Below are 57,671 nucleotides of genomic sequence, written 5' to 3' on the forward strand. Positions count from 1 at the left end.
TCCCGCAGCGGGCCGCAGATCAGTGCGAGCGGGATGATCCCGGCGCAGGCGATCATCCCGACCTCGACGACCCAGACGTTGCGGACCGGGTCGCGGTAGGGGCCGTAGAAGGCGACGGCGATCACCAGATGGGCGAAGGCCAGCCAGTCGGTGCCGTAGAGGAGGAACGGGTAGTCGGCGTCGGCGGTGTCGAGTCCGCGCCGGACGTGCCCGATCCAGTCGGTCAGGGCCGGGACGTGCTCCGGGACGGACAGCGCCCGGAGCAGGTCCTCGGTCCAGCGCAGTTCGTGTACCAGGGGGAAGGCGGTGGCGCCGCTGAGCACCAGGCAGACGACGAAGAAGGCCAGCCAGGCGCGAATGCCCTTGAGCAGGGCGGCTCTGTCGCTCATGGGGACAGCGTACGCCTGGAATTGAACGCGTTCAATTCCGTGTTCGGGGCGGCCACAGGTGCCGCGGCGGCCTCAGAAGGCCGTCAGGTGTACGGGAGTTGACTCCCCGGTGTGCCCCGGAAGGCGAACAGCCCAGCCCTGCTCGGACACCCCCCGACCTGCGCGGACGGTGGCTACGTTGACGTCGTGCGGACACAGGGGCAGTCAGGGGACGGCAGGACCGAGGCTTCTCAGGCGGCACCCCGGGTGCCCCGCACCACCGGCCCGCCGCCCGTCGCCGCCCCGCCCCGGGCGCTGCTCGCCATCCAGCAGGCCGCGGGCAACGCGGCCACCTCGCAGGCCGTGCGGCGCGGCCGGTCCGGATCGGCGCGGACCACCGGCCGGCAGCGCGTCCCCGCCCCGCTGCCGGCGGTCGAGGAGCGCACGGAGACCGGGTTCGTGCTGCCGCCGTACCTGATGGAGCTGGAGACGGGCGGGCTGTCCACGGCGTACGGGCTGACCGGGCACGAGTTCGTGCGGCACGCGGTGGCCTCCGTCGTGGGTCACGGCGGGGGCACCGTCGCCGCCCTCGCCGCCGACCTCGCCGGACGGCCGGAGAGCTTCTTCGGAGCGGGCCGCGCCTTCGCCGTCGAGGGCGGGCGGGGCAAGGAGTCGTACGACGTCACCGTGCGGATCTCCCGCGCCCCCGGCGACAAGCCGCCCGTCTTCCAGCCCCCGGGGCAGCTGGCCACCGCCTCTCCGGGCCGGGACGGGGTGCCGCAGGCCGAACTGGAGGACGCGGAGGGCAAGGACACCAAGGTCGACGTCCAGCACAACACCTCCGCCGGGGTCAGCACCACGGCCGGCGGCTCCTCCAGCAAGGGCGCGGGCGGTCTGGCCTTCGGGCTCGCGCCGGTCGCCCCCGGTGTCTGGGTGGGCGCCGCCGCCACCGGCAACGCGCAGCCCTGGCAGTCCTCCCGGGAGTCCCGCGGCCTGCGCACCGTGGCCGAACCGCGGGTCCTGCGCAGCGACAAGGGCTCGGTGGAGGTACCCCGCGCGGTGCGCTACGAGGTGCGGGTCAAGAAGCACGGCACCTCGAACGCGCAGACCTTCCAGGACGTGGGCACCCTCACCCAGCGGGTGCCGGTGGAGCACCTGGTGCCCGTCGGCACCACCGCGCCCCACGCCCCGCGACCCGTCACCGCGGACACCGCGCGGGCCGTCTCGCTCGCCGACTCCCTCGCCCCGCTCGGCGTGAGCGACACCGCCGCACCGCACCGGGGCGGCGGCGGCCTCTTCGACGCGGTCGCCTCCGTGCTGCACCCCTCGCTCACCGCACCGGGCGCGCCCGGCCTGGCCCGGCTGTACCGGGCGACCTCGACGGCCACCGTCCTGGAGGACATGCCCCGGCTGCTGCGCGACGGCGTCACCGGCGAGGACCTGCACGCCAAGGACGGCCGGAGCGCGGGCAGTTATCGGATGCGCGCCGCGATCAGCGGCCTCTCCCCCGCCTGGAGCACCGGCAAGACGCAGTTGCGCACCCACCAGCAGACGCAGAGCACGGTCACCGACTCCGCGGGCAAGGGGCGGGCCCTCACCGCCGGGCTGGGCCCGGCGATCGGCCTCGGAGCGGCCGGCAACGCTGCCGTCGTCCGCGGTACGGCCATGCCCGTCGCGGGCGCACGCAAGGCGCGGTTCACCGTGAACGAGCAGACGGTGTCGAGCCGCCAGGGCGCCGAGGTACGCGGCGAGAAGGTGCTCTACACGGCGACCGTGAGGTTCACCGTGGAGGGCACCGGCCCCCGTTCGGCGCGGATGGTCCTCGATCCCAGCACCCGGGTCGCTGAGCACTCCATGAAGGTGTGGATGAGCCTGCGGGCCGACGAGGCGCGGGAACTCGGGCTGCCGCTGCCACCGGGCACCGCGGCGGGCGAGTTCGTCGAGAAGCCGAAGCGGACCGACGAGAACGGCGAGAAGGTGACCGACGGATACGGCCGGGAGGTGGACGTCGAACGCCATCTGCCCTTCGGCGCCATGGGCTCCAGCGTCGCCCTCAGCCGGCTCGACACCGGCCCCATGGTGCGGGCCGTACAGGAACTGTTCGCCACCGACCCGCGGCTGGCCGGCTATCTCCCGGCCTTCGGCCTCACCCCGCCCGGCGCGCACACCAGCAGGGAGGAGGCGGAGGCCCAGCGGGACAACCACCGCGAGCTGATGACCGCGCTGTCGGAGACCAACCTACGGGTCAACAAGGACCAGTTGCTGTCCACCGGCATCCGGGTGCGGCTGCGCCGCAAGACCACGTTGCACGCCCACGACGTGCAGATCCGCGTCAAGGGCGCCCTGCGCGAGACGGGGTATCTCGGCGACACCAAGGACTGGATGGTCCGCAGCCACTCCGGTGTCACCAGCAACGCGCAGAGCGGACGCAGCAGTTCACGCTCCATCGGCGGGCTGGTCCTCGGCCAGGTCCGGCTGGTCCCCGGCGTGCTGACCGGCGCGGCCCGCTACGAGCGGCACAGCACCGGCACCCGCCGCAACCAGGCCGGCCCCACCACCCGCACCGACCTGCTCACCAACGGTTCCGAGACGGCCGCCACCTTCGGGGCCGCCCTGCGCCTGGACGTGGGCGTGACGATGACCTCCCGGCCGCGCAAGCTCGCCCGCGGCCTCACCCCCGGCGCACCGGGACGGGACGTGCCGGAGCCGAAGACGCTGGCGGGGCTGCATCTGGAGGAGCAGGACGTACGGCTGGTCACACCCGCGGAGTTCACCCTGGACGACGAGGGCAGGCAGCGGCAGCGGGCGGTGGCCGGCGGGCGCCGCGCGCAGGCCCCGCGCCCCGACTGGGACGTCGCCGCCACCGGCATCGGCGACCTGGCCGCGCTGGTGCCCCGCCCCTCCACCGGAGAGGTGCTGCGGGACTGGCAGTTGGTGGAGACCCTCGGCGACGGACAGCCCGTCCGGGACCTGGCGCTGCGCCTGCTGTCGAGGGCCGCCGCCCGCAACAAGGGCGTACGGGAGGACCCCGCGCTGGCGGCGGAGGGGCTCGCCCCGCGGCTGGCGGTCGAGGAGCGGCTCGCCCCGCAGGCGATCACGGCCGCGCTGCGCCAGGCCGCCTCGTCCGGCTGGGTGGTGAAGAACCTCCGCTATCCGCGCCGCCTCGCCGCCCTGAACGGCGCGGTCGGCACCCGGCTCACCCTCACCAACCCGAAGTTCCTGCACCGGGGCGCGGGACCCGGCACGGAGACCTTCGTGCTCGGCGGGCACCAGGCCGCCGGCCAGCAGGGGCAGAGCGTCACCACCACGGTGCAGGCCGGCGCCACCGGCACGGAGAACGGCCCCGAGTGGCGCACCGGCCAGGGCCTGTCGGCGTTCCGGACCACGGGCAGGGGCGGCGCCGAGTCGTCCGGTGTCTCCGGCACGGTCGAGCGCAACGCCCACACGCCGAAGAAGGCGCCGCTGTACCTGGTCCAGTGCGACCTGCTGGTGAACATGGTGGCGGAGGTCCAGGTCACCGGGGGCGGCCCGTACGTGGCGAAGGAGGCGCGCACCCTGCCGGCCGAGGCCGCGGTGTGGCTGACGGAGGCCCAGCTGCCGGCGTCGGTCCGCCGGCAGCTGGAACAGGAGGGGGAGCGGAAGGCGAAGCGGGACGCGGAGCGGAAGGCCGCGACGCCGTCGCCGCGGGACGGCAGCGTGGCGGAGAGCTCCCGTGCGGCCGCCGAACGGGCCGGCCGCGACGGCGAGCGGGCCGCCTCCAGCGGCGAGCGGGCCGCGGGCCCGGTGGACGGCCGGCAGCGGCCGGCGGGCACGGACGGCGTCGGCTCCTCCGGGGGCGTCCCGGCCGGGCCCGTCCTCCCCCGCGGCCTCCCCCTCGGCTTCGGCATGATCGAGGAGCTGCCCGACTTCGTACCGCTGCTGGAGTCGCTGCGCTCGCGTCTCGCGCGCGGCGACCGCCCCGGCCTGGCCGAGGACCTGCTGCCCAGGCAGCAGCTCAAGGACCGCAACGACAACGTGCAGCGCCTGCTGCGGGTCCTGGACCGCGACGGCGCGGCCGGGCTGCTGTCCGGCGCGATGGACGGCGGGGTCACCGTCGAGCTGTTCGACGGGCGCAGAACGCCCTACTGGGCGGTCTTCAAGGTCGACCGCGTGGGGAACGCCACACCGGCCGGTCCTGCGGAGGACGGCCGGGACATGGAGTACATCACCTCGGCCGTCGCGCAACAGGCCACCTCCCGGGACGAGAGCGCGGTGACCGGCGTGGAGGGCGTCCTCGCGGGCTCCGGCAAACCGGAGGCCGGGGCGGGACAGCTGAAGAGCCTGGGCGGCGGGGCCGGCCTCGGCCTCGCGTCGGGCGACTCGCGGCGCGCCGGCGAGGCGAGTCGCGGCCAGCTCGGCATGAAGACGGTCGCGGAGGCGTCCACCGCGAAGTCGGCGAGGACCCGGATGCCGATCCGGGCGAGCCTGGAGCTGTACCGGGGCGGCACCCGGCTGGGCCTCGCACGGATGGACGGCCTGACGCTGACCCACCGGGCACCGGAGAAGGATCTGGCGGCCCTCGCCCGGGTGTCCGCCCCCCGGGCGGACGCGCTGCGGGCCGGCCAGGGCCCGCGCGCGGTGGCCGGCGACCCGGCGGCCGGGCTCGGCGCCTGGCGCGCGGACGGCGTGCGGCTGCCGATGGAGGCCCAGGTGAACGGCTTCCAGGGGGCTCCCCGGGTACGGGAGTTGGTGAACTCCGCGGTACGGCAGGCGGGCGGCGGCGACCGGTTCGGGGACCGGGGCCAGGCGGCGGCCCACACGCTGCAGGAGGCGGTCTCCACCGAGTGGCTGATCGCCGCGCTGCCGCTGCTGACCACCGCCGGGGCGGACCTGCCGCCGGTGCATGCGAGCGGCGCCACGGGCCAGGACCTGCGGGCCTCGGTGCACGCGCGGCTCAGGAACGGTCGGGTGCTGGGCGTCGGCGACAAGATGACCTTCGAGACGGTGGGCCAGAGCCACCTGGACGCACCCCGTCCCACGCAGACGGACGGCGTGAGCTCCACCGACCGGGGCCGGGCCGCGCGGGGCCTGGCGGGCGCGGGTCTGCTCAACGCGGACGAGTTCCGCCTCAACCAGCTGATGGGCAACTCCGACGGCTCGGGCGGCACGTCCGACGGCGCGGTCAACTCGGCCGGCTCGATGCCGCTGCACAAGCCGAAACTCGCCTCGGTCCTGGTGCAGTTCACGCTCGACGTCAGGGTGGTGGCCCGGGTGACCGACCGGGTCCGCACCTCGCGCACCGGCACGGCGGTACGGGAGATCACGCTGCCCACGCCGGTGGTGATCCGTATGCCGGAGCCCGCCGTCCGCCGCATGCTGGCCGCCCAGGGCGGACGGCTCCAGGACCCCGACCACCATCTGGGAACCGGCCGGGCGGTCCCGCCGCCGGCCCCGTGAACCCCGCGTCTACGGCGTCCTGAGCGCCTGGCTCAGCTCGTTCCGCCGCCGTATGCCCAGCTTCTTGTAGGTGCTGGTGAGGTGGGTCTCCACGGTGCGGCGGGCCAGGTGCAGCAGGCCGGCGATCTCCGTGTTGGTGCGTCCGTCGGCGGCCAGTTGGGCGATGCGCCGCTCGCTGCCGGTGAGGGACCCCGAGCCGGTGCGGACGCCGGTGGTGCGGCGGGCGCCGCCCTCGCGCAGCGCGTCCTCCGCGAGGGTCCGCAGCCGCGGCGCGCCGAGACGTTCGGCGCGTTCGGCCGCCTCCCGCAGGCAGTGCCGGGCCCGGCTTCGATCCCCGGCGGCGGTCAGCTGGCGGCCCTGGGCGACCAGCGCGGCCACGTACTCCGGTTGCGCCGCGGCGGGGGCGTCCCGCAGCAGTCGTACGGCCTCCTCGGCCAGCTCCAGGCCGCGGCGGCCGCCGGTGACGGTGCCGAGGACCCGCAGGGCGCGCCCCATGGTGCGGGGGGTGCCCCACACACGGGCCAGCCGCAGTTCCTCCCCGGCCAGGGCGAGCGCCTCCAGGGGACTGCCGAGGGCGAGCCGGCACTCGGCGGCGGCCGATCTCCAGGGGGTGACGACCGGGCTGAACACCTCGCGGGCGCTCTGCCGGCGGCCGCACTCCAGGAAGTCGTGCAGCGCCGCCGCCCACTCACCCGCCGCGGCGCGCTGCACGCCCCGCGCGTACAGGAAGCGGTTGAGTTCCCAGGAGTCCGGGGCCGCCCGCAGGTCGAAGCCGTCCGCCAGCCGGCGCGCCTCGGCGGTGCGGCCGGTCTCCACGAGGGCGATCAGGGTGTGGGCGTGCGCGTTGGAGGGCCCGGCGCCCGGGGTGAGCAGCGGCTCGGCGGGCAGCCGGGTGTGCTCGCCGCGGGCGGCCGCGATGTCGGCCCGTACGTTGAGCAGCGCCTGGTGCATCGGGTGCAGCAGGTCGGGACGCTGGCCGGCGAGGCCGCGGTCGACGAGCCGGTCCGCCTCGTCCAGGTGGTCGGCCCACTGCGCGACGGCCGCGGCCGTGCCCAGCAGGAACGGCTCGGTCAGCGGGTCGGCGGGTGCCGCGAGCAGGGTGCGCATCCGCTGCATCGCGTCGTCGGCCGAGGTGAGTCCGGCGCTCGCCGCGTGCCGCACGAGCAGGGCCCGGGCGGCCGGACCGACCAGCCGCGGGGAGTGTTCGGCGGTGTCGCACAGCCACCGGTACACCTCCGCGCGGACCGTCTGGTCCTGGTCGGACAGCAGCGCGGACGCGCTCTGCAGGGTGCCCACGAGGTCGGAGCGGTCCGCGAGTTCGGGGCGGCCGGCGAGCTGCCCGTCCACCGTGCGCAGCACCTCCACGGCGGCGCGCGTCTTGCCGCGTCCGGCGAGCGCGGTGCCCAGGGCCACCGCCGTACGCACCCGGTCCTGCGGCGCGCCCGCGAGCCGCAGCGCCTCGGACAGCCGGGGTATGCCGGCCGAGGACTCGGTGCCCGCGCACTCCAGGGAGCCCAGTTCGGTCAGCAGCCGTTGCCGGCGCTCGTCGGTCAGCGGCTCCTCCAGCGCGCGGCGCAGGAACGCGACGGCGTCGCCGGCGCGGCCGTCGCGCAGGGCGAGCGCGGCGGCGTCCTGGAGCACGGCCGGCGCCCAGGGGGTGCCGGCCGGTCCGGACAGCAGCAGTTGGCGGGCCACCGTCTCGGTGGGCGCGCCGCGGTGCAGCATCGCCTCGGCGGCGGCCCGGTGCGCGGCCCGCCGCCGCTCGGCGGGCACTCCGGCGAGGACGGCGTCCCGCAGCAGGGGGTGGGCGTAGCGGGGGCGGCCGTCGGCGTCGGGGCGCAGCACGCCGAGTCCGGTCATGGCGGTGAGCCAGCCCGCGACCCGGGCGGGGTCGGCGCCCGCGAGGTCGGCGAGCAGGCCGGCGAGGCCGTCGGCGACGTGTCCGGGGCCGTCGCCCGGCCGGCCGGGCGCTCCGCGGTCCCGTCCCTCGTCGAGGGCCGCGAGCGCCCGCGCGGACTCGGTCGTGCCGGGGCCGGCGCTGTCCAGCCACCAGCGCACGGCCTCCGGGTACGTGCCGGGGTACAGCGCGGCGGACGTCTCCGGCACGGTGGGGTGCCGGCCGGGGCCGGCGAGGTCGTCGAGGAGCGCGCCGAGCAGCAGGGGGCTGCCCGCGCCGGCCCGGACACAGCTGTCGACCCAGGACCCGGTGGCCGACGGGAACCGGGCACGGACCAGCCCGGCGGCCGCCTCGGCGGTGAGCGGGGCCAGGGTGTGGGTGTGCACGAGGGCCGGCGAGAGGGTGTGGGTGAAGCCGGGGGCGGGCGGGTCGATGTCGTACTGGCTGCGTTCGGTGACGGCCAGCAGGACCGGCAGAGGTAATCGGTCGACGTGCCGGGCGGTCTCCACGAGCCAGCGGTGCGAGGGGGCGTCGGCGAGGTGGACGTCGTCCACGGCGAGCAGCACCGGGGACTCGTCGGCGTAGGAGCGCAGGACGCGGCGCAGCAGCGCGGCCCGCTCCCGTTCGCCGCCCGCCGCGTCGAACTGCTCGAATCCGGGTACGGGAGCGAGGAGTTGGAGTACGGCGGCGAAGGGCACGGTGGCGTCGCCGGGCGAGCAGCGGGCGCGCAGCACCCGCATGCCGTGGCCGGCCGCGGCCTCGGCGGCGGCCTCCAGGACGGTGGTCCGGCCGGTGCCGGTGGCCCCGCGCAGCAGCACCAGGCCGCCCGCGCCGGCCCGGGCCCGCGCGGCCTGGTCCGCCAGCAGCGCGACGGCTTCCCGGTGCTCGCGCGGCAGTTCACGCTGCGGTACGGACATCCGTGCCTCCTTGGTCGGACGGAACGCCTTCCCCGGGGGAAGACGCCGTCCGACGGGGTGCGGTGACGTGAGAAGTGCCACGGCGGTCCGGTGCGGCAGCCGTGGAACCGGACGGGCGGTCGTCGTCGTGGTCGCGGCGGCGCCGATCTCGTGGTGCTGCTCGTGGTGCTCCACGATTGCGCCCGTCCCGTCCGCCACACGAGTGTGAAGAGTGCACGCCTGCCACCGGCTCTGTGGAGGTGGCGCACACGTGGACATAGGGGAAACGCTTGCTCAGCCAATCGCGCACCACACACCCGGGCACGGCCGACGCCGCGGACCGGGTACCCGTGGCGGTGCACGCCTCGGACCCGATCTCGCGGGAGGGAGCCCTCAGCCAGCTGCGCCGGTACCCGGAGGTCCTGCTCCGCGAGGAGAGCGAGTCGGGGCCGGGCACGGTGGCCCTGCTCGTCGAGGAGACGCTCGACGAGGCCGCGCTGACGCGGCTGCGCCGGCTGGTGCGCAGTGAGGGTGCGCGGGCGGTGCTCGTGGTCGGCGCCCTGCGGGAGACGGAACTGCTCGACGTGATCGAGTGCGGGGTCGGCGCCATCGTGTGGCGCCACGAGGCCACGGCGACCCGGCTGGTGGCGGCCGTGCTCGCGGCCGCCCGCGGGGACGGCGACCTGCCGGCCGACCTGCTGGGCCGGCTCATCAGCCAGGTGGGCTCGCTGCACCGCGGAGCCGCCGGCCGGTCGGGCGCACCGGCCTCGGGACTGACACCGCGTGAGGTCGACGTCCTGCGGCTGGTCGCCGAGGGACTCGACACCGGAGAGATCGCCAGCAAGCTGTCCTACTCCGAACGAACCGTCAAGAACGTCATGCACGGGCTGACCACCCGGCTGCATCTGCGCAACCGCGCCCACGCCGTGGCGCATGCCCTCCGCGAAGGCTACATCTGACCGAACGGGCATCCGAAACCGGCCCCGAGGGCAGTCCGGTCTGCCCCCCGGCCGTCCCCGGCGTGCCTGCGGGCGCGGGCCGGGCGGAGGGCAGGATCGGGTAGGGCCGCAGGTGGCACACAGGGCGCGTGCGCCCTGGCACGGCAGGGCGGGAGCACGACGGTGATCCACGAAGTGGACGAGGTCCTCAAAGGGCTGCTCAGCGGCGGGGCGCTGGCCGGATCCGGCATCGACGTCGCCCTCGACGCCCCCACCCGCGACTGGGCGGCCCGGCGCAACGCGCCCACCATCAACGCCTACCTGTACGACATCCGCGAGGACGTGAAACGCCGTCAGCGCGGGCACATGTCGGTGCGCGACGACCGGGACGTGATCGTCAAGCGCCGCCAGCCGCCGCGCTGGTTCCGGCTGTCGTACCTGGTGACCGCGTGGACGAAGCAGCCCCAGGACGAACACCGGCTGCTGTCCGCCGTGCTGGCCACGCTGATCCCCCGCGAGCTGATCGCCCCCTCGGAACTGCCCGGCGCGCTCGGCGCGTTGGGTTTGACGATGCCGGTGTCGGTGGCGGGCATCCAGACGGAGTCGCGGTCCCTGGCGGAGATCTGGTCCGCGCTCGGCGGTGAACTCAAGCCGTCCCTCGACCTCGTGGTCACCGCGCCCTTCCCGGCCTATCCCGAGTACGACGCCGGCCCGCCCGTCACCGAGGGTGCCGCGATCCGGGTGCGCGCGGTGGACGGCGAGCCGGCGGAGCCGGAGGAGCGCGCGCACCGGCCACGGCAGGTCACGGCGGCCCGGGAGGCGCGGGAGGCGGTGGCCCGGGAGGCCAGGGAAGCGACGCGGGGCGGCACGACGTGACGTCGGCGCCGACGGCGTACGAGGAGGCGGCCCCGGAGGCCGATCTGTCCGTCGCCCTCCTGGACCGGCTGGCCGGACTGCGTGAGCGCGTCGCCCTGCTGGTCGACCAGCGTGCCGCCGACGACCCCACGGCCGCCGACCCGTTGCGCGGCCTGTACCTGCCGGAGGAGGCCGTACGGCATCTGCTGCGTCCGGCGCAGCCCGCCCGGCTCGACCTCTCCGCCGCAGGGCCGTCACCCGACCGGCTGACCGGCCTCGCCGCCCGTCTGGGCCTGTCCGACCTCGACGCCCTGCTGCTGCTGATCGCCCTCGCCCCCGACCTGGACCGCGCCTTCGAGCAGTTCTACGGCTACCTCAACGACGACGTCAGCCGGCGGCGCGCCACCGTCGCCCTGGCCCTCGACCTGTGCGGCCTGCCCGTCCACCTGCCCGCCGCCCGCGCCCGGCTACAGCCGGCGGCCCCGCTGTGCGCGCTGGGGCTGCTCGTCGTGGAGGAGCCCGAACGGCCCTTCCTCAGCCGCTCGTTGCGGGTACCCGACCGGCTCGTCGCGCATCTGCTCGGCGACGACACCCCCGACGCGTCGCTCGCCGGCCACCTCCACCCGCTGTCGGTGCCCGCGGACGCCGGCGAGGACGAAGAGGCCGGCCAGGACAGCGAGTTCAGCCGCTTCACCCGACGGCTCGCCGCCCGGCTCACCGCCGGCGCCCCGTTCACCGCCTACCTCCGCGAACGCCACGAGGGGGACGGCCTCGCCTCGGCCGCGGTCGCCCTGCACACCGCGGGCCTCGGGGCGCTGCGCTGGTCGGGACCCGAGGACCGCGTGCCCGACCTGCTGCGGGAGGCCCGGCTGACCGGCCGCGCGGTCGTCGTCACCGGACTGCCCGACGCACCGGCCCCCCTGGTGCGGGAGCTGGCCTCGGCCACCGACGTCCTCGTGCTGATCACGGCCTCGCGCCCCTACGACCCGCAGTGGAGCGACCACGACCCCCTGGTCCTGGAGGCGCCCCCGCAGCGCGCGGGCGCGGTCCGCGCCTGGTCGGCGGCGCTCGGCGAGGAGCCCGGCTTCGACCTCGCGGCCACCGTCGCGCCCTACCACCTGGCGGGCGACCACATCACCCGGGCGGCCCGCGCCGCCCAGCGCCTGGCCGGCTTCGACGGCACCCCGCTCACCCCGGCCCACCTGCGGCTGGCCGCCCGCCAGCAGTCCGCCTCGGGACTTGAGCGGCACGCCCGCCGGATCAGGCCCGACGTCGACTGGGGGGACCTGGTGCTGCCCGAGCAGCCGCTGGGCCGGCTGCACGAACTCGCCCTGCGCGCCCGCCACCGCGACCGGGTCCTCGGCGACTGGCGGCTCAGCGCGGGCGGTGGTCGCGGCCGGGGCGTCCTCGGCCTGTTCGCGGGCGAGTCCGGCACCGGCAAGACCCTGTCGGCGGAGGTGGTCGCGGCCGAACTGGGTCTCGACCTCTACGTGGTGCAGCTGTCGTCCGTGGTCGACAAGTACCTCGGCGAGACCGAGAAGAACCTCGAACGCATCTTCACCGAGGCCGACCGCACCGACGCCGTCCTCCTCTTCGACGAGGCCGACGCCGTGTTCGGCAAGCGGTCCGAGGTGAAGGACTCGCACGACCGCTACGCCAACATGGAGAGCGCCTACCTGCTCCAGCGCCTGGAGTCCTTCGACGGCATCGCCCTGCTCACCACCAACCTGCGGGCCAACATCGACGAGGCGTTCACCCGGCGCCTGGACCTGATCGTCGACTTCCCCTTCCCCGACGCCGGCCAGCGCGTCGCCCTGTGGCGGCACAGCCTCACCCACGTGCCCTGCGCGGAGCACATCGAACTGGGCCCGGTGGCGGCCGACTTCGAGCTGGCGGGCGGCTCCATCCGCAGCGCCGTCGTCACCGCCGCGTATCTCGCCGCCGGCCGTGACGGTGTGGTCACCGGGGCCGACCTGCTGGAGGGCGCCCGCCGCGAGTACCGCAAGGCGGGGCGGCTGGTGCCGGGCGAGGGTGCCTGGTAGCGGGGCGACGGTGCCGCCCCGCCTCTCCGTGCCAGAACTCCCGGCACGGAGAGGCCGGTTGCCGGATTCGGCCCGGTCGGCTCACTGGTCCGAGGTGCGGACGACCTGCCACTCCTGGTCGTCGGTGTGGGAGCAGTCGAACAGGGTCAGGTCGGCGTCGTTGCCGCCGGCGCTGTAACCGGCCACGTCCAGGCACTTGTTGTCGCTGGCGAAGTTGCGGATCCAGTACGCGCCGCTCGGCTGCTTCTGGATCCACCACAGCTGGTTGTCGGCGGTGGTGCCGTCGCAGGTGAACTCGGTGATCGGGGTCCGCACGGGCTGCGCCCCGTAGTACGGCAGGTCCATGCAGAGCTGGTCCTTGACGTTGCGGATCTGGAAGAGGGGCTTGCTGCCGGGGCCGCCCTTCGGGTACTTCACCTCGAGGTTCCAGCGCTGGTTGTCGTGCGTGGTCTCGTCGCAGACGTACTGGCGCACGGGCCCGTTGATCTGGCCCTTGTCGTAGTTCGGGATGTCCGCGCACTTCTTGGTGGTGGTGTTGCGCAGCACGACGTTCGTCGCGGGCACCACGGGCTTCGCGGTCTTCTTCTTGGGCGCGGCCGGCGCGCCGCCACCCCCGCCTCCGCCCCCGCCCGAACCGGTGTCCTGCTTCTCCTCACCGGCGCCGGCGCTGGTCTGCGGCGCCACGGGAGCGGCCGGCTCGGGCGGGGCGGCGGGGGTCAGGACGGGTGTGGGCGTCGGCGAGGGTGCGAGGGTGGCTCCGGCTTCGACGGTCTGTTCGTCGGCGCCGCTTCGCACATTGGGCTTGTAGGCGATCCACAACATGGTGAACGTCAGGGCCAGCGCGAGGAAGAGACCGAAGAACGTCGCCAGCCAGCGCGGCAAGAACCCCCGCTGCACATACGTGCCCTCCACCGGCAACGGCTTCGCACCCGACCGCAGCACCGACACCGTGTACGGCCGCTGCTCCTTCGACCCGAACCAGATGATGTCCCGCGGCTTCAGCGTCGCCTTCACGAACACCGCCCGCCCCGGCTCCACCTGCACACTGCCCGGACGAATCTCGTACGACAACTGATCACCCGTGTCACTGCCACTCAGCGACGCCGTCAACTTCGTGTTGCCCAGATTGTCGATCGCCAGCCGCGGCCGCCCCCGAAACCGCCCCTTCACCGTCGGCGGCACCAACTCCGCCCGCACCTCCGAGAACGGCGTCACCGTCAGATTGCCCTCCGGGACCGTCGTCGCCTCCGGATGCTCCCTCGGCGTGATCCGCACCGCATACGGATTCGGACCCGCCAACGCGTCCGGCGACCGCGGCGGCGCGAACGTCAGCTCCACCGTCCCCGTCGTCCCCGGAAACAACCGCAGACTCGCCGGCTCCACCGACGTCCACGGCGCGACCGGACCCACCGCCTCGAACCGGTACTCATCCACCACGTCACCGGTATTGCGCAACCTCAACCGCACACGCGTACTGCCACCCGGGTCCACAGTCGCGGAGGCGGGTTCCAGAGAAGTCCAGATCGTCATGTCACCAGTCACCCGTCATAGCGTCACCCGTCATACCGTGAACTTGACGGCTTCGAGCCAGTGGACGTTCTCCAGGGCGCCGCCGAACTCGAAGTCGCCGCGCGGGCCGGCGCACTCCTGGTTGCTCCAGCCTGTGTCGTGGACGTGGGAGCTCTCGCAGATCTGGCCGCTGCCGATGTTGATGGCGAAGCCCGTCATGTAGGGGGCGTCCTTCTTCGAGCTGCCGATGTAGTTGTCGTCGCGGTCCGGGACGATCGGCGTCCACTTCGGCATCCACTTGCCCCTGCCGTCGGTCGACTCGGAGTTGTACACGAAGGCGTTGGCAGCCGAGCCCGCCGCGCCGGCCACCGCGATGTTGAGGGCCCTGATCGGCTTCTCCTGGCCGGTGGTGCCGGCGATCGTGCCGTCGCACACCGGCTTCTGCCAGCCGTCGCCGGTGACGTAGGCGCGGTAGCAGATGTGGCGCCCGCCGGGGTCGTCCTTGGCGAGGCGGCGTACGGCCGTGGCGGCGGTGTCCGGCTTCGGCTTCGCGGTGACGGTGGCCGTGGCACCACCACCGCCTCCCCCGCCTCCTCCGCCACCGCCCCCTCCGGACGCGGGCTCCTGCGTCTGCTGCGGCACGACGGGCGCCGAGACCTCGGCGCTGGGCAGGGACGGCGGGCTCGGCGACACCGACGGGCTGGGTGCGAGGGTGGCTCCGGCTTCGACGGTCTGTTCGTCGGCGCCGCTTCGCACATTGGGCTTGTAGGCGATCCACAACATGGTGAACGTCAGGGCCAGCGCGAGGAAGAGACCGAAGAACGTCGCCAGCCAGCGCGGCAAGAACCCCCGCTGCACATACGTGCCCTCCACCGGCAACGGCTTCGCACCCGACCGCAGCACCGACACCGTGTACGGCCGCTGCTCCTTCGACCCGAACCAGATGATGTCCCGCGGCTTCAGCGTCGCCTTCACGAACACCGCCCGCCCCGGCTCCACCTGCACACTGCCCGGACGAATCTCGTACGACAACTGATCACCCGTGTCACTGCCACTCAGCGACGCCGTCAACTTCGTGTTGCCCAGATTGTCGATCGCCAGCCGCGGCCGCCCCCGAAACCGCCCCTTCACCGTCGGCGGCACCAACTCCGCCCGCACCTCCGAGAACGGCGTCACCGTCAGATTGCCCTCCGGGACCGTCGTCGCCTCCGGATGCTCCGTCGGCGTGATCCGCACCGCATACGGATTCGGACCCGCCAACGCGTCCGGCGACCGCGGCGGCGCGAACGTCAGCTCCACCGTCCCCGTCGTCCCCGGAAACAACCGCAGACTCGCCGGCTCCACCGACGTCCACGGCGCGACCGGACCCACCGCCTCGAACCGGTACTCGTCCACCACGTCACCGGTATTGCGCAACCTCAACCGCACACGCGTACTGCCACCCGGGTCCACAGTCGCGGAGGCGGGTTCCAGAGAAGTCCACAGGCTCACGCGTCGACGCTAGTGCGGCGGCCGCGACGGGTCAGGAGCCTTGAGTGCAGAGCTCGCTGCCCTCGCGGCCCTCCCGGGTGCGCCGCCGCCCCGGAAGGGAAAGGGACCGCGGCCGTCAGGGGCCGCTCAGGTCGGGGGCGCCGCCCTGCGCCATCCGGCGGCCGTTCTCGGCGGACTTGCGCTCGAACTTGTCGCCGGGCGAGGACACCTTGGCCCCCGATCCGTTGTCGGTGCCCGAGACCTGCCCCATGCTCTGCTGGCGGACGTGGTCGAGTTCGTGGAACATCGTCTCGTCGTCGAGGCGGGACGCCCCCGCGACGATGTCCGAACCCGTGGTGTACGCCTTGGCCTGGAACTCCTGGGCCGAGCGCTGTGCCACCGGCCCGGAGTGCACCCGCACATGGGCGAAGCTCATGCCGTACGCCTGCTCCGCCCGCTGCTGGATGCGCGGCTCCAGCGGCGAGGCGGGCGAGCCGACCGCGTCGAAGACCGACGATCGGCGCTGCACGGAGGGCTGTTCCTCCGCCCGCTGGACGGCCGCAGGCTCATGGCCGCAGTCCGCGCCGTGCTCGTGGCGCGCCTCCCCGATCGCGCGGGTCACCGCCGCGTTCCCGGCGGCGCGCTGCAGCGCGAGCAGCGGCGGCAGTGAGGCGGCCGGCCCGGACGGGACGGCGCCGGGCCTGAGGTGCGCGGATGTCCGGTCGGCGGGCTTGTGGTCGGCGGACGAACGGTTCTCTTCGTGTGCGCGCATGGGCCTTCCCGGTCCGGGCGACGGGTGGTCTTCCTCCCCGGAATAACGCACCGGGCCGCGCGGCGGAAGGTCCTTCGGGGCAGACCTCGGGGCGTGGCCGCCGGCCGGCGGGACGGGAGGGCGTGACGGACTGCCCTTGCGGGCAGCGGAGTTGCCCCCGGTCCGGCACCGGCGGACGTTTCGTCCGGCGCCCGCGCGCGTGAGGCTTGGAGACGTTCCTGTCTCGTACCCCGAGGAGAGCAGAGCATGCCGTCCTACCTGTCGCCCGGCGTATACGTCGAGGAGGTGGCCAGCGGCTCGCGTCCCATCGAGGGAGTGGGCACATCGGTCGCCGCCTTCGTCGGACTCGCGCCCACCGGTCCGTTGAACGAGCCGACGCTGGTGACCAACTGGACTCAGTACGTCGCGGCCTTCGGTGCCTTCACCGACGGCTACTACCTCGCGCACTCGGTCTACGGCTTCTTCAACAACGGCGGTTCGGCGGCCTACGTCGTGCGGGTCGGCGGCTCCGCCGACGGCGCCACCGAGGGTTCCTCCCCGGCCGCCGCGCTGAACGGTTCCGCCGCTCCGGCCGCGCTGCCGCCGGGTGAGCCCAAGCAGCTCGGCACCTTCTCGGTGACCGCGATCGCGGGCGGTTCGCTGAGCGTCGAGGTCGCCGACCCCGAGGGCGAGGGCCCCGCCGAGCGGTTCCGGCTGATCGTCAAGGACGGCGACAAGGCCGTGGAGACCTTCGACGTCAGCGCCAAGAAGGGCGGCCGCAACTACGTCGTCACGCAGGTGAAGGAGCGCTCGAAGCTCATCACCGTGCAGGAGGCCGCGCCGGCCGCGCAGCTCGTCCGCCCCGACAACCAGACCGTGGCGCTCGCGTCCCCGGCCACCGCCCAGGCCCCGGCCGTGCCGGCCGCCGAGGACGACGCCCACCCCGGCCCCGCCGAGTACCTCGGTGACTCCGCCGACCGCACCGGCTTCGGCGGCCTGGAGGCGGTGGACGAGATCTCGATGGTCGCCGTCCCCGACCTGATGGCCGCCTACCAGCGCGGCGCGATCGACCTGGAGGCCGTCAAGGCGGTTCAGCTCGGTCTGATCGCGCACTGCGAGCTGATGGGCGACCGCGTCGCGGTGATCGACCCGCCGCCGGGCCTCAACGCGCGCCAGGTGCGCGTCTGGCGCCAGGAGACGGCCGGCTACGACTCCAAGTACGCGGCCCTGTACTACCCGTGGATCAAGGTCTTCGACCCCGCCTCCGGGCAGTCCCGGGTGATCCCGCCGAGCGGTCACGTCGCCGGCATCTGGGCCCGCAACGACTTCGAGCGCGGTGTGCACAAGGCGCCGGCCAACGAGGTCGTACGCGGGGCGGTGGACCTGGAGATCCAGATCACCCGCGGTGAGCAGGACCTGCTCAACCCCATCGGCGTCAACTGCATCCGCGCCTTCCCGGGCCGCGGCATCCGCGTCTGGGGCGCCCGCACCATGTCCTCGGACCCGGCCTGGCGCTACCTGAACGTGCGCCGGTACTTCAACTACCTGGAGGAGTCGATCCTCCTCGGCACCCAGTGGGTGGTCTTCGAGCCCAACGACCACGCGCTGTGGGCCCGGATCCGCCGCAACGTGTCGGCGTTCCTCGTCAACGAGTGGCGCAGCGGTGCCCTCTTCGGCCAGCGGCCGGAGGAGGCGTACTACGTCAAGTGCGACGAGGAGACCAACCCGCCGGAGTCGGTGGACGTGGGCCGCGTCATCTGCGAGATCGGTGTCTCGCCGGTCAAGCCCGCCGAGTTCGTGATCTTCCGGCTGGCCCAGTTCTCCAGCGGTGGCGGGGAGCTGGAGGAGTAGGCCCGGCCTGCGCCCCGGCCGCACGCGATCGTCAGAAGCCTTAGAAGGTTAGAAGGACAGCGAACAGATGACTCTCACCCAGGGTGACTCCCTTACCTCACATAATTTCGGTCTCCAGATCGACGGGGTGATGGTCGAGTACCTCACGTCGGTCGACGGCCTCAACATGGAACAGGACGTCATCAAGAGTCCGCAGAACTCCTCGCAGGGCCGGCCCGAGATCACCCTCATGCCGGGTGTGCAGAAGGACGGGCAGGTCACCGTGGTGCGCGGGATGACCATGTCCTCGGCGTTCACGACGTGGATCAACGACTCCATCGCCGGCCGGATGGGCACGGCCCGCAAGAACGCGTCGATCATCATGATGGACTACGAGTACAACCCGGTGAAGCGGTACAACATGCGCCGCGCCTGGTGCAGCAAGATCTCCGCCAGCACCCTGAAGGCCGGCGAGGCGTCCGCGCTCACCGAGACCGTGACGATCGTCTTCGAAGAACTGGTCATCGAGTAATGCGCCGTACGGCTGCCAGGGCGGGCGCGGGCCCGATCGTGGACGTCCCGGCGCCGGAGGCGGCGCAGGGGCCGGAGCGGACCGCCGCACCGGCGCCCGCGCCCGCCCCGGCGCCGGTCCCGGCGGCGCAGCCGCTGCGGACCGAGTTCCCCTTCGAACTGCCCCGCGGTTACGTCGACGACGCGGGCACCGTCCACCGGGACGGCGTGATGCGCCTGGCGACGGCCCGGGACGAGCTGATCCCGCTGCGGGACGTGCGCGTCCAGGAGAACCCCGCCTATCTGTCGGTGGTCCTGCTGGGCCGGGTCATCACCCGCCTCGGCACGCTGGCGATGGTGCACGACGGGATCGTGGAGAACATGTTCGCCTCCGACCTCGCGTTCCTCCAGGACTTCTACCGCCAGGTGAACGCCGAGGGCCACACCCGGGCGGCGGTGGAGTGCCCCCACTGCTCGGAGCCCTTCGAGGTGGAACTCGGCGGGAGCCGCCTGGGGGAATCGTGACGTACGCGACCGACCGGCTGCACGAGGAGATCGCGTACGTCGCCTACCACTTCCACTGGAGCCTGGAGGAGATCCTGGACCTCGAACACGAGGACCGCCGCCGCTACACGCAGCAGATCGCGTCCCTGGTGACGCGGGCCGGGTCGGAGGGCTGACCGATGGCGTTCCTGGACCGGCTGCGCAGGCGTACGGACACGACGACGGCCACGACGGCGGCACCGCCGTCGCCGGCCGGCGCCGCCGCGCCCGCGCCCACACCCGTGTCCGCGGGCGGCGGACCCGTGGTGGCCGCCTCCTGGTCGGGGCTGCCGCCGATCCAGCGGGCCATGACCGAGGGGCGGGCCTCCGTCGCGGACGCCCGGTTCAGCGGGCGGCTGCCGACCTGGCAGAACCCGTCGTTCATGGGCACGGCGTCCCACGCGGTGCTGGACGGACGGTCCGGCGCGATGCTCGGCGAGCCGGCCCACGCCCCCTCGGGCCGACCCGTGCAGGGCCTCGAACGCCCGGCGGGCTCCCTGCCGTCGGGCGGCGCCGAACCGCCCGTGCAACGCGCCCCGGCAGTGCCCCTGCGGGCCCTCCCGCACAGCGGACCGGTGTCACCGGGACACCCCTCGCCCTCGGAGACCCCGACGCGGACCACACCCGTGCCGGTCGGGAGAGGCGGCGGGGCGGGTCCCCGCGCGGGTGCGGCCCGTGGCTCGGTGGCCGCCGCTGCCTCCCGGACGAGTGCGCCGTCGGGTACGCCGGCTCCTCCCGCCGGGGTGAGCGGTCCGGGCGGACCCGCGCCCGCCGTCCAGCGGGCGGTCGCGGGCGGTCCCGGCACCTCGGTCTCTCCGATGGCTCCTCCGGCGGTTCAGCGGTCACAGGTCGCTCCGGGCGCCTCGGGGGCCTTGCCGGGGCCGGCTGCTTCGGCGGCTTCCGGGACCCCGGTGGGTCCGGGGGCCTCGACGGCTTCCGGGCCTTCGGCTGGGTCCGTGCCGTCGTCCGGCGGCGGGTCGGCGTCCGCGCCGGCTCCGGTCGCCACGACGGGTTCGGCCACCGCAGCGGTACGCCCGGCCGTGCGCCCCGCCTCCGGTCTCCGGGTCACTCCGGTGCCGGCGCAACAGCCTTCCCGGGCACGGTCCCTGACGACGGTTCAGTCCGCGCCGCACGCGGTACAGCGGCGGACGCTGCCGGTGGCGCGCCGGGTGCCCGCCCCGACAGGCGGTACGGCACCTGGTGCGAGCGGGCCGTCGGCGGAGAGGTCCGCCGGGAGGCCGACGGAGGCGGGTGGAGCGGAGGTTCACCCCGCCGCGCCCGCTTCCGCGGCAGGTCACACCCCCGTCCAACGGGCCGTGACTCCACCCGGTGCGGGTACGGCGGAGCGTCCCCCCACCCCGGTGACCGGCGGCGCCCCCGACACCCCGCGGCGTTCTTCCGGCGGCGGTGGTACGGCAGTTGGTGGCGCACCGGTTCAGCGTGCGGTGACCCGGCCGACCGGCGACGGACGTCCGGCGGCCGGCGGCCCGCTGCCGCCCTCGGGCACGACCGGCGCCCTGCCTTCCGCCTCCGGCGACCGGCCGGGCGGGCCGACGCAGGCTCCCGCGGCTCCCGATGCGACGAACCCCGGTGTGGGCGCGGGGCAGCCCTCCGTGCAGCGACGCACACCGTCCGGATCCACGTCCGGCTCGGGTTCCGCGTCCGACTCCGGTCAACCAGGAACTTCCCCGGCCGCTCCGGGGGCCGTAACCCGGTCGGCGCCCCCGGTGAGCCCGACGGCGGCTCCCGCTCCTCCGTCCGCTGTCGCTCCGCGCCGAGCGGCCGCCGGTTCCGGTGGATCGGCGCCCGCCGTCCAGCGCCGGGCCGTGTCCGACTCCGGTTCGGCAGCCGTTACGCCTTCTGCGGCCCCGCGCACGGCCGACGCCGGGTCCGGCTCCGTCGGGCCGCTGCCCGCCGTCCAGCGCCGGGCCGTGTCCGACTCCGGTTCGGCAACCCCTACGGCTCCTGCCGCCCCGCGCACGACCGGCGACGGCCCCGGCTCGGTCGAGCCCCTGCCCGCCGTCCAGCGACGGTCCGAGTCCGACTCGGGTTCGGCAGCCGCTACGCCCCCTGCGGCCCCGCGCACGACCGGCGACGACTCCGGCTCCGTCGGGCCGCTACCCAGCGTCCAGCGGCGGGCCGTGTCCGACTCCGGTTCTGCGACCCCTACGGCCCCTACTGCCCCTACCGCCCCCCGCACGACCGACACCGGCTCCGGCTCCGGCTCCGGCTCCGGCTCCGGCTCCGGCGCGACCCTGCCTCCTGGCCGGCGCCGGTCGACGGCCGACTCCGGGTCCGTCCCGGTCGCCCCCGCGGCCCCGCGTCCGGCGAACCCCGGTGACGGCTCCCGGTCCACCGTCCAACGCCGGCCGTCCACCGGCGCCCCCGCCGCTCCGGCAGCCTCGACGGCCCCGACGCCCCCCGCGGTCCCCCGTACGACCGCCACCGGGTCCGAAACCGGGCAGCCGCCGGTCCAGCGTCGACCGGCCGCCACCTCCGGCCCGGCTGCCCCCATGACTCCCGCCGCCGCACGCACGACCAACTCGGGCACCGGCACGGGTTCGGGCTCGGGCGCAGCGCAGCCCACCGTCCAGCGCCGAGCCACCTCCGACTCCGGCCTGCCTCAGCTCTCGCCGCCCGGCGGTGGGGCGAGCGGCCCGACGCCTCTCACCGCCCCCGCCGCCCCGCACGGGACGGGCACCGGTTCCGGTGACGGGGCGCCGCCCGTCCAACGCCGCCCGGTGTCCGCGTCGGGAGACGGCAGCCGTATCTCCCCGCCCGCGCAGGCACCGAACCCTGCCGACAGCCCCCCGACGGCCGCCGGTTCCGCGCCCGCGCCCTCCGCCGGTGCCCGTCCCGCACCCGGTGCCGTACAGCGCGCGGCGGTCGCCCCGAGCCCGGCAGGCACCCCGGCCTCGTCCGGCGCGCGGCCCGGACACGCCCCGAGCGTGGGATCACCGCGTCCCGCCTTGACGGCCGTGCAGCGCGCGGCCGTTGGTCCTGAGCACTCGGCAACGACCGCTCACCGGCAAGTGACCGGCGCCGCCCCCGCCGACTCTTCGCATCCGGTGGCGAGTTCCACCCCGTCGGCCGCCGCGCCCCCGGCCGCCCGCTCCCACGGAGTGACCCCTCCCCTGCAGCGCAGCGCCTCCGGCCGCCCCTCGCGGCTGGGCCTCGGCCCGCCGATCGCCTCGCAGCCGGTGACCCCCGCGAACCCGCCGACCCGGCCGACCCGACCGGCTGCGCCGCCGGCCAACTCGGCATCCGGGCAGCCCCGTTCGGTGGACGTCTCTCTCCCCGTCCCGCCGTCCGGCACGTCACCGGTCGTTCAGCGCGCCGCCGCACCCTCCGGGCCCGGCCGCCGTCACTCTCCCCTGGGCGCCCCCCTGAGCAGCCCGCCCGCCGACGCGACTCCTCTCCCGGCGGCCCCGTCCGGCCGTACGGCACCGCCTCCCGCGACACCGGGACAGCCGGCGGCCTCCCGCTCCGCCCCGGCACCCGCGCCGCCCACCCCAGCCATGCCTCAGCTCACCTCAACACCCTTGGCAACACCGGCCGTTCAGCGCCAGGCGGCTCCCACCCGGGTGGTCCCTCTGCGCCACCTAGCGCCCCCCGTCGTCACCACCGCCGGCACCGCTCCCCTCCCCGTCGCTCCGCTCACCCGCTCCTCGCTCCCCGTGTCGGCGCCCCCCGCGGTCCCGGGCTCGGCGGCCGCTCAGGCACCCGTCGTGCAGCGTCTGTGGAACCGGAGCAAGAAGGAGGCGAAGGCCACGCACAGGCCCGCGGTCCGGACCTCGGCCACGGGCGCCCTCGCGGCCGCCGCCGCGGCCACCGTGCACAGCACGCTGCCCCTGGTGCCGCACCCGCCCGCGCGTGAACACCGGGCCGACCCGCCACCGCCGTACACGCCGCACGGCAGCACGTCCCAGCAGGCGCCGCCCCCGTACTCGCCCCCGGCGCGCACGTCGTCGTCCGCGCACGCGCCGACGCCACCGCCGCCGCCGGAGTACACGGCGGTCCCGGCCGGTGGTTTCGACCCGCGTGAGCTCACCGACTTCCAGCTCGACGAACTGGTGCACCGGATCATCGGCCGTATCACCCGGCTGATCCGCACCGAACTGCGCATGGACCGCGAACGGATCGGCAAGCTGCGCGACCCCCGCCACTGACCGGCCCCCGGCGCACCCCGCCCCACCGGCAGGAACGACAGCACGAACGACAGAAAGGCCCACCCGCGATGCCCCGCCAGGACCCGGGCTCCACCATCTGGTTCACCCTCAGCATCGACGGCGAGAGCCTCGGCTACTTCAACGGCTGTGAAGGGCTGTCGTCGCAGGTGGAGATCGAGCACCGCCAGGAGGGCGGCAACAACGGCTTCGTCTGGCAGCTGCCGACCCGTGTCACCTTCTCCACGATCCGGCTGACCCGTCCGCTCACCCCGGACACCACGAAGGTCGCCAAGTGGATCTCGTCCGTGCAGACCGGGATCAAGCGGCCGACCGCGCAGATCTCGGCGCTGCGCGCGGACGGTTCCGAGGTCGCGCGGTGGGGGCTCATCGAGGTGCTGCCGGTCAGCTGGACGGGGCCCAGTCTGGACCCGGCCAACCCGGCCGTCGCGACGGAGGTCCTCGAGATCGCCCATCACGGGTTCACGGACTGAGGGGGCGACCGACATGGCGACAGGCAGCAAGGGCGCGGGCAAGAGTCTGGTCCGCGCCACCCTCGGGATCCATGAGCCGCCCGTCGGGGGCAGCACCACGCCGGGCGGGATCATCAAGACGTTCAGCTTCGACTTCAACCCCTCCCAGCTGTCGCTGACCCGCCGCGCGCAGTGGAAGGCCACCCCCGCACAGATCGAACGCGACGGCTCCCTCCCGGAGTTCATGGGCGCGGAGCCGCGGGAGATGAGCGTGGAGATCTTCCTCGACTCCTCCGACAAGCCGACCAGCAACACGGTGCTGAAGAAGGTGGAGTCGCTGCTCGACTGCTGCGAGGTGACCACCAAGAGCATCGCCGCCAAGCAGCCGTCGCCGCCCTGGGTGGTCTTCCAGTGGGGGTCGTTCTCGACGGCCCGCTTCACGGCGTACGTCAGTTCCGTGGAGGCCGCCTACTCGCTGTTCGGCACCACCGGTGTCCCCATCCGCGCGACCTGCCGGCTGCAACTGCACGAGATACCCAGCAAGACCAAGGGGCAGAACCCGACGTCGGGAGCACTGACCGCGCAGCGCGTGCACCGGGTCGTGGCGGGCGACTCGCTCCAGTCGCTGGCCTGGCGGGAGTACGGCGACGCGAGCGCGTGGCGCTCCATCGCGGACGCCAACGGCATCGACGACCCGGGGCAGTTGCGCAACGGCGTGGAACTGGTGCTGCCCGCCGCCGACGAGGTGCGCGGCTGATGCCCAGGTACGCGTTCTCCAACGTCATCGGGGTCAAGCTCGGCGGCGCCGACCTGCCGTCCGAATACGCCCGCGGCCTGGTCGAGAGCTGGGTCGACCAGGGCGCCGGGGTGCCCGCGGCGTTCCGGCTGACCTTCCGCGACCCCTACCGGCAGATCCTCGGCAAGCTGGGGGTCACCTTCGGCACGAAGGTCGTCCTCACGCCGATGGCCGACGGCCAGGGCGCGGGCGATCCCCTGCTGACCGGCGAGGTCACCGGCCTGGAGGCCGACTACGACGGCACCGGCACCTTCACCGTCATCCGGGGCTACGACTACGGGCACCGGCTGCTGCGCCAGCGCCGGGTGGCCGCGTACCGCAACCAGAGCGCGGCCGACATCGCGCGCAAGCTGGCCGCCCAGGACGGGGTGCCGATCGGCCGTATCCAGTCGACGAAGACGGTGTACGACTTCATCAGCCAGTCCAACGTCACCGACTGGGACTTCCTCGCGCGCCTCGCCGACGAGAACGAGATGGTCATGTCCGTCGACGCCGACGGGAAGTTCCAGTTCGTCGAGCCGAAGCCGTCGTCCGGGGCGCCCTCGCCGAAGACCGAGGGTGACAAGAGCCCCTTCGTGCTCCAGGCCGGCCACGACATCCTGCGGCTGCGGTCCGCGGTCACCGCCGCCGACCAGGTCGCGAAGGTCGAGTCGCGGGGCTGGGACGTCACGACGAAGAAGAAGATCACCGCGACCAGCCCGGGGAACTCCAACCCGGGCATCACCATCGGCACCACGCCGGGCGCGGCGGCCGGCAAGTTCAAGGCGGCCAAGCTGGTCGAGACGGGCACGCCGTACGACAAGCAGAAGGAAGTGACGTTCGCCGCCGACGCCCTCGCCGACGACGTCACCGGCTCGTTCGCCGAACTGGAGGTCGTCGTCCGCGGAAATCCCAAGCTGCGCCCCGGAGTTCCGGTCGCGCTCGCGGACGTGGGAACACCCTTCGAGGGCAAGTACACCGTCACCTCCGTACGGCACGCGTTCGGCGACGGCAAGCACTACGAGGCGTGGGTGACGGTCAGCGGACGCCAGTGGCGTTCGCTGTACGGGCTCGCGTCCGGCGGCGCGGACACCGCACCCCGGCTGCCCAGCGTGGCCAACGCGCTGGTCACCGACGTGAACGACCCGCTCAAACAGGGCCGGGTCCGGTTGCAGTTCCCGTGGCTGGACGACACCTACGTCAGCGACTGGACGCGGACCGTGCAGATGGGCGGCCTCGGCGGCGGCGGGATCTTCCCGCTGGACGTCAACGACGAGGTGCTGGTCGCGTTCGACCGGGGCGCTCTGGACCATCCGTTCGTGATCGGCGGGCTCTACAACGGCCGGGACAAGCCGACCGTCGTCGGTGACGTGCCGCTGCACGACACCGTGCGCAAGAAGGCCAGCCGGCACACCGTCTCCGACCGGGAGGGCAACCGGATGGACCTGCTCAGCCAGAAGACCGGCGGGCGCAAGCAGGGCGTGCGGCTGATCTCCGGGGACAAGCAGCTGACGGTCTTCCTGGACCGCACGAAGACCGAGATCGTCGTGGACAGCAAGGGCTCGGTCACCATCAAGGGCAGCCGTTCGGTGTCGGTCGAGGCCGGCACCGACCTCACGCTCAGCGCCCGGCGCAACGTGACCATCAAGAGCGGCGGACTCCTCAACATCGAGGGCCGCGGCATGGTCAACGTCAAGTCCCTCACCGGTGGGGTGATGGTCGACGCGATGGGCGCCCTGAACCTGAAGGCGGTGGGTGCCGCGACGCTCACCGCGGGCGGCGCCGTGCAGGTCAACTCCATCGCCAACGTGGGCATCCGGGCCGTCACCCTCACGCTCCAGGGTGCCGTGCTGGTCAACGCCAAGCCGTACCCGCTCCCGTGAACGGGTTCCGTACCGGCGTCGGCTGTGTCAGGTGCGTCTGCTGTGTCAGCTGTGTCAGCTGTGTCAGAGAAACGGGAAGGCGGGTGGCCCACTGATGGCCGAGCAGTTCGTCGGGTCCGGCTGGTCGTTCCCGCTGCGCATCGGGCCGACCGGCGGTATCGCCCTGGTCAGCGGGGAGCGGGAGGTCGAGGAGGCGATCCGGCTGGTCCTGTCGACGGCGCCGGGCGAACGCCCGATGCGCCCCGACTTCGGCTGCGCGATCCACGACCTGGTGTTCGCGCCGGTCAACGAGCAGACCGCGGGCCGCATCCAGCACGAGGTGTACGTCAGCCTGGACCGCTGGGAGCCCCGCATCGAGGTCGACGACGTCGAGGTCAGCACCGGTGACGACCAGAGCGTCCTGTTCATCGACGTCCGGTACTCGATCCGCGGCACCAACAACCCGCGCAGCCTCGTCTTCCCGTTCTACGTCATCCCGTCCCACGACGAGCCCGACAGTCCCGGCGCGGGCGACTCCACCGAAAGTGACCGCTGATGGCCCTGCCCTCACCGAACCTCGACGACCGCCGCTTCCAGCAGTTCGTCGACGACGCCAAGCGCTACATCCAGCAGCGCGCCCCGGAGTGGACCGACCACAACGTCTCCGACCCCGGCGTCACCCTCGTCGAGACGGTCGCGCACATGGCCGACCAGATCGTGTACCGGCTCAACCGGGTGCCGGAGAAGAACCATCTGGCGTTCCTCGACCTGGTCGGGATCACCCTGTTCCCGCCGTCCGCCGCCCGCACCGACGTGACGTTCTGGTTGTCGGCCCCGCAGGAGGAGACCGTCCCGGTGCCGGTCGGCACCGAGGTCGCCACCCTGCGCACCGAGGGCGAGGAGGCGGTCGTCTTCGCCACCGAGCGTGAACTGAACATCGTGGCCAGCGAGTTGCGTCATCTGCTGGTGCAGGAGCAGGGCCGGCCGGTGGTCGACCGGACGCACGACCTCGCCGAGGACGACAAGGACCTGCTGTGCTTCGCGGAGTCGCCCTCCCCCGGCGACTGCATGCTGCTGGGTCTGAGCGCCGCCGTCCCGCACTGCGCGCTCGCCCTCGACCTGGACAGCCGGGTGGACGGCGTCGGCGTCGACCCGCGGCAGCCGCCGCTGGTGTGGGAGGCGTGGACCGCGGACGGCTGGCAGTCCTGCGAGGTGGACCGGGACGGTACCGGCGGCCTCAACCGCCCCGGCGAGATCGTGCTGCACGTCCCCGGCGGGCACGTCCTGTCCCGCAACGCCGGCCAGCAGGCCGGCTGGCTGCGCTGCCGGGTCACCGAACCCCTGCCCGGCCAGCCCTTCTACACCACCTCGCCCACCATCCAGGCCGCCGAGGCGTTCACGATCGGCGGCACCACGACGGCCGTGCACGCCGAGACGGTGTACGACGAGGCGCTCGGCGAGTCCACCGGGCTGCCGGGGCAGCGGCTGCGGCTGGAGCACGCGCCCGTGGTCGGCGACACCCCGCCGGTGCTGTTGCAGACCGCCGAGCACGAGGGCTGGACGGACTGGGAGGTCGTCCCGCACTTCTCGGCCTCGGGACCGGAGGACCGGCACATCACACTCGACGCGACGACCGGCGAGATCGCCTTCGGCCCGGCCGTGCGCGAACCCGACGGCTCGCTGCGCCAGTACGGCATGGTCGCCCCCAAGGGCTCCCCGGTCCGCGCCCGCCGCTACCGCACCGGCGGGGGCCGCGCGGGCAACGTGGCGCGCGGCGCCGTGCAGATCCTGCGGACCTCCATCCCGTACGTCTCGGAGGTCGTCAACCGGGAGGCGGCGCGCGGCGGTGTGGAGGGCGAGACCGTGCAGGAGGCGAAGGTCAGGGCCCCGATCACCCTGCGCGCCCAGGAGCGGGCGGTGACGCTGCGCGACTACGAGGAGCTGGCCCGCCGGGCCGCGCCGGAGACCGCGCGGATCACCTGCCTGGAGGGCGAGGAGGGCGAGCACGGGGCCTACGCGGTACGGGTGCTGGTGGTGCCGCAGGCGGTGCCGGACCCCGGTGGCCGGCTGCGCTTCGAGCAACTGGTGCCCGGCGACGCCCTGTTGGACCGCATCACCCGTCACCTCGACGAACGCCGGCTGATCGGCACCCGGCTCGCGGTCGGGCCGCCGTACTACCAGGGCGTCACCGTGGTGGCCTCCGTGCACGCCTTCCGGGGCGTCGACACCGACCGGGTGCGCCGGCAGGCCCACGACGCCCTCTACCGGCACCTCGACCCGCTCACCGGCGGCGCGGACGGCAGGGGCTGGCCGTTCGGGCGGCCCGTGCAGGCCGGCGAGGTGTTCGCGGTGCTGCAACGCGTCCCCGGTGTGGAGCTCGTCGACGAGGTCGTCCTGCACCCCGCCGACCCGCTGACCGGCAAACGCGGCGAGGCGACCGACCGCATCGACCTGTCACCGCCGTCCCTGGTGTTCTCCTTCGACCATCGCGTGCGCGTGATCGGGGAGGGCGCCTGATGACCGGCGGCCCGCGCCCCGGGAGCCTCGGATGAGGGGCTCCGTCGACGGCCTCGGCTCGTCCGCGCCGATCGGCATGATGCTGCCCGCCGTGTTCGCCGACGACGACCTCGCCATGCGTTTCGTCGCCGGGCTCGACGAGGTGGTCGCGCCCATCCACAGCGTCCTCGACTGCCTGGACACCTACTTCCGGCCGTCCCTCGCACCGCTCGACTTCACCCAGTGGCTGGGCAGTTGGGTCGGCGCCGAGACCGACGGCACCGAACCCGAAGCGCTGCTGCGCGCCGCCGTGGCCGCCGCCGCGTATCTGCACCGCATCCGCGGCACGCGGCGCGGCCTGGCCGAGGCGGTCCGGCTCGCGTTCGGCGTGGAACCCGAGATCACCGAGAGCGGCGCGGCCGACTGGAGCGCGCGCCCGCTCGGCCCGGTTCCCGGCGAACCGCGCCCCCGTCTGCACGTACATCTGCGGCTGCCCGAGCCGACCCGCGCGGACCATCACCGCCTGGACAGCCTCGTGGCCGCCGCACGCCCAGCCCATATGCCGTACACGGTCCAGGTGACCGCCGGCGCACCCGCCGAAAGGACCCCGGAGAGATGACGACCACCCAGAACTGCGCCGACTGCGGCACCCGCGCGGAACCTGGCCAGTCGTTCTGCGACGCCTGCGGGGCCGTCCTCAGCTGGACGGACCGGGCGAACGCCCGGGCGTCGACCGGGGCTTCCGGCGCGTCCGCCGCGTCCAGTGCGCCCGAAGGTGCGTCCGGCGGCGCGTCCGGCGCGCCGGCCGGCGACGGGGCGGCGGACAGTGACGGGAGTGGGCCGGACGACTCCGCCCCCGCCTCCCGCCCGGCGCCCGCCGCGGCGGACTCCCGTGCTGCTTCAGGCAGTTCGGCCTCCCCCGACGCCTCGGCCTCCCCCGACGTCTCGGCCTCCGCGCCCGGCGAGGGTCCCGGGTGGGACGCCTTCGCTCGGTCCGACGGCGGCGTCGGACTGGCCCGCACCCAGCGCGACCTGCTGGGCGCGAGGACGGCCACGGCGGAGCCCGGCACGGCCACGGCCGCCCCCGCCGCCCCGACCGACGCCGAGGCCGACGCAGACCCAGGCGCAGACGCCGAGACCGCGCCGGTGCGGACGGACGCGGGCAACACGCCCTCCTGGGCCCGCTCGCACACCGCCGCACCCGACGCGCCCCCCGTCGCCAGGGACGATCGGGCGGCCGGCGCCCACCCCGACACGCTCTCCGCGGCCGCAGGACCCGCCGTCGACGAGACCGCCGACACCGAGCCCCTGCGCCCCGCCGACCCGCGCCCCGCCCGGCTCCCGGGGGACGGCGACGACATGGCCGACCGGGCCCGCCGCCTGCTCGTCCCGGTGGACGACCCGGAGCCCCGCCCCGCCGCCGCCCCCTCCGTCGCGCCGGTCCTCCCCGGCCGTCCGGCCGCCGCGCGCCCGCAGGTCGTCAGGGCCCCGGGCGAGGAACTCGGCGCGGACGGTGGCATGCCCTGCCCCTGGTGCTCCACCCGCAACCGGCCCGAGCGGCACTTCTGCGCCCGGTGCGCGATGCCCATGGCCGGCCACGGGCCCACGCCGGGCCGTCTGCCGTGGTGGCGCCGGCTCGGCTTCCGCAGCCGGGAGGTGCCGTGGGCGGGCGACCGCCCGCGCCTTCGCCGTACCTTCGACCGGGTCCTGTCCTGGGTGGCGGGGGCGGTCGTCCTGACCCTGCTGATCGTGCTGGCGTTCAACATCCCCAAGGGGGTCCAGGCGACCCGCGACCACTTCGCCAAACGCGCCTGGGTGGCCCCGGACAGCGTCAGCGCCTCCCGCTCCTACCCCGGCCACAAGCCCGACCTGGCCTTCGACCAGGTCAGCAACACCTGGTGGGGCCCCGGGGTGTCCGAGTCCGGCAAGGGCCAGTGGATCGAGGCCCGCTTCGACGAGCCGACCCGGCTGCTCGACCTGATCATCACGCCTGGTGTCTCCTCCCGCGCCGACCAGAACTCGAAGGCGGCCCTTCCGCACCGGCTCCAGGCCGTCATCACCACGGACAAGGGGAAGACCCTCACCCGGAAGATCGTCCTCGACCAGGGGGCCGGCGGTCAGCTGCGCGCCTTCCGGGTCGGGGCGGTCACCAAGGTCCGCTTCGTCATCGAGTCCGCCCACCGGGCGTCGCCGAGCAAGCAGGTGTCCATCGCCGAGATCGAGTTCTTCGGACCGTCGAGCGCCAACTCCTCCTGACCCCCGACGCGACGAGGTGCCGGCACCCGATGGGGCGGGCACCTCGTGGTCGTGCTCTCAGCGCCGGCCGGTGGTCGCGGACGGGACGCCGGCCTCCTGGCGAGCCGAGGACCGCGTGGGAGCGGCGGGGGTCGGTGCGGTCGACGGCTCCGCCGACACCGAGAGAGCCGGCGCCGTGGGCATGCGGGACGGAACCTGCCGGGCGGTCGTCGCGGCGGGCCCGGGGGACGGGCTCCGCGTGTCCGGGACCGCAGCGGCCGGCGCGGACGGCGCCGGCCGCCCTGACGGCGCCGCCGGGCTGCTCGCGGGCGGCGGGGCGAGCGGCACCACCGGGGAGGCCGGTCTGCCGGACGCCGTGAGCCGCAGCGGCAGCACGACACACGCGGCGACCGCGCACACCACGCCGGCCCCGGCCGCGGCGCGGCCCAGCCGGCGGCGGGCGGCGCCGCGCCGGATCGCCTCGTAGCGCCCGGCCGGCGGGCCGAGATAGCCGGAGGCGGGCCGCAGAATGACGGCGAGCGGGTCGTCGGGGTCGAAGTCCGGACCGTCGTCAGACTGTGTGATCAAGACTTCTCCTCAGGTGGGCGCGGAGCAGTTCGCGGGCCGCGTGGAGGTCGGCCTTGACGGTTCCTTCCTTGCGCCCGGTCAGCGCGGACACCTCCCGGATCGGCATGTCAGCGTAGTAGTGCAGCAGGATCGGCACGCGCAGCCGTTCCGGCAGCGACTGCACCAGCAGGCGGACCGACGGATCGGCGGGTTCGGCCGGCGGCCGTACGGCGGCCTCGTGGGTGGCGCGGTGCACGGCCCGGCGTTCGCGCTCCAGCTTGCGCCAGTGGTCGCGGACGAGGTTGGCCGCGGTGACGTAGAGGAACCCGCGGGGCTCCGCCACGGCGGTCCAGCGGGCCCAGAGCCGGGTGAACGCCTCCGAGGCGATCTCGTGGGCCGTCTCGTCGTCGTCGACCAGGCGGCGGCACCAGCCGGCGAGGCGCGGGTAGAGGGCGGCGAACAGTTCGGACGCTGCCTTCTCACGGGACCGTTTCAACGCTCTCCATGGTCGTGGGGGGTGGCACGCGCGGGCGCCGGTGGGCGCTCGCACAGGAGGAGCCCGGGCCGGCGGCGTACGTTCCGCCGGCCCGGGAACCGTGTGCCGTCGGGTCAGGGGCTCGCGGACGCCGGCGCGGCGAACACGATCACGTTGTCGAGGTATCCGGCCCCGCTGCGGGGGCCGCCGCACGTGATGAGCCGCAGCTCCGGACGGTCCACGTCGCCGTAGACCGCGCCGGTCGGGAAGTCCGCCTTGGCGACCGTGCGGACGGAGGTGACGGCGAACTCCGCGCGGTCACCGTTCTCCAGACGCGCCACGACGCGGTCGCCCCGGCGCAGCTCCGCCAGGTGGCGGAACACCCCGTCACCGTAGGCGCCGACCGTGACATGGCCGAGGATCACCGACGGGCCGACCTGGCCCGGCGTCGGTGAGTGCCGGTACCAGCCGGCCCGGTCGTGGGCCTCGATCGGGGGCACCTGCATGCTGCCGTCGGCCGCCAGCCCCAGCCGCATGACGGGGGTGTCGACCCCGATGGCCGGGATGCGCAGCCCGACCGGCACCGAGCGCGCGAGGGTCCGCGGCGCGGCCTTCCCGGCGGACCGGGAGGGCGCCGGCGTGCCGGTGGAGTGCGCGGTCTCGGGCCGGTCGTTCTCCTGGCCGGCGCAGCCCGCGAGGAGCGAGGCCGTCGCCGCGGTGACGAAGGCGCGCCTGGAGAGGGAGGTCATTCCCCGGTCGCCCGCCGGCGCCGTACGACGAGGACGGCCGCGCCACCGACGGCGAGCGCCGCCGCCGCGCCGCCGCCGACCGCCGCGGCCGGCGTCCCGGACCCCTGCGACGTGGGCGCCACACCGGTGTTGGGCGCCGTGCTCGGTACGACGGACACCTGGGCCGGTGCCGGCGTGGCCATCCGGGTGGGCGCGGCGCTCGGGGCCTGCGAGGCGGCGCGGGTCTGCGCGGTGCTCGGCACCGGGCTGGCCGCCCGGGTCGGCGCGGCGCTCGGCCGGGTGGTGGCGGCCGGGCTCGCCCCGTCGGCGAACGCGGGCACGGTGCCGGCCAGTACGGCGGTGGCCGCGAGGGCCAGGGCGCTCAGGACAGTTCGGCGCATGGATCGCTCTCTTTCGTCGGTCCGCCCACCCGGTGGACGGGCGGGTCGGGTTGGGGATCGAGCGGAGAGACGAGGCAGCGGCCCGACAGGTTGTAAAGAGATGGCAAAGTACGCGAGGGTGCCGAGGGCCGCGCGCGGACGGCGAGTTCGGCAGCCGTCCCTCTCGGCCACGGCCCCTCGCCGGCGCCCGCTCGGGCACCCGTGATGACTCGATTCCTGTCCCGCGAGGGCAGGTTTCCCCGGCACAGGCAACCCACAGGTCCCGTTTCGCTTCCTTCGGGGCGCGAGGGGCTCCCGGCACCGACGCGGCGCCCGCGCTCGAAGTGTGAGGAGGGGACCCTTTGAACCGCACCCGGCGCATAGGTGTCACCGCCGTGGCCGTGCTCGCGGCCCTGGCGGGCTCACCGGGGCTGGCCCAGGCCCAACAGTCGCCGCATCCCCGGTCGTTGGCAGTGGACGCGGACAGTCCGCTGCCACCGGGCTGGCACGTCACCGGCAAGGGCGTGACGCGTGAACTGGTCTGGCGGTCGGACCGGCGCGTCCCCGTGGGTGACGCCCGCGTCGAGTTCCACGCGGGCGGCCGGCTGCTCGGTGCGCCGAAGGCCGCCGGGGACGGCCGCACGTTCCGGCTCGCGCTCACCGACGCCACCCCGCTGAAGGATCTCCAAGTCCTGGCCGCCGGACGCCGGTTGGACGCGTCCACGGACGCCGCCGGCCGGAAGCCGAACGACTCCGCGGTGGCCGTACGACCGCCGGCCCGGCTGCCGGCGAACCCGGTGGACCCGGGCAGGCCCGGCGCGTCCCGCACCGCCACCGGCGAATACACCCTGGACTCCGTGAAGTTGCCGGGCTTCGCCCAGCCGGTCGAGATGCGGGCCGTCGTCGTGGCCCCGAAGGGCGCCAGTGGCAAGCGGCCGCTCGCGCTGTTCCTGCACGGCCGCCACGCCACCTGCTTCAAGCCGGGCGGCACCGAGGACGACGTGACCATCGACTGGCCCTGCTCGCCCGGCACCCAGCCGATCCCGAGCTACAAGGGCTACCTGGAGGACCAGGAACTGCTGGCCTCCCAGGGCTATGTGACGGTGTCGATCTCGGCCAACGGCGTCAACGGCCAGGACGGCGACGCCGAGGACGCCGGCGCGCAGGCGCGCTCCTCCCTGGTGCGGCAGCACCTCGCCACCTGGGCCCGCTGGGCCGCCCACCCGGGCACCGCCCCCGCGGGCGTACCCGACGCGGCCGCCGCCGACCTCTCCCGCGTCCTGCTCGTCGGCCACTCGCGCGGCGGCGAGGGCGTCAACCGGGCCGCGATGGACAGCCTCTACCCGCCGCCCGCCGCGCAGGACGGCTACCGGGGCCCCGTGCGGTGGAAGATCCGCGGGACCGTCCTCATCGGACCGACGATCTTCGGCCAGAACCCGGTCGCCGACGTGCCGTCCACGACGATCCTCCCCGGCTGCGACGGTGACGTCTCCGACCTCCAGGGCGAGGTGTACACCGACGGCACCCGAGGGGTCAGCCGCGGCACCGCCCTGCACAGCTCCGTCTACGTCGTCGGCGCCGACCACAACTTCTTCAACACCGAGTGGACGCCGGGCAAGTCCCAGGCACCGTCCTCCGACGACTTCTACAACGACCCGGACAGCCCGCCGGACCCGGTGTGCGCCCCGGGCACCCGCACCCGGCTGACCGCCGACCAGCAGCACCGGGCCGGCGCCACCTACATCGCCGCCGCGGCCCGGCTGTTCGTCGCCGGTGACGACCGGGTCCGCCCGCTGCTCGACGGCACGGGCCGGCGCGCACCCTCGGCCGACCCGGCCCGCGTGCTCACCCACGCGGTGGGCGCCCGTCGCACCGGCGGCCTCCTGCCCGACGCCCCGGGGACGAAGGTGACCGGCGGCAGGCTGTGCTCGGCGGTCGACCCCGACCCGGCGGTGGCCTGCCTCGCACCCGAGACCAAGGGCTCCTCGCCGCACTTCGCGTCGTGGGCGACCGAGAAGGAGGCCGGCCGCCGCGCGGTGGCGCTGAAGTGGTCCGCGCCCGGCACGGTGACCACGGTCCGCCCCGCCGCACCGGTGTCCCTCTCCGGCTCCAGGAGCCTGACGCTGCGCGTCTTCGTACCGCCGAACACGACCGGCACCAAGCTGGACGTGGCCGTCACCGACTCCTCGGGACGCCGGGCGAAGCTCGGCCGGGTCCGGGTCGACGGACTGCCCGGCACCGGGCGCACCGCCTCCTACTGGGCGCGCGAGGTGCGCGTCCCGCTGACCGCGGCCACTCGCGCCCACCTCGACCTGAAGCACGTCACGTCCCTCGCGCTGACCCCGCGTTCACCCTCGGGGCGGGCCTGGCTGATGGACTCCTGGGGCTGGGCCCCCGGCACCCCGGCGGTCAGGGCGGCGGCGCTGCCGCGCGTCGACATCGGCCGCCTCACCGTCCAGGAGGGCGACTCGGGCACCCGTACCTACCACGTGCCGGTCCGTGTCTCCGGGCACGGCACCGGCAGGGTCCGCTTCTCAGTCCTGGACCCGGACACCGGCCGGGCCCGGGACAAGCTGGTCACGGTGCGGCCGGGCAGCACCCCGATCGACGTGCCCGTGGTGGTGAAGGGCGACACGCGCTTCAACTACGACAGGGAGCAGGACCTCGTCGCGAAGGCCGTGCACGGCGCCGTGGTCGGCTCGTACGTGGGCGGGGTCACCGCCCTGAACGACGACCCCGCACCCGAGGTCACCCTCACGCCGGTCACCGACCGGGTGACCGAGGGCGGGACGCTGACCTGGCGGCTCGCCCTCTCCGAACCCGCCGACGTGGACATCTGGCAGCCGATCCGGGTCGTTCCGGTCACCGAGGGCGCCGAGCTGTCCACCAAGGACGTCGACCCGCAGTGGCTGATGGACTACGCCGGTGACGTCCCCGACCCGGAGCGCCCGCTCTCCCGGGCGAACCTGTGGGTGTGGACGGCCGTCCCGACCGGCTCCACCACCGCCGACTTCATCGTGCCGACGGTGCAGGACCACCTGACGGAGCCCACCGAGTCGGTACGCCTCGCCCTGACCGACGACAACGCCGACCCCCTCCCCGGCCGCCCCACCCTGACCGGCACGGTGGAGGACACCCCGTAACCACCACCGCGCCGGGGGCGTGGACAGGCAGGCCGAGTGCCCCTGTCCACGCCCTCGTCCGCGTCCGGCGCCCGCGCGTGCCCCGGGGACCCGGTCGCGGAGGCCGCCCTCCACCGCCTACAGCCCCACCACCGCGTTCCACCGCCTGGCGAACTCCACCCGCTCCGTCGACGTGATGTCCCGGGCGATGGCCAGCCGGCCGCGCATGGTGTCGTCCGGGAAGATCAGCGGGTTCTCGGCGAGGGCCGCCGTGTCCTTGTCGCCGGACGCGGCGAGGACGTCACGGGCGGCCGGGACGGGGCAGACGTAGTTCACCCAGGCGGCCAGTTCGGCGGCGGCCTCGGGCTCGTAGTAGTAGTCGACCAGCCGCTCGGCGTTGGTCTTGTGGCGGGCCCGGTCGGGAATCATCAGGGAGTCCGACCACAGCTCGGCGCCCTCCTCCGGCACGACGAAACGGATGTCGGGGTTGTCCGCCTGGAGTTGGATGACGTCCCCGGAGTACGCCTGGCAGGCCAGCACGTCTCCGCTGACGAGGTCCTTGGTGTAGTCGTTGCCGGTGAAGCGGCGGATCCGGCCGGTGGCGACGTACTTCTCGACCTGGTCGACGACGCGGTGGAAGTCGTCCGCCGTCCAGGCCGTGATGTCGACTCCGTCGCCCTGCATGAGGAGCGCGAACGCCTCGTCGAGGCCCGACAGCAGCGTCACCCGGCCCTTCAGGTCGCTCGCCCACAGATCGGAGACCTGGCGCAGCTCCCGGCCGAGCCTGCGGCGGTCGTAGGCGATGCCGGTGATGCCGGACTGCCACGGCACGGTGTGGCGGCGGCCCGGGTCGAAGGCGGGTGAACTCAGCAGCGGGTCCAGGTACTTGGTCACGTGCGGCTGACGGGCCCGGTCCATCTCCTGGACCCAGCCGAGCCGGACGAACCGCGCGCACATCCAGTCGCTGACGACGATCAGGTCCCGGCCGGTCTGCTGGTGGTTCATCAGCGCCGGGCTGATCTTGCCGAAGAACTCGTCGTTGTCGTTGATCTCCTCGACGTAGTCGACGGAGATCCCGGTGCGCTTCCGGAAGGCGTCCAGCGTGGGCCGGGCGGTGCTGTCCTCGTCGTCGGTGTCGATGTACAGCGGCCAGTTCGCCCAGGTCAGCCGCTTGTCGCTGGCGGAGAGGTCGGCGCCTGCCCGGTCGCCCGGCGCCACGTACGCGCCGGGCACCCCGCAGCCGGCGAGCGCGCCGAGCACCCCACCCGCTCCCAGCGCGCGCAGCACGGTCCGGCGGGTGGGCGAGGAGGTGGTGCGTGTCGGGCGCATGGACGCAGCTTGCCGGGGAGCCGGGCGCCGGACAATCGACGCTGCGTCGAGCAGAACCGGCCGCACCCGACACCCTGTCGATCACCGGCGCCGCGGAGAACGGCGAACGGCCCCCGGTCGAGGGACCGAGGGCCGAACGCACGCGGCGGCGTGACGCCGCACCCGGACCGCGGCCGGCCCGGTGGAGCGCTACGCGTCGAGCGAGGTCATGACGTGCTTGATCCGCGTGTAGTCCTCGAAGCCGTAGCCCGAGAGGTCCTTGCCGTAGCCGGACTTCTTGAAGCCGCCGTGCGGCATCTCGGCGACCAGCGGGATGTGGGTGTTGATCCACACACAGCCGAAGTCGAGCCGCTTGGACATCCGCATCGCACGGCCGTGGTCCTTGGTCCACACCGAGGAGGCGAGGGCGTAGTCGACGCCGTTGGCCCACTCGACGGCCTGGTCCTCGTCGGTGAAGGACTGCACGGTGATGACCGGGCCGAAGACCTCCTTCTGGATGATCTCGTCGTCCTGCTTCAGCCCGGAGACGACGGTCGCCGCGTAGAAGTAGCCCTTGTCACCGACCCGCTGGCCGCCCGCCTCGACCTTGGCGTGGGCGGGCAGCCGCTCGATGAAGCCGCTCACCTGCTGGAGCTGGTTGGGGTTGTTCAGCGGGCCGAAGAGCACGTCCTCGTCGTCCGGCTGCCCGGTCTTCGCCTCGGCGGCGGCCTTGGCCAGCGCGGCGACGAACTCGTCGTGGATGGCCTCCTGGACCAGCACGCGGGTGGCCGCCGTGCAGTCCTGACCGGCGTTGAAGAAGCCCGCGACGGAGATGTCCTCGACGGCCTTGGCGATGGCCGCGCTGTCGAGGTCCCCGAACACGACGACCGGCGCCTTGCCGCCGAGCTCCAGGTGGACCCGCTTGAGGTCCTTCGACGCGGACTCGGCGACGGACATGCCCGCGCGCACCGAGCCGGTGATGGAGGCCATCGCCGGGGTCGGGTGCTCGACCATGAGGCGGCCGGTGTCCCGGTCGCCGGTGACGACGTTGAAGACGCCCTTGGGCAGGATCGAGCCGACGATGTCGGCGATCAGGACGGTCGAGGCGGGCGTGGTGTCCGAGGGCTTCAGGACGACCGTGTTGCCGGCCGCGATCGCCGGCGCGAACTTCCACACGGCCATCATCATCGGGTAGTTCCACGGCGCGACCTGCGCGCAGACGCCGACCGGCTCACGGCGGACGATCGAGGTGAGCCCCTCCATGTACTCGCCGGCGCTGCGCCCCTCGAGCATCCGGGCCGCACCCGCGAAGAAGCGGATCTGGTCGACCATCGGCGGGATCTCCTCGGAGCGGGTCAGCCCGATCGGCTTGCCCGTGTTCTCCACCTCCGCCGCGATGAGTTCCTCGGCGCGCTCCTCGAAGGCGTCCGCGATCTTCAGGAGGGCCTTCTGCCGCTCGGCCGGGGTCGCGTCGCGCCAGCCGGGGAAGGCGGCGGCCGCAGCGGCCATGGCGGCGTCCACGTCCGCCTGTCCGGACAGCGGGGCGGTCGCGTACGCCTCGCCGGTGGCGGGGTTGACGACCTCGGTGGTCCGTCCGTCGGCGGCGTCCCGGAACTCACCGTCGATGTAGTTGCGCAGACGACGCAGCTCGGTGCTCACTGCCGGCCTCCTGTCGGTTTCTGACTGCTGGGGGTGTCCATGTGATCCGTGTCCACTCACGGGGAGTGTCCACTCACTGAGACACCCACCCTAATCGGCAGGCCCGCGTTTTCAACACCCCCGCTCACCACCTCGCTGCGAAATCCGCAGGTCTCGGTCACGTAAACAACGAATTTCATTGGTGCGGCCTTGCGGAACTGTCGAGACGTCGTGCACAGTGAGGCCCGTGGCCAGTCGAAGCGCAGACCCCAGGGACTCCCGCGAGTCCAGGAACGGCAGTCCCCAGCTGGACTCCGTCTCCCTCGCCATCATCGAGCAGCTCCAGGAGGACGGCCGCCGGCCGTACGCCGCGATCGGCAAGGCCGTCGGCCTGTCCGAGGCGGCCGTGCGCCAGCGCGTGCAGAAGCTGCTCGACCAGGGCGTGATGCAGATCGTCGCCGTGACGGACCCGCTCACCGTGGGCTTCCGCCGGCAGGCGATGGTCGGCATCCACGTCGAGGGCGACGTGGAGTCCGCGGCCGAGGCGCTGACCGCCATGCCCGAGTGCGAGTACGTGGTGATGACCGCGGGGTCCTTCGACCTCATGGTGGAGGTCGTCTGCGAGGACGACGACCACCTCCTGGACGTCATCAACAAACGCATCCGGGCACTGCCCGGCGTGCGCTCCACCGAGAGCTTCGTCTACCTCAAGCTCAAGAAGCAGACCTACATGTGGGGAACCCGATAACCGTGAGCTCCAAGGACCTCAGCCGAACCGCGTACGACCACCTGTGGATGCACTTCACCCGCATGTCCTCGTACGAGAACTCCCCCGTCCCGACCATCGTCCGGGGCGAGGGCACCTACATCTACGACGACAAGGGCAAGCGCTACCTCGACGGTCTCGCCGGTCTGTTCGTGGTCCAGGCCGGCCACGGCCGCGTGGAGCTCGCCGAGGCGGCGTTCAAGCAGGCGCAGGAGCTGGCGTTCTTCCCCGTGTGGTCCTACGCCCACCCGAAGGCCGTGGAGCTCGCCGAGCGTCTCGCGGACCACGCTCCGGGCGACCTGAACAAGGTCTTCTTCACCACCGGCGGCGGTGAGGCGGTCGAGACCGCCTGGAAGCTCGCCAAGCAGTACTTCAAGCTCCAGGGCAAGCCCACCAAGTACAAGGTCATCTCCCGCGCGGTCGCCTACCACGGCACTCCGCAGGGCGCCCTGTCCATCACGGGTCTGCCGGCCCTCAAGGCCCCCTTCGAGCCGCTGGTGCCGGGCGCGCACAAGGTCCCGAACACCAACATCTACCGCGCCCCGCTCTTCGGCGACGACCCGGAGGCGTTCGGCCGCTGGGCCGCCGACCAGATCGAGCAGCAGATCCTCATGGAGGGCCCGGAGACCGTCGCCGCGGTCTTCCTGGAGCCGGTCCAGAACGCCGGCGGCTGCTTCCCGCCGCCGCCCGGCTACTTCCGGCGGGTGCGCGAGATCTGCGACCAGTACGACGTGCTGCTGGTGTCCGACGAGGTCATCTGCGCCTTCGGCCGCCTGGGCACGATGTTCGCCTGCGACAAGTTCGACTACGTGCCGGACATGATCACCTGCGCCAAAGGCATGACCTCGGGCTACTCCCCGATCGGCGCCTGCATCATCTCCGACCGCCTGGCCGAGCCGTTCTACAAGGGCGACAACACCTTCCTGCACGGCTACACCTTCGGCGGACACCCGGTGTCCGCGGCCGTGGGCCTGGCCAACCTCGACCTGTTCGAGCGCGAGGGCCTCAACCAGCACGTGCTCGACAACGAGGGCGCGTTCCGCTCCACCCTGGAGAAGCTGCACGACCTGCCGATCGTCGGCGACGTCCGCGGCAACGGCTTCTTCTACGGCATCGAGCTGGTGAAGGACAAGGCCACCAAGGAGTCGTTCAACGACGAGGAGACCGAGCGCGTCCTGTACGGCTTCCTCTCCAAGGCGCTCTACGACAACGGCCTGTACTGCCGTGCCGACGACCGCGGCGACCCGGTCGTCCAGCTCGCCCCGCCGCTGATCTCCAACCAGGAGACCTTCGACGAGATCGAGCAGATCCTGCGCGCCACGCTGACGGAGGCGTGGACGAAACTCTGATCGTCAGATCTTCGCCAGGCCACCGGGTTCCCGTCACCCGCACGGGCCCCCCGGCGCCCCGGATCTTTCCGATCCTGTGATCAACACCGGCCCCGGTGCCGCCCATTCGAGTGAGAATGGGCCGCCCGGGGCCGTGTGCTGTCCGGCCTCCCCCCGCGTACTGCCTAGCGTGCCGAGTGACCGATCGGCCCTGTCTTCGTTCCCCCGCACGGGGGACAAGGCAGGGAAAAACGGATCAGAACGAGGTGTACGCACATGGAGGCCCCGCCCGACAACGACGTGCTGTGGGCACGCGCCCTGCACTTCCGGCACCAGGACGGATCGCCCGGACTCACCGGCGTCTCCCTCGGCGTCCGGGTCGGCGAGATCCTCGCCGTCAGCGGGCCGCGCGGCAGCGGCAAGACGACCCTGCTGCAGTGCCTGGCGGGTCTGACCCCGACTCAGCGCGGCGAGGTCTGGTTCAACAGCGTGCCCGTGCACACGATGGGGCCGCTGACCCGGGAACGGCTGCGCCGCGACCGCTTCGGCTGGATCGACCCGGCCCCCGTGCTGGTCCCCGAGCTGAACGTCTGGGAGAACGCGGCGCTGCCCCTGATGCTGCGCGGCACCAGCAGGCGCCGCGCCCGGACGGCCGCCATCGAGTGGCTGGAGCGCCTCGACATCGGCGACAGCACCCGCAAACGCCCGCACGAACTGCTCCAGGCGGAACGGCAGCGCGTCTGCATCGCCCGCGCCCTCGCCCCCGCCCCCTCGGTCCTGTTCGCCGACGAGCCGACGGCGCCCCTGCACCGCGCCGACCGCGCCCACGTCCTGCGCACCCTCACCACGGCGGCTCGCTCGCACGGCATCACGGTCGTCCTCGCCACCCACGACCCGGAGACCGCCGCCCTCGCCGACCGCACGGTCTCGCTGCTCGACGGACGGCGCGTGCACACCGTGCACCTGCCGCCGGTCGCCGAGGCGGAAGGCCGGGCCGCGTGCTCGCTCTCCGTCTGACGCGCGGCGCCCGTCCCGCCGTACAGCTGCGCCGGCTGCTGGTGGCGGCGGCGTCGGCGGGCACCGGCTTCCTGTTCCTGTGCACCCTCGGGCACGCGATGAGTCACCCGGAGGCCACCGCCGGCGCGCTGCTGCGGCTGGCCTGGTGCCTGACACCGCTGGCCGCCACGGTGTACCTCGCGGTGGCCGTCGCCCGCACCGACCCGGCCACCAGGCCGCGCCCCGGGCTGTCGGCGATCGGACTGGGCCCCGCCCGGCTGATGGCGGTCTCCGCCACGACGACCGCGCTGTCCTGCACGCTCGGCTCGATGCTGGCCCTCCTCGTCTTCCTGCACCTGCGCGGCGACCTGACGGGGATGCCGTTCGACGGGGCGGCGGCGGGATTCCTGGCGGCCGACGTGCCGCTGCCCCTGCCGGCGGCCCTCACTCTGCTGGGCCTGGCACCGGTGATCGCCTCGGCGGCGGTGGCCGTGACCCTGCGCCCGCGGGAGACGCGGTCCGCGGGGGCGCGGGACGACAACGCCCCCGGCTCGGCCCGACGGGTCACGGGGCGCGGGTACGGCCGGTTCGGCGCGTACGGGCAGTCGCCGGCACGGGAGACTTTCGGGGCGTACGGCAGGTTCGGCGCGAGGCTCCGGGCCCGCCCGGCGACCGGCGACCGGACCGGGGGGCCGGCACCCCGCCCCGGACCGGACGGCTCCCCGCACACGACGCTCGCCGCGACCGCGGACACCACCCCGGCTCCGGCCGAGCCGGACGCCGACGGGACGGCCGCCCCCCGCGAGGCGCCCGGCGGGCTGCCCTGGGGCGTCGCCGTCCTCGCCGCCGGTCTCGCCGTCGAGTCGTACGCGGGCCGGTCCGGCGGCTCCGGCCTGAGCATGCCCGGCGGCCTCACCGCCGGACCGGTCGGCGTCCTCGCCGGCTGGGTCCTCGCCACCCTGGGCCTCGCCCTGGCGGGCCCCGGCCTCACCCATCTGTGCGGCCACCTCCTCCAGGTCGCCGGTCCCGGTCCACTGCGGCTGCTGGCCGGCCGGGTGCTGATGGCGGAGGCCGGCCGGATCGGCCGCCCGCTCGGCGTCGTGTGCGCGGTGGCCTCCGCGGCGTACGCGGCGGGCGCGCTGGCCGAGGGCCCGTCGTTCGGCCCGCTGAGCACCCTCGGCGCGCTCGTGGTCAGCGGCTGCGCCGTCGCCACCCTGTTCACCGCCGCCGTCGAGGCCAAGCACGCCCGCGCCGACACCACGGCTGCCCTGCTGAGGCTCGGCGCACCGGCCACGATGCTGCGCGGCGCCGCCGCCCTGCGCGCCGGCGCCCTGCTCGCGCTGTTCGTCCCGCTCACCCTGGCCGTCGCCCAGCTCGCGGCGCTTCCGCTGGCCCGCTGAGACTTTCGGCGAAAAGACCCGCGGACGGCGATGAGTCCCGGGCCGGCCCCCGGTCTACCCCACCGAACAGCACGCACCTGACGGGAGAGACCGCATGTACCAGCAGATGATCTTCGTGAACCTGGCCGTGAACGACGTCGCCGCCTCGAAGAAGTTCTTCACGGAACTCGGTTACACGATCAACGCGCAGTTCAGCGACGAGAACTGCGCCAGCGTGGTGATCAGCGACACCATCGTCGCGATGCTTATGGACAAGCAGCGCTACGCGGACTTCACCAAGAAGGAGATCGCGGACCCGACGAGGACCAGCGAGGTGCTGCTGTGCCTCAGCGCCGAGAGCCGCGAGAAGGTCGACGAGCTCTGCGACCGGGCGATCGCGGCGGGCGGTTCGGCCGGCGGCGAGGCCCAGGACCACGGCTTCATGTACGGGCGCGCCTTCGACGACCCGGACGGCCACACCTGGGAGATCATGTGGATGGACCCGGCGGCGGTTCAGCGCTGAGGCCACCCGGTCGACCGCCGGTGCCTAGCATGGGCGGGTGCATCCGACACCCGCCCAGCCGGCCCATCCCTTCCAGCTCGCCGAGCCGCACGCCGGCTCGCGCGACCGCGAGATCGAGTCCCTCGCCGAGTTCGACGAGGTCGTCTCCGCGCACCGCTCGCTCACCCACCACCGCGTGCAGGCCGTCGACCTGACGGACCGTACGGACGTCCTGCTCACCGTGGACGTCACGGGCGCCGTCTTCCTCGGCTGCCCGATGGACCCCGAGGCGGCGGCCCGCACCCGCGCCGCCGGCGCCCTGGTCTTCCCGCCCGTCCCGGGGCTGCCGTTCGACCCGTACCGCGGCTTCGTGTACTCCCCCGACGAGTTGTTCGCCTCGCTCGACCAGGGGTACGAGGCGACCCCGGACGCGCTGGCGTACGCCTGGTTCCAGCGGACCAAGGCGGACGGCGACATCTTCTCGTCCATGCTCCGCTCGATCCACGACGACGCCGTCTCCGACGCGCTCGACGAACTCCTCGCCGGCGCGCGGGTGGTGGGCGTCATGGGCGGGCACGCGATGGAGCGCGGCACGCGGGAGTACGCGGGCGCCGCCCGGCTCGGCCGTGAACTGGCCCGCTCCGGCTTCACGGTGGCCACCGGGGGTGGTCCCGGCGCCATGGAGGCGGCGAACCTCGGCGCGTACGCGGCCCCGTTCGAGGAGGGCATGCTGCGCGACGCCCTCCAACTGCTGGCCAAGGCACCTTCGTTCCGTCCGTCGGTCTCCGACTGGGCGCGCGCCGCCTTCGACGTCCGCGCCCAATGGCCGGGCGGTGGCTCCTCGGTGGGCATCCCCACCTGGTTCTACGGCCACGAGCCGCCGAACGCCTTCGCCTCCGACATCGCCAAGTACTTCGCCAACGCCACCCGCGAGGACGGCCTGCTGGCCCGGTCCAACGCCGGTGTGGTCTTCCTGCCGGGCGCCGCCGGCACCGTGCAGGAGATCTTCGACAACGCGACGCCGAACTACTACGAGTCGCGCGGCGAGCCGACTCCGATGGTCCTCGTCGACCGTGCGCACTGGACGGAACGGCTGCCCGCGTGGCCGCTTCTGCGGGCGCTGGCCCGGGAGCGGGCGATGGAGTCCCGTATCGCCCTCGTTGACCGAATCGAGGAGGCGCCCGAGGCGTTGAAACGTCTCGGTGGTTAATAAGCAGGCAAAGCCAGGGCACTTGAGCGGCATATTCGTTGACATTGCTTATGGAACGCTTATAGACCTGTGAGACTGCTGGGGGTGGTGACGCCTCACCTCAAGCCGCGTCATCTCCCCCTGAGACCCCCCTCAGTTGCGCATCCCGTGAAGGGCAAACGTGTCCATAACTCGTCGCACCGCACGTCGTTCCGTGCGCATCCTCGGTGTCGCCTCCGCCTCGGCCGCGCTCGCGCTCGGTGTCGCCGGACAGGCGCTCGCCTGCAACATCAGTGAGTTCTCCGCCGAAGCCACGTGCGACGGCGCCAACGGTGTCATCACCGTCACCGACAAGGACGCCTCCCGCACCCCCGCCACCGTCACCGTGTTCCTCGAGAACAACGGCGCCGACGTGAAGAAGGTGGGCGAGCAGGAGATCAAGGGCTCGCGTGAGGGTGTCACCATCACCTTCACCGAGAACTGGAAGCCGAACGCGGTCTACCGCATCCACGTCCTCGCCGGCAAGCAGGTCGACAAGGACATCAGTCCGAACCTGACCACCCCGTCCACCGCCTGCGAGGCGGAGGAGACCGGCACCCCGACCCCGACCCCGACCCCGACGGGCAAGCCGTCGCCGTCGGAGTCCGCGTCGACCCCGGCCGGGGAGTCGAAGTCGCCGACCCCGTCGGCGTCGGAGAGCGGGAGCACCGCCCCCGCCGACACCTCCAGCAACGCCCCGTCGCCCGCGGCCGGTGACTCCCACCTCGCCGAGACCGGTGCGAACTCCAACACCGGCCTGATCGCCGGTATCGCGATCGCCCTCGTCGCCCTCGGCGGCGGCGCGGTCTTCTTCGGCCTCCGCCGGCGCGGCACCTCCCGCTGACCCAGGCCACACCGCGACGGCCCGCCCCCACACCGGGGGCGGGCCGTTCGGCTGCCGGACTCTCGGCCGTCAGCCGAGGACGACGATCTCCGTCGGGTCGAACTCCACTCCGACCGGGTCGCCGACCTCCGGTGCCGTGCGCAGCGGGCAGGCCGCCTCCAGCGGGGGCGCGTCCTTCGGGCGCAGACGGACGGCGACATGGGTGCCCCTGAACGTGCGGGCGGTCACCGTACAGGGCAGGCCCTCGCCCGGCGGGACCAGCCGTACGCCCGCGGGGCGCACCAGCAGGGTGTGGGGGCCCTGCGGCGCGTCCGCCGGGGCCGGCAGCTTGCCCCAGGGGGTCCCGGCCACCTCGCCGGCAACCGTCGCCTCGACCACGTTGTCGAAGCCGAGGAAGCGGGCCACGAACTCGTCGGCGGGCCGTTGCCAGACCTCGAGGGGCGTCCCGGACTGGGCGATCCGGCCGTCCCGCATCACCACCACCCGGTCGGCCAGCGCGAACGCCTCACCCTGGTCGTGCGTCACCGCCAGCACCGTCGTGCCCAACGCGGCGAAGAGGTCGCGCAGTTCGACCACCAGGCGCTCCCGCAGCGAGCGGTCGAGCTGCCCGAGCGGCTCGTCCAGCATCAGCAACCGGGGCCGGGGCGCGAGGGCCCGGGCCAGCGCCACGCGCTGCTGTTCCCCGCCGGACAGGGAGGCGACGGCCCGCGGGCCGGCCCCCGGCAGCCCGACCAGGTCCAGCAACTCCTCCACCCGCGCCCGCTGTTCGCCCTTCGGCGCCCGGTGCATGCGCAGTCCGAACGCGACGTTGCCGGCCACGTCCCGCTGCGGGAACAACTGGTGGTCCTGGAACATCAGGCCGACACCCCGCCGGTGCGCGGGCACACCCGTCTGGTCCCGCCCGTCGAGCACCACCCGCCCGCAGTCCAGGGGTTGCAGTCCCGCGACCGCCCGCAGCAGCGTCGACTTCCCGCTGCCGCTGGGCCCGAGCACGCAGACGACCTCGTGCTCGGCGACCCCCAGGCCGACGGCGTCCAGCACCGCCCGCCCGCCGAACCGCACGGTCGCGTCCTCGAGCCCCAGCAGCATCAGAACTCCCCCGTCCGGTCGGTCCGCAGCCGCTCCAGCACCAGCAGCGCCACCGCGCACACCACCATCAGAATCGTCGAAAGGGCCATCGCCTGCCCGTAGTTGAGTTCACCGGCCCGGCCCAGCAGCCGCGCCACCGCGACCGGCAGCGTGGGGTTGTCGGGCCGCGCGATGAACACCGTCGCCCCGAACTCCCCGAGCGACACCGCGAACGCGAACCCGGCGGCGATCAGCAGCGCCCGCCGCACCATCGGCAGGTCGACCTCGCGCCACACCCGCCACGGCGACGCCCCGAGCACCGCCGCCGCCTCCCGCAGCCGCCCGTCCACGGCCCGCAGCACGGGCAGCATGGTCCGTACGACGAAGGGGACCCCGACCAGCGCCTGCGCGAGCGGCACCAGGATCCACGACGACCGCAGGTCGAGGGGGGGCTCGTCGAGCGCGATCAGGAAGCCGAAGCCGACGGTCACCGCCGACACCCCGAGCGGCAGCATCAGCAGCGCGTCGAACCCCCGCACGAGCCGGCCCGCGTCCCGCCGGGTCAGCGCGACGGCGGCGAGCGCGCCGACCAGCACGGCGATCGCGGTGGCGACGGCGGCGTACTCCAGCGAGTTGCCGATCGCCTCGATCGGGGCGACGAGGAAGAGCCCGCCGTCGTCGCTGGTCAGCGCCCGGTAGTAGCCGAAGTCCGGTGCGTCGAGGGAGCGCCGCACCAGTACGGCCAGCGGCAGCACCAGCAAGGCGGCGACGGACACGAGGACGCCACCGAGCAGCGCCCACTGTCCGGCCCCGCGCGGCCGGCGCGCGGTCAGCGAGGCGTCCACCAGCCGCAGGGCCGTCTCCCGCCGCCGTACGGTCCAGGCGTGCAGGGCGAGGACGGCGCCCACCGCCGCGAACTGGATCAGTGTCAGCACGGCGGCCGTGGACAGGTCGAAGATCTCCGAGGTCTGCCGGTAGATCTCCACCTCCAGCGTCGAGAAGGTGGGCCCGCCGAGGATCTGCACCACGCCGAAGGACGTGAAGGTGAACAGGAACACCATGAGCGCGGCGGCGGCCACGGCGGGCCCGAGCGCCGGCAGGGTCACCCGCCGCCAGGCCGCCGCCCGTGAGGCGCCGAGCATCCGCGCCGCCTCCTCCTGCCGCGGGTCGAGCTGCGCCCACAGCCCGCCGACGGTCCGTACGACGACCGCGTAGTTGAAGAAGACGTGCGCGAGCAGGATCGCCCACACGGTGGTGTCCAGCCGTACGCCCCACAGCTCGTCCAGCAGTCCGCCGCGGCCGACGAGCGCCAGGAACGCCGTACCGACGACGACCGTGGGCAGCACGAACGGCACGGTCACCACGGCCCGCAGCACCTGCTTGCCGGGGAAGTCGAGGCGGGCGAAGACGTACGCGCCGGGCAGCGCGACCAGCAGGGTGAGCGCGGTGGAGGCGAGCGCCTGCCAGGTGGTGAACCACAGGACGTGCCGGATGTCGGGCTGCGCCAGTACGTCCCCGACGCGGCCGAGCCGCCACACCCCGCCGACGTGCAGGCCGCGCGCGACGATCGCGGCGACGGGGTAGGCGAAGAAGACCGCGAAGAACGCGACCGGCACGACCATGAGGCCGAGCCGGGCCGCGCTCCCGCGCCGGGCGGCGGCGGCCCTGGCTACTTCAGTACGAGTGAGGTCCACGACTTGACCCACTGGTCGCGGTGGCCGGCGATGGCGGCCGGGTCCATGGTCTCGGGGTGCGCGGCCTGCGGACCGTACTTGGTGAACTCCGCCGGCACCCGGGCGCCCTCCCGCACGGGGTAGACGAACATGTTGAGCGGCATGTCCTCCTGGAACTCCTCGGTGAGCAGGAAGTCGAGGAGCGCCTTGCCGCCCTTGGTGTTGCCCGCGTTGCTCAGCAGCCCCGCGTACTCGGTCTGGCGGAAGCAGGTGCCGGCCGCGACTCCGGTCGGCGCGGTGGCGGGCCGGGGGTCGGCGTAGATGACCTCGGCGGGCGGCGAGGAGGCGTAGGACACCACCAGCGGCCGGTCGGCCTTGGCCTTCTTTCCGCCGGCCGAGCCGGAGAACTCCTCGTTGTAGGCCTGCTCCCAGCCGTCGACGACCTTGACGCCGTTGGCCTTCAGCTTCTTCCAGTACCCCTCCCAGCCGCCGTCGCCGTAGGAGGCGGCGGTGCCGAGCAGGAAGCCGAGGCCGGGTGAGGAGGTGGAGGCGTTCTCGGTGACGAGGAGGTTCTTGTACGCCGGCTTGACCAGGTCGGCGAAGGAGGCGGGCGGCGTCAGCTTGTGCGCGCTGAACCAGCCCTTGTCATAGTTGACGCAGATGTCGCCGGTGTCGATGGGCGTGACCCGGTGCTTGTCCCCGTCGACGCGGTACTCCGCCTTGACCTGGCCGGCGCCCTTCGCCTCGTAAGGCTGGAACAGGCCGTTGTCGAGCGCCCGCGACAGCAGCGTGTTGTCGACGCCGAAGAAGACGTCGCCCTGCGGGTGGTCCTTGGTGAGGATCGCCTTGTTGACGGCCTGCCCGGCGTCGCCGTCCTTGAGGACGCGCACGGTGTAGCCGGACCGCTTCTCGAAGTCCGCGAGGACGCTCTTGGAGACGGCCCACGAGTCGTGGCTGACGAGCGTCACGGTGTGGGACCCGGAGCCCGAGCCGCTGTCGCCCGAACCGGACGACGACCCGCAGGCGGTGAGCGCGGGCAGCGCGGCGAGGCCCAGCCCGACGGCCGCGGCCGTGAACTTCCCTGTGGTGCTCACTGATTCCTCCTGGCTGACCAGGAAGAGACGCGGCCCCGCCCGGACCGGCAGAAGGTCGCGGGCAGGGCGCAACAGCTTGAGTGATGACCGAACTTCCTACCCAGAATGACCTGGGCGAGGTTCAGAGGGTCTGCGGTCTGTCCCGCACTCTCAGCGCTGTGGCGCTCCCCTGTCGGAATATGAAGATGAGTATGAAGTTGTCCTGACCCGCTCAGACTACCGCTCGGTCGCGGCGAGCTGACCGCACGCCCCGTCGATCTCCTGACCACGGGTGTCCCGGACGGTCACCGGTACACCGTGCCCGGCGATCGCCTCGACGAACGCCTTCTCGTCCTCGGGCCGCGAGGCGGTCCACTTGGACCCCGGAGTCGGGTTCAGCGGGATGAGGTTGACGTGCACCGGCTTGCCCTTGAGCAGCCGGCCGAGCCGGTCACCGCGCCACGCCTGGTCGTTGATGTCCCGGATCAGCGCGTACTCGATGGACAGCCGGCGCCCCGACTTGGCGGCGTACTCCCATCCGGCGTCCAGCACCTCGCGCACCTTCCACCGCGTGTTCACGGGGACGAGGGTGTCGCGCAGCTCGTCGTCCGGCGCGTGCAGCGAGATCGCGAGCCGGCACTTGAAGCCCTCGTCGGCGAAACGGTGGATCGCCGGGACGAGCCCGACCGTCGAGACGGTGATCCCGCGCTGGGACAGCCCCAGCCCGTCGGGCTCGGGGTCGGTGAGCCGGCGGATCGAGCCGACCACCCTGTTGTAGTTGGCGAGGGGCTCGCCCATGCCCATGAACACGATGTTGGACAGCCGCGCCGGGCCGCCGGGGATCTCGCCCTCGCGCAGGGCCCGCATGCCGTCCACGATCTGGTGCACGATCTCGGCGGTGGACAGGTTCCGGTCGAGCCCCGCCTGCCCCGTCGCGCAGAACGGGCAGTTCATCCCGCAGCCCGCCTGGGAGCTGATGCACATGGTGACCCGGTCCGGGTAGCGCATGAGCACCGACTCGACGAGCGTCCCGTCGAACAGCTTCCACAGCGTCTTGCGGGTGGTGTCCTGGTCGGTCGACAGATGCCGCACGACCGACATCAGCTCCGGCAGCAACGCCTCCCGCAGCTTGCCGCGCGAGCCGGCCGGGATGTCGGTCCACTGCTCCGGGTCGTGCGCGTACCGCGCGAAGTAGTGCTGCGACAGCTGCTTGGCGCGAAACGGCTTCTCGCCGATGGCGGCGACGGCTTCCTTGCGCTCGGCGGGCGTGAGATCAGCAAGGTGCCGCGGCGGCTTCTGGGCTCCGCGGGGGGCGACGAATGTGAGTTCTCCGGGCTTAGGCATGGCCGTACCAGTGTCGCAGATCGAACGGGGTGCCCCGGGGGCCCGGCGGCCGGGGGTGATCGCGGCTGGTCATACGGGTTCGTCGCCGGAATCCGGTGGCGACCCGGAGGCGGTGCACAGACGGCCCGGAGGGCGGCCCGAGCACACCGCGATCCACGCCCACGCCCTCCGCCACGGAAACGCACGGCGCCCGGTGTCATGCCGGGCGCCGTGCGGTGCGGGCGCGGTCGGTCAGGGGCGTTGCCGCACCCGGTCGACGACGGCGTCGGCGGCCACGTACGACCACTGTTCGTACGTCTCGCTCCCCGCTGTGCGCCGGTCGTGCATCCCCAGGTACCGGTAGGTCCTCGCGTCGAAGACCAGGACCGGCCCACCGTCCGCCCAGGGAGTACCGGGCCCGCCGACGTACTGGACGCCGATGCCCGCCCGGCCCCCGCCGTCCGTCCGGCCCGGCAGCACCTTGATCCCCGGCACCGTGGCCAGCGCCTCGAACGCCGCGGGGCGCAGACCCTTCGGCAGCACGGGCGCGCGGAGCAGGCCGGAGAGGAAGACATGGATCATCGGCCACTCGTCGGCCCTCGTCGGCCGGCCGAAGTCCGGTTTCCCCCCCATGTCGCGCAGGGTGACCGTCAGCCTGTCCGGGTCGGTGGGCAGCCGCTTCAGCTCCGACCACCTTCTGGGCGGCCAGCTGCTCTGCCCGGGCTGGTCCACCGGGACCCACTGGGCGCGGCCCAGTTCGCTGACGTAGGACCTCTGGGAGCCGTCGACCGAACTCCAGCTCTCGTCGACGTACGTCCTGGTGGAGCCCCCTCCGGCCGGGGTCTCCCTGATGACCTCCTTCGTGTAGACGAACTGGTCGTCACGCGGCTCGAGCGGCTTCTCCAGCCGGCGCTCCTCGGCCGCCGCCCCGCGCAGCACGGTGCTCGCGCTCACCGTCCGCACCTGCGGCGAGGACCCCGTGTCCCGCGCGACCACCACGGTCGCGGTGACCGCCGCGGCGGCGACGCAGGCCACCCCGATCCGCAGCAGCGGACGGCGGGCGACGACCGTCGGGGCGGCGGGCGCCACCATCACCTGGTGGAGGCGGGCGCGTGTGCGGACCCGGGCATTGTCCGCGAGCGGCGGGACGTCCGCGTCCCATTCCCTGAGCAGTTCGATCTCATTCATCGTCGGGTTCCTCTCGGAGAGCGGTCGGATCGGATCCACCCAATGCCTCACGGACATGTCTGCGAGCCCGGTGCAGCCGTGACCGGACCGTCCCCACCGGCACGCCGAGGGCACGGGCGACCTCCTCGTAGCCGAGGCCGCCCCAGGCGACCAGCAGCAGCACGTCCCGGTGCCGGGCGGGCAACCGGGCCAGCGCACCGGCGAGTTCAGTACGCACCGCGTGTGCGCTGACCCGCGCCGCCACCCGGTCCGCGACCGTCTCCTCGGCCTGGGCGCCGGGGGCGGCCGTCGGCAGTCGTGCGAGCGCCCTGAGCCGGCGGGCCTCGGCGCGCCGGTGGCGGCCCACGAGGTTGGTGGCGATGCCGAACAGCCAGGGGCGGGCGTCGGCCAGCTCCGTGTTGTACCGGAACCGCTGCTGGAACGCGGTGGTGAACGTCTCCGCCATGACGTCCTCGCCTGCTTCCGCGCCGAGCCGGCGCGCCGCGTAGCGGTGGACGGCGTCGGCATGGCGGTCGAACAGCACGGCGAACACCTCGGGCTGCTCCCACGACCGTTCGACCATCGAGGCGTCACTGTCCTGCCCCAGCCTGACGCCGGGTTCGACGGTCATCGGGGCCTCCTTTCGCCGGTTCGAACGCTTTGCTTCTCGGGCTCACACCCGTACTTCGCCGCTCGCCGCGATCGGGTTCCCCGACAGGGGGGCGGGGCGGTGGTGCAGCCGGCTACACCCCCGGTCCGGGAGGCCGGCCCCTCGTGGTGGCGGGGGCGGGGGCCGGATCGTCAAAGCCGTGGGGCGTTCCACCGGCGCGGCCCGTCCACCGCCCATCCGCCCCGTCCGCCCCGTCCGCCCCATCCGCCCCATCCGCCCCATCCGCCCCATCCGCCCTGAGAAAGGGAACACCCATGGCCGCGAACCGCCGACGCCGTATCGCCGCCCTGACCACCGCCGTGGCCGCCGTAGGACCGATCGTCGGGCTGACCACCGGCTGCGAGGGCGCCGACACCTCGCTGGACTGCGGCGCCGATCACCGCACGATCGCCGACAGCCTGAAGGCCATGCGCGAGGCCGGGCTGGACGCGGCCCGCGACCCGTCGAGGACCGGCGGGTCCATCGCCACCATCCGGGAGAATCCGGCCAGGATCGACGCCGCGAACGACGGTGCGGGAAGCGATGAGGCCGACCGGGCCGTCAAGGACCTCGACCGGGCGATCTCGGACTACGACAGGGCCGTCCTGAACGGCGAGAAGCCCGGCTCCGGCAAGGTCGACGCCGCGGCCGACGAGCTCCGGGACGTCTGCACGTCGTGACGGGTGCCACCCGTACCTGTGCGTGAGACGCGGGAGCCCCCGCCCTCGGGACGAGGGCGGGGGCTCCCGCACGCGTACGCGGACGGCCGGCGGGACCGTCAGCCGGAGCCGACGAACAGCACCAGCAGCAGCCACACCACCGGCGCCGTGGGCAGCAGGGAGTCCAGGCGGTCCATGATGCCGCCGTGTCCCGGCAGCAGCGTGCCCATGTCCTTGATGCCGAGGTCCCGCTTGATCATCGACTCGCCGAGGTCCCCGAGGGTGGCGCTGGCCGCGACCGCGAGGCCCAGCACCAGACCCTGCCACCAGGCACCGTCGTCGATGAGGAACTGCAGGCACAGCGCACCCGCCACCATCGCGAACGCGACCGCGCCGACCAGGCCCTCGCGGGTCTTGCCGGGGCTGATGCGCGGGGCCAGCTTGTGCTTGCCGAAGCGCCAGCCGACGGCGTAGGCGCCGGTGTCGCTGACCACCGTGAGCAGCAGGAACGTCAGGACACGCCACGGTCCGTCGTCGGCCGTCAGCATCATCGCGACGAAGGTGGCGAGGAAGGGGACGTAGAAGGCCGCGAAGACGCCCGCCGTGACGTCCTTGAGGTAGCCCTCCGGCGGCTCCGTCATCCGCCACACCAGGACGGCAAGGGCGGTGAGCGCCATCGCCACCCAGGCGCCCTCGGCGCCGCGCACGTAACCGGCGACCACCATCGCCGCGCCGCCGACCGCGAGCGGGACGAGGGGCGCCTTGATGCCCTTGCGCTCCTCCAGCCGGCTGGTGAGCTCCCAGAGTCCCACCACGACGGCGACCGCGATCACACCGACGAACACGGCCTTCACCACGAACAGGGACGCGACGATCACCGCGCCGAGTCCGACCCCGACGCCTATGGCCGCGCCCAGGTCCCGGCCCGCGCTCTTCTTCTGCGGCGCGGGTGCGGGCGCCGGCTGCGAGGCGTCGGGCATGGGCTCCGGATTCTGCGGCACCGCCCCGTAGGGCTGCGCCTGCGGCGTGTCGTAGGGCCCGTGGGAGTGGGCCTGCGGCGGGTCGTACGACGGAGTCCGCTGTGAGTCGTACGGCCGCGGCCGCGGCGGTTCGTCGCGGAACAAGGGGCCGCTCAGCCGAGCGGCCCCCCGATCGTCATCCTGGTTCCCGCCGGTCGCGGGTACGTCGGGCACGATGGGCATGGGGCGAGTGTGCTGCGCGTCATGCGCATCGTATGCGGGACCCGCCGGGGCGGCCCCCTGGACAGGCCCCCGCTCGGACGGCCCCCAGTACCCGGCTTGTGGCGGCGCTCCCCAGGAAGAGTCGTTCATCAGACCTCGAGCAGCTCCGATTCCTTGTGCTTGAGCAGCTCGTCCACCTGGGCGACGTACTTCGCGGTGGTGTCGTCGAGCTCCTTCTCCGCGCGGCGGCCCTCGTCCTCGCCGACCTCGCCGTCCTTGATCAGCTTGTCGATGGCGTCCTTGGCCTTGCGGCGCACGGCGCGGATGGACACCTTGGCGTCCTCGCCCTTGCTCTTGGCGACCTTGATGTAGTCGCGGCGGCGCTCCTCGGTGAGCTCGGGGAACACCACCCGGATGATGTTGCCGTCGTTGCTCGGGTTGACGCCGAGGTCCGAGTCGCGGATCGCCTGCTCGATGTTGCGCAGCGCGCTCTTGTCGAACGGGGTCACGACCGCCATGCGCGGCTCCGGCACGGAGAACGAGGCCAGCTGGTTGATCGGCGTCGGCGCACCGTAGTAGTCGGCCACGATCTTGTTGAACATCGCCGGGTGCGCACGGCCGGTGCGGATCGCGGCGAAGTCCTCCTTGGCGACCACGACGGCCTTCTCCATCTTCTCCTCGGCCTCGAGGAGGGTCTCTTCGATCACCACTTGCTCCTGCGTGTCTTGAGTAGGCCCGGCTGCGGTTCCGCTACGGGGCGGCGGCCGGCTGCGTCGCGTCTTCTTCCTGCACGGTTCCCGACCGTCAGGACATTGTCCATCCCCCGGTCAGGGTCCGTCCGCCGTCCTGGTGTTGCGCCACGGACAGGTGTCGCAGGGCGGACGGGGTGGTGCACCGGTCAGTCCCGGCTGCCCTGGTCACCCACAAGCGTGCCGATCTTCTCACCCCTGACGGCGCGGGCGATATTGCCCTCCGCCAGAAGCTCGAAGACCAGGATCGACAGCTTGTTGTCACGGCACAGCGTGATGGCGGTCATGTCGGCGACCTTGAGGTCGCGGGTGATGACCTCGCCGTAGCTGAGCGAGTCGAACTTGACGGCTTCCGGGTTGGTCTTCGGGTCGGAGTCGTAGACCCCGTCCACACCGTTCTTGCCCATCAGCAGGGCCTCGGCGTCGATCTCCAGGGCGCGCTGGGCGGCGGTGGTGTCGGTGGAGAAGTAGGGCATGCCCATGCCGGCACCGAAGATGACGACGCGGCCCTTCTCCAGGTGGCGCACGGCACGCAGCGGGATGTACGGCTCGGCGACCTGGCCCATGGTGATGGCGGTCTGCACCCGGCTGTCGATGCCCTCCTTCTCCAGGAAGTCCTGGAGGGCGAGGCAGTTCATCACCGTGCCGAGCATGCCCATGTAGTCGGAGCGGGCCCGGTCCATGCCGCGCTGCTGGAGTTCGGCACCGCGGAAGAAGTTGCCGCCGCCGATGACGACCGCGATCTCCGCGCCGTCCCGCACGACGGCCGCGATCTCGCGGGCGATCTTGTGCACCACGTCGGGGTCCACGCCCAGGCCCCCGCCACCGGAGAAGGCCTCTCCGGACAGCTTCAGCAGAAACCGGCCGCGTACTTTGCCGTCGTCGCTCTTCTGGGCCTTGGTGGTCATGGCGTTCTCCTCATGGTGCACATACGAAGAAGGCCATTGCCGGTGGGGTGTTCGCATCCCATGCGCGGCAATGGCCTCCTCGTCAGATCTGCTGTCGTCCGCCGCACGCGCGTGTGCGACGGCGTACCCGGACGACTGCTGTCGACCCTAGCGGGCTTCCGCCGGGGATCGCGCGCCGATCGCGGTACGGACTCAGATGCCGACCTTGATGCGCGTGAAGCGCTTCAGGGTGACACCCGCCTCGTCCAGGACCTTCTGGACGGACTTCTTGTTGTCGAGCGCGTACGGCTGGCCGAGCAGCGTGGCGTCCTTGAAGAAGCCGTTGAGGCGACCCTCGACGATCTTCGGCAGGGCGGCCTCGGGCTTGCCCTCGGCGCGGGTGGTCTCCTCGGCGATGCGGCGCTCGGACTCGACGACGTCGGCCGGCACGTCCTCCTTGGCGAGGTACTTCGGCGCGAAGGCGGCGATGTGCTGGGCGATGCCGCGGGCGACCTCGGCGTTCGGCTTGTCCAGCTCGACGAGGACACCGATCTGCGGCGGCAGGTCGGGCATCGTGCGGTGCATGTACGCCGTCACGTAGCCGTCGGTGTACTGCGCGAAGCGGTCCAGGACGATCTTCTCGCCCAGGTTGGCGTTGGCCTCGTCGACGAACGCCTGCACGGTCTTGCCGGCCTCGATCTCGGACGCGAGCAGCGCCTCGAGGTCGGCCGGGGAGGTCTTGGCGACGTGCTCGGCGATCGCGTTGGCGACGGCCTGGAACTTCTCGCCCTTGGCGACGAAGTCCGTCTCGCACTTCAGCTCGACCAGGACGCCGGAGGTGTTGTCGTCAGCGATGATGGAGACCACGGCGCCGTTCTCGGCGGAGCGGCCCTCGCGCTTGGCGACGCCCTTCTGGCCCTTGATACGAA

At 73.5% G+C, this 57,671-nt stretch carries 48 protein-coding genes and 1 riboswitch (2 of these 49 cut by a window edge); of the genes, 25 read left to right on the forward strand and 23 right to left on the reverse strand.

Going from position 1 to position 57,671, the window contains the following annotated elements; genetic code table 11:
- Nucleotides 1-389, reverse strand: the 5' portion of a protein-coding gene (locus ABZT03_RS07510) for a hypothetical protein (RefSeq protein ID WP_356034845.1). It extends 151 nt beyond the left edge of the window; 389 of the gene's 540 nt are visible here — the first part of the coding sequence; the start codon lies at nucleotides 387-389; its stop codon lies beyond the left edge, outside the window.
- A 246-nt stretch (nucleotides 390-635) separates the two neighbouring features.
- Between ABZT03_RS07510 and ABZT03_RS07515 the strand changes: the two genes are divergently transcribed.
- Nucleotides 636-5,804 carry a hypothetical protein gene (locus ABZT03_RS07515; RefSeq protein WP_356034847.1) on the forward strand — a complete coding sequence of 1,723 codons (5,169 nt, stop codon included), beginning with the start codon at nucleotides 636-638 and terminating at the stop codon, nucleotides 5,802-5,804.
- A 9-nt stretch (nucleotides 5,805-5,813) separates the two neighbouring features.
- Here ABZT03_RS07515 and ABZT03_RS07520 read toward each other — a convergent pair whose 3' ends face one another.
- The gene (locus ABZT03_RS07520) at nucleotides 5,814-8,618 is read right to left on the reverse strand and encodes an AAA family ATPase (protein ID WP_356034850.1); all 2,805 of its coding nucleotides are present in this window, start codon (nucleotides 8,616-8,618) and stop codon (nucleotides 5,814-5,816) included.
- A 269-nt stretch (nucleotides 8,619-8,887) separates the two neighbouring features.
- Here ABZT03_RS07520 and ABZT03_RS07525 point away from each other — a divergent pair, with 269 nt between their 5' ends.
- From ABZT03_RS07525 to ABZT03_RS07535, 3 genes are all read left to right on the forward strand, one after another.
- Nucleotides 8,888-9,556, forward strand: a complete 669-nt coding sequence (locus tag ABZT03_RS07525; protein WP_356034852.1) for a LuxR C-terminal-related transcriptional regulator — start codon at nucleotides 8,888-8,890, stop codon at nucleotides 9,554-9,556.
- A 162-nt stretch (nucleotides 9,557-9,718) separates the two neighbouring features.
- Nucleotides 9,719-10,411, forward strand: coding sequence for a DUF4255 domain-containing protein (locus tag ABZT03_RS07530; RefSeq protein WP_356034855.1), 693 nt, complete (start codon nucleotides 9,719-9,721; stop codon nucleotides 10,409-10,411).
- On the forward strand, nucleotides 10,408-12,432 hold the full coding sequence (locus ABZT03_RS07535) for an ATP-binding protein (protein ID WP_356034857.1): 2,025 nt from the start codon (nucleotides 10,408-10,410) through the stop codon (nucleotides 12,430-12,432). The genes ABZT03_RS07530 and ABZT03_RS07535 overlap by 4 nt, the downstream gene beginning before the upstream one ends.
- 81 nt (nucleotides 12,433-12,513) lie before the next feature.
- On the opposite strand, the gene ABZT03_RS07540 is transcribed toward ABZT03_RS07535, so the two are convergent.
- From ABZT03_RS07540 to ABZT03_RS07550, 3 genes are all read right to left on the reverse strand, one after another.
- Nucleotides 12,514-13,962 carry an RICIN domain-containing protein gene (locus ABZT03_RS07540; protein ID WP_356034860.1) on the reverse strand — a complete coding sequence of 483 codons (1,449 nt, stop codon included), beginning with the start codon at nucleotides 13,960-13,962 and terminating at the stop codon, nucleotides 12,514-12,516.
- 30 nt (nucleotides 13,963-13,992) lie between these two features.
- The gene (locus ABZT03_RS07545; protein ID WP_356034862.1) at nucleotides 13,993-15,432 is read right to left on the reverse strand and encodes a hydrolase; all 1,440 of its coding nucleotides are present in this window, start codon (nucleotides 15,430-15,432) and stop codon (nucleotides 13,993-13,995) included.
- 115 nt (nucleotides 15,433-15,547) lie between these two features.
- Nucleotides 15,548-16,183, reverse strand: coding sequence for a DUF4157 domain-containing protein (locus ABZT03_RS07550; RefSeq protein WP_356034865.1), 636 nt, complete (start codon nucleotides 16,181-16,183; stop codon nucleotides 15,548-15,550).
- A 246-nt stretch (nucleotides 16,184-16,429) separates the two neighbouring features.
- Here ABZT03_RS07550 and ABZT03_RS07555 point away from each other — a divergent pair, with 246 nt between their 5' ends.
- The 4 genes from ABZT03_RS07555 (at nucleotide 16,430) to ABZT03_RS07570 (ending at nucleotide 19,182) form a co-directional block, all read left to right on the forward strand.
- The gene (locus tag ABZT03_RS07555) at nucleotides 16,430-18,013 is read left to right on the forward strand and encodes a phage tail sheath subtilisin-like domain-containing protein (protein WP_356034868.1); all 1,584 of its coding nucleotides are present in this window, start codon (nucleotides 16,430-16,432) and stop codon (nucleotides 18,011-18,013) included.
- A gap of 67 nt (nucleotides 18,014-18,080) precedes the next feature.
- Entirely contained in the window at nucleotides 18,081-18,524 is a 444-nt protein-coding gene (locus ABZT03_RS07560; protein ID WP_356034870.1) for a phage tail protein, read from the forward strand.
- Nucleotides 18,524-19,027 (forward strand): hypothetical protein, encoded by a 504-nt coding sequence (locus ABZT03_RS07565; RefSeq protein WP_356034872.1) that lies wholly within the window; start codon nucleotides 18,524-18,526, stop codon nucleotides 19,025-19,027. Before ABZT03_RS07560 ends, ABZT03_RS07565 begins: the two co-directional genes overlap by 1 nt.
- On the forward strand, nucleotides 19,024-19,182 hold the full coding sequence (locus tag ABZT03_RS07570; protein WP_356034875.1) for a DUF6760 family protein: 159 nt from the start codon (nucleotides 19,024-19,026) through the stop codon (nucleotides 19,180-19,182). Before ABZT03_RS07565 ends, ABZT03_RS07570 begins: the two co-directional genes overlap by 4 nt.
- On the opposite strand, the gene ABZT03_RS07575 is transcribed toward ABZT03_RS07570, so the two are convergent.
- The gene (locus ABZT03_RS07575) at nucleotides 19,131-19,430 is read right to left on the reverse strand and encodes a hypothetical protein (protein ID WP_356034877.1); all 300 of its coding nucleotides are present in this window, start codon (nucleotides 19,428-19,430) and stop codon (nucleotides 19,131-19,133) included. The genes ABZT03_RS07570 and ABZT03_RS07575 overlap by 52 nt on opposite strands.
- A gap of 450 nt (nucleotides 19,431-19,880) precedes the next feature.
- Entirely contained in the window at nucleotides 19,881-20,066 is a 186-nt protein-coding gene (locus ABZT03_RS07580; protein WP_356034880.1) for a hypothetical protein, read from the reverse strand.
- Between the two features lie 2,707 nt (nucleotides 20,067-22,773).
- Here ABZT03_RS07580 and ABZT03_RS07585 point away from each other — a divergent pair.
- From ABZT03_RS07585 to ABZT03_RS07620, 8 genes are all read left to right on the forward strand, one after another.
- Complete coding sequence (locus tag ABZT03_RS07585) at nucleotides 22,774-23,214, forward strand: hypothetical protein (RefSeq protein ID WP_356034881.1); 441 nt, start codon at nucleotides 22,774-22,776, stop codon at nucleotides 23,212-23,214.
- 68 nt (nucleotides 23,215-23,282) lie between these two features.
- Nucleotides 23,283-23,705, forward strand: coding sequence for a phage tail protein (locus ABZT03_RS07590; RefSeq protein ID WP_356034884.1), 423 nt, complete (start codon nucleotides 23,283-23,285; stop codon nucleotides 23,703-23,705).
- Between the two features lie 13 nt (nucleotides 23,706-23,718).
- Nucleotides 23,719-24,441 (forward strand): peptidase M23, encoded by a 723-nt coding sequence (locus ABZT03_RS07595; RefSeq protein ID WP_356034891.1) that lies wholly within the window; start codon nucleotides 23,719-23,721, stop codon nucleotides 24,439-24,441.
- A complete protein-coding gene (locus ABZT03_RS07600; protein WP_356034894.1) occupies nucleotides 24,441-26,342 on the forward strand; it encodes a VgrG-related protein in 1,902 nt (633 codons plus the stop codon). The genes ABZT03_RS07595 and ABZT03_RS07600 overlap by 1 nt, the downstream gene beginning before the upstream one ends.
- A gap of 94 nt (nucleotides 26,343-26,436) precedes the next feature.
- Complete coding sequence (locus ABZT03_RS07605) at nucleotides 26,437-26,877, forward strand: GPW/gp25 family protein (RefSeq protein WP_356034896.1); 441 nt, start codon at nucleotides 26,437-26,439, stop codon at nucleotides 26,875-26,877.
- Nucleotides 26,877-28,838 carry a putative baseplate assembly protein gene (locus ABZT03_RS07610; protein ID WP_356034899.1) on the forward strand — a complete coding sequence of 654 codons (1,962 nt, stop codon included), beginning with the start codon at nucleotides 26,877-26,879 and terminating at the stop codon, nucleotides 28,836-28,838. The genes ABZT03_RS07605 and ABZT03_RS07610 overlap by 1 nt, the downstream gene beginning before the upstream one ends.
- 31 nt (nucleotides 28,839-28,869) lie before the next feature.
- Nucleotides 28,870-29,436 (forward strand): phage tail protein, encoded by a 567-nt coding sequence (locus tag ABZT03_RS07615; protein ID WP_356034902.1) that lies wholly within the window; start codon nucleotides 28,870-28,872, stop codon nucleotides 29,434-29,436.
- The gene (locus ABZT03_RS07620) at nucleotides 29,433-31,073 is read left to right on the forward strand and encodes a zinc ribbon domain-containing protein (protein WP_356034905.1); all 1,641 of its coding nucleotides are present in this window, start codon (nucleotides 29,433-29,435) and stop codon (nucleotides 31,071-31,073) included. Before ABZT03_RS07615 ends, ABZT03_RS07620 begins: the two co-directional genes overlap by 4 nt.
- 57 nt (nucleotides 31,074-31,130) lie before the next feature.
- On the opposite strand, the gene ABZT03_RS07625 is transcribed toward ABZT03_RS07620, so the two are convergent.
- The 4 genes from ABZT03_RS07625 to ABZT03_RS07640 form a co-directional block, all read right to left on the reverse strand.
- Nucleotides 31,131-31,640, reverse strand: coding sequence for a hypothetical protein (locus ABZT03_RS07625; protein WP_356034908.1), 510 nt, complete (start codon nucleotides 31,638-31,640; stop codon nucleotides 31,131-31,133).
- Complete coding sequence (locus ABZT03_RS07630) at nucleotides 31,624-32,115, reverse strand: RNA polymerase sigma factor (protein WP_356034911.1); 492 nt, start codon at nucleotides 32,113-32,115, stop codon at nucleotides 31,624-31,626. Before ABZT03_RS07630 ends, ABZT03_RS07625 begins: the two co-directional genes overlap by 17 nt.
- Before the next feature lie 113 nt (nucleotides 32,116-32,228).
- Nucleotides 32,229-32,843 carry a class F sortase gene (locus ABZT03_RS07635; protein WP_356034914.1) on the reverse strand — a complete coding sequence of 205 codons (615 nt, stop codon included), beginning with the start codon at nucleotides 32,841-32,843 and terminating at the stop codon, nucleotides 32,229-32,231.
- Entirely contained in the window at nucleotides 32,840-33,223 is a 384-nt protein-coding gene (locus tag ABZT03_RS07640; RefSeq protein ID WP_356034917.1) for a sortase-dependent protein, read from the reverse strand. Before ABZT03_RS07640 ends, ABZT03_RS07635 begins: the two co-directional genes overlap by 4 nt.
- A gap of 341 nt (nucleotides 33,224-33,564) precedes the next feature.
- Between ABZT03_RS07640 and ABZT03_RS07645 the strand changes: the two genes are divergently transcribed.
- Nucleotides 33,565-36,345 (forward strand): hypothetical protein, encoded by a 2,781-nt coding sequence (locus ABZT03_RS07645; protein ID WP_356034920.1) that lies wholly within the window; start codon nucleotides 33,565-33,567, stop codon nucleotides 36,343-36,345.
- A gap of 117 nt (nucleotides 36,346-36,462) precedes the next feature.
- On the opposite strand, the gene ABZT03_RS07650 is transcribed toward ABZT03_RS07645, so the two are convergent.
- Together ABZT03_RS07650 and ABZT03_RS07655 are read right to left on the reverse strand one after the other, a co-directional pair.
- Entirely contained in the window at nucleotides 36,463-37,653 is a 1,191-nt protein-coding gene (locus ABZT03_RS07650; RefSeq protein WP_356034923.1) for a spermidine/putrescine ABC transporter substrate-binding protein, read from the reverse strand.
- A gap of 189 nt (nucleotides 37,654-37,842) precedes the next feature.
- Nucleotides 37,843-39,291 (reverse strand): gamma-aminobutyraldehyde dehydrogenase, encoded by a 1,449-nt coding sequence (locus ABZT03_RS07655; protein WP_356034926.1) that lies wholly within the window; start codon nucleotides 39,289-39,291, stop codon nucleotides 37,843-37,845.
- A gap of 226 nt (nucleotides 39,292-39,517) precedes the next feature.
- Between ABZT03_RS07655 and ABZT03_RS07660 the strand changes: the two genes are divergently transcribed.
- From ABZT03_RS07660 to ABZT03_RS07690, 7 genes are all read left to right on the forward strand, one after another.
- On the forward strand, nucleotides 39,518-40,018 hold the full coding sequence (locus ABZT03_RS07660; protein WP_356034929.1) for an Lrp/AsnC family transcriptional regulator: 501 nt from the start codon (nucleotides 39,518-39,520) through the stop codon (nucleotides 40,016-40,018).
- Entirely contained in the window at nucleotides 40,003-41,385 is a 1,383-nt protein-coding gene (locus ABZT03_RS07665) for an aspartate aminotransferase family protein (RefSeq protein ID WP_356034932.1), read from the forward strand. Before ABZT03_RS07660 ends, ABZT03_RS07665 begins: the two co-directional genes overlap by 16 nt.
- Before the next feature lie 255 nt (nucleotides 41,386-41,640).
- A complete protein-coding gene (locus ABZT03_RS07670; protein WP_356034934.1) occupies nucleotides 41,641-42,381 on the forward strand; it encodes an ATP-binding cassette domain-containing protein in 741 nt (246 codons plus the stop codon).
- A complete protein-coding gene (locus tag ABZT03_RS07675; RefSeq protein ID WP_356034937.1) occupies nucleotides 42,363-43,760 on the forward strand; it encodes a hypothetical protein in 1,398 nt (465 codons plus the stop codon). The genes ABZT03_RS07670 and ABZT03_RS07675 overlap by 19 nt, the downstream gene beginning before the upstream one ends.
- Before the next feature lie 94 nt (nucleotides 43,761-43,854).
- Complete coding sequence (locus tag ABZT03_RS07680; RefSeq protein ID WP_356034940.1) at nucleotides 43,855-44,262, forward strand: VOC family protein; 408 nt, start codon at nucleotides 43,855-43,857, stop codon at nucleotides 44,260-44,262.
- A 37-nt stretch (nucleotides 44,263-44,299) separates the two neighbouring features.
- On the forward strand, nucleotides 44,300-45,451 hold the full coding sequence (locus tag ABZT03_RS07685) for a Rossmann fold nucleotide-binding protein (protein WP_356034943.1): 1,152 nt from the start codon (nucleotides 44,300-44,302) through the stop codon (nucleotides 45,449-45,451).
- A 160-nt stretch (nucleotides 45,452-45,611) separates the two neighbouring features.
- Nucleotides 45,612-46,313 carry an LAETG motif-containing sortase-dependent surface protein gene (locus tag ABZT03_RS07690; protein WP_356034945.1) on the forward strand — a complete coding sequence of 234 codons (702 nt, stop codon included), beginning with the start codon at nucleotides 45,612-45,614 and terminating at the stop codon, nucleotides 46,311-46,313.
- A 69-nt stretch (nucleotides 46,314-46,382) separates the two neighbouring features.
- Here the strand turns inward: ABZT03_RS07690 and ABZT03_RS07695 are convergent, their stop codons facing one another.
- The 6 genes from ABZT03_RS07695 to ABZT03_RS07720 form a co-directional block, all read right to left on the reverse strand.
- Nucleotides 46,383-47,402, reverse strand: coding sequence for an ABC transporter ATP-binding protein (locus ABZT03_RS07695; RefSeq protein WP_356034948.1), 1,020 nt, complete (start codon nucleotides 47,400-47,402; stop codon nucleotides 46,383-46,385).
- Nucleotides 47,402-49,075 (reverse strand): iron ABC transporter permease, encoded by a 1,674-nt coding sequence (locus ABZT03_RS07700; RefSeq protein ID WP_356034951.1) that lies wholly within the window; start codon nucleotides 49,073-49,075, stop codon nucleotides 47,402-47,404. Before ABZT03_RS07700 ends, ABZT03_RS07695 begins: the two co-directional genes overlap by 1 nt.
- Nucleotides 49,051-50,148, reverse strand: a complete 1,098-nt coding sequence (locus ABZT03_RS07705) for a thiamine ABC transporter substrate-binding protein (RefSeq protein WP_356034954.1) — start codon at nucleotides 50,146-50,148, stop codon at nucleotides 49,051-49,053. Before ABZT03_RS07705 ends, ABZT03_RS07700 begins: the two co-directional genes overlap by 25 nt.
- A 75-nt stretch (nucleotides 50,149-50,223) precedes the next feature.
- A riboswitch (TPP riboswitch) is annotated at nucleotides 50,224-50,329 on the reverse strand.
- A 35-nt stretch (nucleotides 50,330-50,364) separates the two neighbouring features.
- Nucleotides 50,365-51,471, reverse strand: a complete 1,107-nt coding sequence (gene rlmN / locus ABZT03_RS07710; RefSeq protein WP_356034957.1) for a 23S rRNA (adenine(2503)-C(2))-methyltransferase RlmN — start codon at nucleotides 51,469-51,471, stop codon at nucleotides 50,365-50,367.
- A 231-nt stretch (nucleotides 51,472-51,702) separates the two neighbouring features.
- A complete protein-coding gene (locus ABZT03_RS07715) occupies nucleotides 51,703-52,638 on the reverse strand; it encodes a CU044_5270 family protein (RefSeq protein WP_356034959.1) in 936 nt (311 codons plus the stop codon).
- A complete protein-coding gene (locus ABZT03_RS07720; RefSeq protein WP_356034962.1) occupies nucleotides 52,631-53,248 on the reverse strand; it encodes an RNA polymerase sigma factor in 618 nt (205 codons plus the stop codon). The genes ABZT03_RS07715 and ABZT03_RS07720 overlap by 8 nt, the downstream gene beginning before the upstream one ends.
- Nucleotides 53,249-53,541: 293 nt before the next feature.
- Here ABZT03_RS07720 and ABZT03_RS07725 point away from each other — a divergent pair, with 293 nt between their 5' ends.
- The gene (locus tag ABZT03_RS07725) at nucleotides 53,542-53,946 is read left to right on the forward strand and encodes a hypothetical protein (RefSeq protein ID WP_356034964.1); all 405 of its coding nucleotides are present in this window, start codon (nucleotides 53,542-53,544) and stop codon (nucleotides 53,944-53,946) included.
- A 98-nt stretch (nucleotides 53,947-54,044) separates the two neighbouring features.
- Here ABZT03_RS07725 and ABZT03_RS07730 read toward each other — a convergent pair whose 3' ends face one another.
- From ABZT03_RS07730 to tsf, 4 genes are all read right to left on the reverse strand, one after another.
- Nucleotides 54,045-55,256: a phosphatidate cytidylyltransferase gene (locus ABZT03_RS07730; protein WP_356034967.1), complete on the reverse strand. Its 1,212-nt coding sequence runs from the start codon at nucleotides 55,254-55,256 to the stop codon at nucleotides 54,045-54,047.
- Entirely contained in the window at nucleotides 55,256-55,813 is a 558-nt protein-coding gene (frr, locus tag ABZT03_RS07735; protein WP_356034969.1) for a ribosome recycling factor, read from the reverse strand. The genes ABZT03_RS07730 and frr overlap by 1 nt, the downstream gene beginning before the upstream one ends.
- Before the next feature lie 191 nt (nucleotides 55,814-56,004).
- Entirely contained in the window at nucleotides 56,005-56,763 is a 759-nt protein-coding gene (gene pyrH / locus ABZT03_RS07740; RefSeq protein WP_356034972.1) for a UMP kinase, read from the reverse strand.
- A 192-nt stretch (nucleotides 56,764-56,955) separates the two neighbouring features.
- Nucleotides 56,956-57,671 carry the 3' portion of a translation elongation factor Ts gene (tsf, locus tag ABZT03_RS07745; RefSeq protein ID WP_356034974.1) on the reverse strand. It continues 121 nt past the right edge of the window, so the window shows 716 of its 837 coding nt (coding positions 122-837); the start codon falls outside the window, past its right edge; it ends in the stop codon at nucleotides 56,956-56,958.

Source organism: Streptomyces sp. NPDC005574, from assembly GCF_040605435.1.
Classification (GTDB): Bacteria; Actinomycetota; Actinomycetes; order Streptomycetales; family Streptomycetaceae; genus Streptomyces.

Coding starts and splice junctions, on each gene's coding strand:
- ABZT03_RS07550 (WP_356034865.1), bottom strand. CDS start 16,183: ATGCGCGCACACGAAGAGAACCGTTCGTCCGCCGACCACAAGCCCGCC.
- ABZT03_RS07605 (WP_356034896.1), top strand. CDS start 26,437: ATGGCCGAGCAGTTCGTCGGGTCCGGCTGGTCGTTCCCGCTGCGCATC.
- ABZT03_RS07555 (WP_356034868.1), top strand. CDS start 16,430: ATGCCGTCCTACCTGTCGCCCGGCGTATACGTCGAGGAGGTGGCCAGC.
- ABZT03_RS07695 (WP_356034948.1), bottom strand. CDS start 47,402: ATGCTGCTGGGGCTCGAGGACGCGACCGTGCGGTTCGGCGGGCGGGCG.
- ABZT03_RS07650 (WP_356034923.1), bottom strand. CDS start 37,653: ATGCGCCCGACACGCACCACCTCCTCGCCCACCCGCCGGACCGTGCTG.
- rlmN (WP_356034957.1), bottom strand. CDS start 51,471: ATGCCTAAGCCCGGAGAACTCACATTCGTCGCCCCCCGCGGAGCCCAG.
- ABZT03_RS07635 (WP_356034914.1), bottom strand. CDS start 32,843: ATGACCTCCCTCTCCAGGCGCGCCTTCGTCACCGCGGCGACGGCCTCG.
- ABZT03_RS07600 (WP_356034894.1), top strand. CDS start 24,441: ATGCCCAGGTACGCGTTCTCCAACGTCATCGGGGTCAAGCTCGGCGGC.
- ABZT03_RS07715 (WP_356034959.1), bottom strand. CDS start 52,638: ATGAATGAGATCGAACTGCTCAGGGAATGGGACGCGGACGTCCCGCCG.
- ABZT03_RS07565 (WP_356034872.1), top strand. CDS start 18,524: ATGCGCCGTACGGCTGCCAGGGCGGGCGCGGGCCCGATCGTGGACGTC.
- ABZT03_RS07640 (WP_356034917.1), bottom strand. CDS start 33,223: ATGCGCCGAACTGTCCTGAGCGCCCTGGCCCTCGCGGCCACCGCCGTA.
- ABZT03_RS07575 (WP_356034877.1), bottom strand. CDS start 19,430: ATGAACGACGGGTTCTGCCAGGTCGGCAGCCGCCCGCTGAACCGGGCG.
- ABZT03_RS07610 (WP_356034899.1), top strand. CDS start 26,877: ATGGCCCTGCCCTCACCGAACCTCGACGACCGCCGCTTCCAGCAGTTC.
- ABZT03_RS07680 (WP_356034940.1), top strand. CDS start 43,855: ATGTACCAGCAGATGATCTTCGTGAACCTGGCCGTGAACGACGTCGCC.
- ABZT03_RS07730 (WP_356034967.1), bottom strand. CDS start 55,256: ATGAACGACTCTTCCTGGGGAGCGCCGCCACAAGCCGGGTACTGGGGG.
- ABZT03_RS07590 (WP_356034884.1), top strand. CDS start 23,283: ATGCCCCGCCAGGACCCGGGCTCCACCATCTGGTTCACCCTCAGCATC.
- ABZT03_RS07560 (WP_356034870.1), top strand. CDS start 18,081: ATGACTCTCACCCAGGGTGACTCCCTTACCTCACATAATTTCGGTCTC.
- ABZT03_RS07720 (WP_356034962.1), bottom strand. CDS start 53,248: ATGACCGTCGAACCCGGCGTCAGGCTGGGGCAGGACAGTGACGCCTCG.
- ABZT03_RS07620 (WP_356034905.1), top strand. CDS start 29,433: ATGACGACCACCCAGAACTGCGCCGACTGCGGCACCCGCGCGGAACCT.
- ABZT03_RS07595 (WP_356034891.1), top strand. CDS start 23,719: ATGGCGACAGGCAGCAAGGGCGCGGGCAAGAGTCTGGTCCGCGCCACC.
- ABZT03_RS07520 (WP_356034850.1), bottom strand. CDS start 8,618: ATGTCCGTACCGCAGCGTGAACTGCCGCGCGAGCACCGGGAAGCCGTC.
- ABZT03_RS07615 (WP_356034902.1), top strand. CDS start 28,870: ATGAGGGGCTCCGTCGACGGCCTCGGCTCGTCCGCGCCGATCGGCATG.
- pyrH (WP_356034972.1), bottom strand. CDS start 56,763: ATGACCACCAAGGCCCAGAAGAGCGACGACGGCAAAGTACGCGGCCGG.
- ABZT03_RS07540 (WP_356034860.1), bottom strand. CDS start 13,962: ATGACGATCTGGACTTCTCTGGAACCCGCCTCCGCGACTGTGGACCCG.
- ABZT03_RS07670 (WP_356034934.1), top strand. CDS start 41,641: ATGGAGGCCCCGCCCGACAACGACGTGCTGTGGGCACGCGCCCTGCAC.
- ABZT03_RS07725 (WP_356034964.1), top strand. CDS start 53,542: ATGGCCGCGAACCGCCGACGCCGTATCGCCGCCCTGACCACCGCCGTG.